This is a genomic window from uncultured Roseovarius sp. (assembly GCF_913057115.1).
In the GTDB taxonomy this organism is placed as follows: Bacteria; Pseudomonadota; Alphaproteobacteria; order Rhodobacterales; family Rhodobacteraceae; genus Roseovarius.
Map to the genome: position 1 here is coordinate 1 of NZ_CAJXNN010000021.1, position 56,638 is coordinate 56,638.

The 56,638-nt window shown below is 61.6% G+C and carries 54 protein-coding genes (1 of these 54 cut by a window edge); 29 read left to right on the forward strand and 25 right to left on the reverse strand.

The features are described 5' to 3' along the window. The 6 genes from rsmA to lptF all read right to left on the reverse strand — a co-directional run. Positions 1-768: 16S rRNA (adenine(1518)-N(6)/adenine(1519)-N(6))-dimethyltransferase RsmA (gene rsmA, locus QZ498_RS10195; protein ID WP_294621921.1), on the reverse strand; the 768-nt coding region annotated here is incomplete at its 3' end. After that, on the reverse strand, positions 765-1,742 hold the full coding sequence (gene pdxA, locus QZ498_RS10200; RefSeq protein ID WP_294621922.1) for a 4-hydroxythreonine-4-phosphate dehydrogenase PdxA: 978 nt from the start codon (positions 1,740-1,742) through the stop codon (positions 765-767). The genes rsmA and pdxA, both read right to left, overlap by 4 nt. Further along, positions 1,739-2,986, reverse strand: coding sequence for a peptidylprolyl isomerase (locus QZ498_RS10205; protein ID WP_294621924.1), 1,248 nt, complete (start codon positions 2,984-2,986; stop codon positions 1,739-1,741). Before QZ498_RS10205 ends, pdxA begins: the two co-directional genes overlap by 4 nt. 5 nt (positions 2,987-2,991) lie before the next feature. Then, a complete protein-coding gene (locus QZ498_RS10210) occupies positions 2,992-5,175 on the reverse strand; it encodes an LPS assembly protein LptD (protein WP_294621925.1) in 2,184 nt (727 codons plus the stop codon). Beyond that, positions 5,175-6,266, reverse strand: coding sequence for an LPS export ABC transporter permease LptG (gene lptG, locus QZ498_RS10215; RefSeq protein WP_294621926.1), 1,092 nt, complete (start codon positions 6,264-6,266; stop codon positions 5,175-5,177). The genes QZ498_RS10210 and lptG overlap by 1 nt, the downstream gene beginning before the upstream one ends. Then, positions 6,263-7,387 (reverse strand): LPS export ABC transporter permease LptF, encoded by a 1,125-nt coding sequence (gene lptF, locus QZ498_RS10220; protein WP_294621998.1) that lies wholly within the window; start codon positions 7,385-7,387, stop codon positions 6,263-6,265. The genes lptG and lptF overlap by 4 nt, the downstream gene beginning before the upstream one ends. Positions 7,388-7,535: 148 nt before the next feature. On the opposite strand from lptF, the gene QZ498_RS10225 reads away from it, so the two are divergent. From QZ498_RS10225 to coaD, 3 genes are all read left to right on the forward strand, one after another. Then, positions 7,536-9,005, forward strand: coding sequence for a leucyl aminopeptidase (locus QZ498_RS10225; RefSeq protein ID WP_294621927.1), 1,470 nt, complete (start codon positions 7,536-7,538; stop codon positions 9,003-9,005). 5 nt (positions 9,006-9,010) lie between these two features. After that, positions 9,011-9,469, forward strand: a complete 459-nt coding sequence (locus QZ498_RS10230; RefSeq protein WP_294621928.1) for a DNA polymerase III subunit chi — start codon at positions 9,011-9,013, stop codon at positions 9,467-9,469. Between the two features lie 81 nt (positions 9,470-9,550). After that, positions 9,551-10,042 carry a pantetheine-phosphate adenylyltransferase gene (coaD, locus tag QZ498_RS10235; protein WP_294621930.1) on the forward strand — a complete coding sequence of 164 codons (492 nt, stop codon included), beginning with the start codon at positions 9,551-9,553 and terminating at the stop codon, positions 10,040-10,042. Between the two features lie 253 nt (positions 10,043-10,295). Here the strand turns inward: coaD and gap (QZ498_RS10240) are convergent, their stop codons facing one another. The 9 genes from gap (QZ498_RS10240) to QZ498_RS10280 form a co-directional block, all read right to left on the reverse strand. Next, a complete protein-coding gene (gene gap, locus QZ498_RS10240; protein ID WP_294621931.1) occupies positions 10,296-11,357 on the reverse strand; it encodes a type I glyceraldehyde-3-phosphate dehydrogenase in 1,062 nt (353 codons plus the stop codon). 124 nt (positions 11,358-11,481) lie between these two features. After that, on the reverse strand, positions 11,482-11,625 hold the full coding sequence (locus tag QZ498_RS10245) for a hypothetical protein (RefSeq protein WP_294621932.1): 144 nt from the start codon (positions 11,623-11,625) through the stop codon (positions 11,482-11,484). Positions 11,626-11,680: 55 nt separating this feature from the next. Beyond that, positions 11,681-12,214, reverse strand: a complete 534-nt coding sequence (locus QZ498_RS10250; RefSeq protein WP_294621933.1) for a helix-turn-helix transcriptional regulator — start codon at positions 12,212-12,214, stop codon at positions 11,681-11,683. Then, a complete protein-coding gene (locus QZ498_RS10255) occupies positions 12,211-12,750 on the reverse strand; it encodes a cytochrome b/b6 domain-containing protein (RefSeq protein WP_294621934.1) in 540 nt (179 codons plus the stop codon). The genes QZ498_RS10250 and QZ498_RS10255 overlap by 4 nt, the downstream gene beginning before the upstream one ends. 52 nt (positions 12,751-12,802) lie before the next feature. Next, a complete protein-coding gene (locus QZ498_RS10260) occupies positions 12,803-13,054 on the reverse strand; it encodes a PepSY domain-containing protein (RefSeq protein ID WP_294621936.1) in 252 nt (83 codons plus the stop codon). Positions 13,055-13,260: 206 nt separating this feature from the next. Continuing rightward, the gene (gap, locus tag QZ498_RS10265; protein WP_294621937.1) at positions 13,261-14,262 is read right to left on the reverse strand and encodes a type I glyceraldehyde-3-phosphate dehydrogenase; all 1,002 of its coding nucleotides are present in this window, start codon (positions 14,260-14,262) and stop codon (positions 13,261-13,263) included. A 211-nt stretch (positions 14,263-14,473) separates the two neighbouring features. Further along, positions 14,474-15,355, reverse strand: coding sequence for a succinate--CoA ligase subunit alpha (sucD, locus tag QZ498_RS10270; protein ID WP_294621938.1), 882 nt, complete (start codon positions 15,353-15,355; stop codon positions 14,474-14,476). Continuing rightward, a complete protein-coding gene (locus QZ498_RS10275; protein WP_294622000.1) occupies positions 15,355-16,557 on the reverse strand; it encodes a malate--CoA ligase subunit beta in 1,203 nt (400 codons plus the stop codon). The genes sucD and QZ498_RS10275 overlap by 1 nt, the downstream gene beginning before the upstream one ends. After that, positions 16,554-17,498 carry a CoA ester lyase gene (locus QZ498_RS10280; protein ID WP_294621939.1) on the reverse strand — a complete coding sequence of 315 codons (945 nt, stop codon included), beginning with the start codon at positions 17,496-17,498 and terminating at the stop codon, positions 16,554-16,556. Before QZ498_RS10280 ends, QZ498_RS10275 begins: the two co-directional genes overlap by 4 nt. A gap of 1,079 nt (positions 17,499-18,577) precedes the next feature. On the opposite strand from QZ498_RS10280, the gene guaB reads away from it, so the two are divergent. The 3 genes from guaB to QZ498_RS10295 all read left to right on the forward strand — a co-directional run bounded on the left by guaB (position 18,578) and on the right by QZ498_RS10295 (position 23,709). Beyond that, on the forward strand, positions 18,578-20,026 hold the full coding sequence (guaB, locus tag QZ498_RS10285; RefSeq protein WP_294621940.1) for an IMP dehydrogenase: 1,449 nt from the start codon (positions 18,578-18,580) through the stop codon (positions 20,024-20,026). 6 nt (positions 20,027-20,032) lie between these two features. Then, positions 20,033-21,199, forward strand: a complete 1,167-nt coding sequence (locus QZ498_RS10290; protein ID WP_294621941.1) for an RsmB/NOP family class I SAM-dependent RNA methyltransferase — start codon at positions 20,033-20,035, stop codon at positions 21,197-21,199. A gap of 164 nt (positions 21,200-21,363) precedes the next feature. Next, positions 21,364-23,709: an ATP-binding protein gene (locus QZ498_RS10295; protein ID WP_294621942.1), complete on the forward strand. Its 2,346-nt coding sequence runs from the start codon at positions 21,364-21,366 to the stop codon at positions 23,707-23,709. A gap of 212 nt (positions 23,710-23,921) precedes the next feature. Here QZ498_RS10295 and QZ498_RS10300 read toward each other — a convergent pair whose 3' ends face one another. Next, positions 23,922-24,545 (reverse strand): gamma-glutamyl kinase, encoded by a 624-nt coding sequence (locus QZ498_RS10300; protein ID WP_294621944.1) that lies wholly within the window; start codon positions 24,543-24,545, stop codon positions 23,922-23,924. A 194-nt stretch (positions 24,546-24,739) separates the two neighbouring features. Between QZ498_RS10300 and recA the strand changes: the two genes are divergently transcribed. The 4 genes from recA (at position 24,740) to QZ498_RS10320 (ending at position 29,520) form a co-directional block, all read left to right on the forward strand. Continuing rightward, positions 24,740-25,813, forward strand: coding sequence for a recombinase RecA (gene recA, locus QZ498_RS10305; protein ID WP_294621945.1), 1,074 nt, complete (start codon positions 24,740-24,742; stop codon positions 25,811-25,813). 141 nt (positions 25,814-25,954) lie between these two features. Beyond that, positions 25,955-28,624: an alanine--tRNA ligase gene (gene alaS / locus QZ498_RS10310; protein ID WP_294621946.1), complete on the forward strand. Its 2,670-nt coding sequence runs from the start codon at positions 25,955-25,957 to the stop codon at positions 28,622-28,624. A 3-nt stretch (positions 28,625-28,627) separates the two neighbouring features. Continuing rightward, on the forward strand, positions 28,628-28,915 hold the full coding sequence (locus QZ498_RS10315; protein WP_294621947.1) for a DUF1330 domain-containing protein: 288 nt from the start codon (positions 28,628-28,630) through the stop codon (positions 28,913-28,915). Positions 28,916-28,971: 56 nt separating this feature from the next. After that, entirely contained in the window at positions 28,972-29,520 is a 549-nt protein-coding gene (locus tag QZ498_RS10320; RefSeq protein WP_294621949.1) for a histidine phosphatase family protein, read from the forward strand. A 14-nt stretch (positions 29,521-29,534) separates the two neighbouring features. Here the strand turns inward: QZ498_RS10320 and QZ498_RS10325 are convergent, their stop codons facing one another. From QZ498_RS10325 to QZ498_RS10335, 3 genes are all read right to left on the reverse strand, one after another. Continuing rightward, complete coding sequence (locus QZ498_RS10325) at positions 29,535-30,209, reverse strand: DUF6639 family protein (RefSeq protein ID WP_367117640.1); 675 nt, start codon at positions 30,207-30,209, stop codon at positions 29,535-29,537. A gap of 67 nt (positions 30,210-30,276) precedes the next feature. Then, positions 30,277-32,097: a translational GTPase TypA gene (typA, locus tag QZ498_RS10330; protein WP_294621953.1), complete on the reverse strand. Its 1,821-nt coding sequence runs from the start codon at positions 32,095-32,097 to the stop codon at positions 30,277-30,279. Positions 32,098-32,130: 33 nt separating this feature from the next. Next, on the reverse strand, positions 32,131-33,066 hold the full coding sequence (locus tag QZ498_RS10335) for a GNAT family N-acetyltransferase (protein WP_294621956.1): 936 nt from the start codon (positions 33,064-33,066) through the stop codon (positions 32,131-32,133). 31 nt (positions 33,067-33,097) lie between these two features. Here QZ498_RS10335 and QZ498_RS10340 point away from each other — a divergent pair, with 31 nt between their 5' ends. Beyond that, positions 33,098-33,250, forward strand: a complete 153-nt coding sequence (locus QZ498_RS10340) for a hypothetical protein (protein ID WP_294621958.1) — start codon at positions 33,098-33,100, stop codon at positions 33,248-33,250. A 151-nt stretch (positions 33,251-33,401) separates the two neighbouring features. On the opposite strand, the gene QZ498_RS10345 is transcribed toward QZ498_RS10340, so the two are convergent. Beyond that, complete coding sequence (locus QZ498_RS10345; RefSeq protein ID WP_294621959.1) at positions 33,402-33,908, reverse strand: single-stranded DNA-binding protein; 507 nt, start codon at positions 33,906-33,908, stop codon at positions 33,402-33,404. A 195-nt stretch (positions 33,909-34,103) separates the two neighbouring features. Between QZ498_RS10345 and QZ498_RS10350 the strand changes: the two genes are divergently transcribed. Beyond that, the gene (locus tag QZ498_RS10350) at positions 34,104-34,703 is read left to right on the forward strand and encodes a lytic transglycosylase domain-containing protein (RefSeq protein ID WP_294621960.1); all 600 of its coding nucleotides are present in this window, start codon (positions 34,104-34,106) and stop codon (positions 34,701-34,703) included. A gap of 2 nt (positions 34,704-34,705) precedes the next feature. On the opposite strand, the gene QZ498_RS10355 is transcribed toward QZ498_RS10350, so the two are convergent. From QZ498_RS10355 to miaA, 3 genes are all read right to left on the reverse strand, one after another. Continuing rightward, a complete protein-coding gene (locus QZ498_RS10355; RefSeq protein ID WP_294621961.1) occupies positions 34,706-36,364 on the reverse strand; it encodes an ABC transporter substrate-binding protein in 1,659 nt (552 codons plus the stop codon). An 82-nt stretch (positions 36,365-36,446) separates the two neighbouring features. Continuing rightward, complete coding sequence (locus QZ498_RS10360; RefSeq protein WP_294621962.1) at positions 36,447-37,265, reverse strand: helix-turn-helix domain-containing protein; 819 nt, start codon at positions 37,263-37,265, stop codon at positions 36,447-36,449. Between the two features lie 86 nt (positions 37,266-37,351). Continuing rightward, on the reverse strand, positions 37,352-38,233 hold the full coding sequence (miaA, locus tag QZ498_RS10365) for a tRNA (adenosine(37)-N6)-dimethylallyltransferase MiaA (RefSeq protein WP_294621964.1): 882 nt from the start codon (positions 38,231-38,233) through the stop codon (positions 37,352-37,354). 307 nt (positions 38,234-38,540) lie between these two features. Between miaA and pyrH the strand changes: the two genes are divergently transcribed. The 13 genes from pyrH to lpxB all read left to right on the forward strand — a co-directional run bounded on the left by pyrH (position 38,541) and on the right by lpxB (position 50,677). Then, positions 38,541-39,272, forward strand: coding sequence for a UMP kinase (gene pyrH, locus QZ498_RS10370; protein ID WP_294621966.1), 732 nt, complete (start codon positions 38,541-38,543; stop codon positions 39,270-39,272). A 48-nt stretch (positions 39,273-39,320) separates the two neighbouring features. Continuing rightward, positions 39,321-39,884, forward strand: a complete 564-nt coding sequence (frr, locus tag QZ498_RS10375; protein WP_294621968.1) for a ribosome recycling factor — start codon at positions 39,321-39,323, stop codon at positions 39,882-39,884. A 20-nt stretch (positions 39,885-39,904) separates the two neighbouring features. Then, positions 39,905-40,630, forward strand: coding sequence for an isoprenyl transferase (locus QZ498_RS10380; RefSeq protein ID WP_294621969.1), 726 nt, complete (start codon positions 39,905-39,907; stop codon positions 40,628-40,630). Beyond that, positions 40,627-41,406 (forward strand): phosphatidate cytidylyltransferase, encoded by a 780-nt coding sequence (locus QZ498_RS10385; RefSeq protein WP_294621970.1) that lies wholly within the window; start codon positions 40,627-40,629, stop codon positions 41,404-41,406. The genes QZ498_RS10380 and QZ498_RS10385 overlap by 4 nt, the downstream gene beginning before the upstream one ends. Further along, the gene (gene dxr / locus QZ498_RS10390) at positions 41,403-42,575 is read left to right on the forward strand and encodes a 1-deoxy-D-xylulose-5-phosphate reductoisomerase (RefSeq protein ID WP_294621971.1); all 1,173 of its coding nucleotides are present in this window, start codon (positions 41,403-41,405) and stop codon (positions 42,573-42,575) included. The genes QZ498_RS10385 and dxr overlap by 4 nt, the downstream gene beginning before the upstream one ends. 33 nt (positions 42,576-42,608) lie before the next feature. Beyond that, positions 42,609-43,937, forward strand: coding sequence for an RIP metalloprotease RseP (gene rseP / locus QZ498_RS10395; RefSeq protein ID WP_294622001.1), 1,329 nt, complete (start codon positions 42,609-42,611; stop codon positions 43,935-43,937). 128 nt (positions 43,938-44,065) lie between these two features. Continuing rightward, positions 44,066-44,191: a hypothetical protein gene (locus QZ498_RS10400; protein WP_294621972.1), complete on the forward strand. Its 126-nt coding sequence runs from the start codon at positions 44,066-44,068 to the stop codon at positions 44,189-44,191. 224 nt (positions 44,192-44,415) lie between these two features. Beyond that, positions 44,416-46,653 (forward strand): outer membrane protein assembly factor BamA, encoded by a 2,238-nt coding sequence (gene bamA, locus QZ498_RS10405; RefSeq protein ID WP_294622002.1) that lies wholly within the window; start codon positions 44,416-44,418, stop codon positions 46,651-46,653. A 1-nt stretch (position 46,654) separates the two neighbouring features. Then, the gene (locus QZ498_RS10410) at positions 46,655-47,323 is read left to right on the forward strand and encodes an OmpH family outer membrane protein (RefSeq protein WP_294621973.1); all 669 of its coding nucleotides are present in this window, start codon (positions 46,655-46,657) and stop codon (positions 47,321-47,323) included. 128 nt (positions 47,324-47,451) lie between these two features. Further along, positions 47,452-47,916 carry a 3-hydroxyacyl-ACP dehydratase FabZ gene (gene fabZ / locus QZ498_RS10415; protein ID WP_294621975.1) on the forward strand — a complete coding sequence of 155 codons (465 nt, stop codon included), beginning with the start codon at positions 47,452-47,454 and terminating at the stop codon, positions 47,914-47,916. A gap of 5 nt (positions 47,917-47,921) precedes the next feature. Next, positions 47,922-48,725 (forward strand): acyl-ACP--UDP-N-acetylglucosamine O-acyltransferase, encoded by an 804-nt coding sequence (lpxA, locus tag QZ498_RS10420; RefSeq protein WP_294621978.1) that lies wholly within the window; start codon positions 47,922-47,924, stop codon positions 48,723-48,725. A gap of 3 nt (positions 48,726-48,728) precedes the next feature. Continuing rightward, a complete protein-coding gene (locus QZ498_RS10425) occupies positions 48,729-49,532 on the forward strand; it encodes an LpxI family protein (RefSeq protein ID WP_294621980.1) in 804 nt (267 codons plus the stop codon). Further along, complete coding sequence (gene lpxB / locus QZ498_RS10430; RefSeq protein WP_294621981.1) at positions 49,532-50,677, forward strand: lipid-A-disaccharide synthase; 1,146 nt, start codon at positions 49,532-49,534, stop codon at positions 50,675-50,677. Before QZ498_RS10425 ends, lpxB begins: the two co-directional genes overlap by 1 nt. 10 nt (positions 50,678-50,687) lie before the next feature. On the opposite strand, the gene QZ498_RS10435 is transcribed toward lpxB, so the two are convergent. Both QZ498_RS10435 and mnmA read right to left on the reverse strand, forming a co-directional pair. Continuing rightward, complete coding sequence (locus QZ498_RS10435) at positions 50,688-51,512, reverse strand: zinc-dependent peptidase (protein ID WP_294621982.1); 825 nt, start codon at positions 51,510-51,512, stop codon at positions 50,688-50,690. 4 nt (positions 51,513-51,516) lie between these two features. Continuing rightward, on the reverse strand, positions 51,517-52,656 hold the full coding sequence (mnmA, locus tag QZ498_RS10440; RefSeq protein ID WP_294621983.1) for a tRNA 2-thiouridine(34) synthase MnmA: 1,140 nt from the start codon (positions 52,654-52,656) through the stop codon (positions 51,517-51,519). A 135-nt stretch (positions 52,657-52,791) separates the two neighbouring features. Between mnmA and QZ498_RS10445 the strand changes: the two genes are divergently transcribed. From QZ498_RS10445 to recG, 4 genes are all read left to right on the forward strand, one after another. Next, complete coding sequence (locus tag QZ498_RS10445) at positions 52,792-53,067, forward strand: DUF1153 domain-containing protein (protein WP_294621984.1); 276 nt, start codon at positions 52,792-52,794, stop codon at positions 53,065-53,067. A 111-nt stretch (positions 53,068-53,178) separates the two neighbouring features. Further along, on the forward strand, positions 53,179-53,895 hold the full coding sequence (gene ctrA, locus QZ498_RS10450; protein WP_294621985.1) for a response regulator transcription factor CtrA: 717 nt from the start codon (positions 53,179-53,181) through the stop codon (positions 53,893-53,895). Between the two features lie 315 nt (positions 53,896-54,210). Next, complete coding sequence (ligA, locus tag QZ498_RS10455; RefSeq protein WP_294621987.1) at positions 54,211-56,334, forward strand: NAD-dependent DNA ligase LigA; 2,124 nt, start codon at positions 54,211-54,213, stop codon at positions 56,332-56,334. After that, on the forward strand, positions 56,331-56,638 hold the 5' end (the start) of the coding sequence (gene recG / locus QZ498_RS10460) for an ATP-dependent DNA helicase RecG (protein WP_294621989.1). Its footprint extends 1,783 nt past the window's final position; only the first 308 of its 2,091 coding nucleotides appear in the window; the start codon lies at positions 56,331-56,333; the stop codon falls past the right edge of the window. The genes ligA and recG overlap by 4 nt, the downstream gene beginning before the upstream one ends.

Genomic DNA, 56,638 nt, shown 5'->3' on the forward strand with positions numbered 1-56,638 from the left:
GATGCCCGCCGCACGCAGGCGGTCTTCGATATCTGGGGCCATGCTCTTGAGAGCGGCACGGAGCATCTTGCGGCGTTGGTTGAAGGCGCGGGCGACCACCCGTTCGAGGATCTTGGGGTCGGCGGGAAAGCGCGGCTCGGACAGGGCCTTGAGTTGAACGACGGCGCTTGAAACCTTGGGCGGCGGTGTGAAGGCGCCCGGCGGTAGGTGCATGACAATCCGCGCGTCGGCACGCCATTGCGAGAGGATCGCCAGCCGCCCATAGGCCTTGGAGCCGGGTTGCGCGACGATTCGTTCGGCTACCTCGCGTTGGAACATCAGCGTGAGGCTTTGCCAGAAGGGCGGCCAATCGGGCGGGGTGAGCCATCGGATCAGGAGTTCGGTGCCCACGTTGTAGGGCAGGTTGGCGGCCACCTTGATCGGCGGGGTGAGGTGATCGAGCGGATTGACCTCAAGCGCGTCGGCGTTGAGCACCTCAAGCCGCCCCGGGTAGGCCTTGGCGATGTCCTCAAGCGCGGGCAGGCAGCGGCTGTCTTTTTCGATGGCCACCACGCGGCGCGCGCCTTCGGAGAGGAGCCCGCGTGTCAGCCCGCCGGGGCCGGGGCCGATTTCGAGCACGTCACAGCCCGTGAGGTCGCCCGCTTGGCGGGCGATCTTGGCGGTGAGGTTGAGATCGAGCAGGAAGTTTTGCCCCAAGGATTTGCGCGCGGAAAGGCCATGATCGGCGATCACTTGACGCAGGGGCGGCAGGCTGTCGATCGCGCTCATGCCTGCGCGGCCCTTGCACGTGCCATGGTCTGGGCCATGCGCAGGGCTTCGATCATGCTGGAGGGGTTGGCCGCGCCTTTGCCCGCGATGTCGAGGGCAGTGCCGTGATCGGGCGAGGTGCGGATGAAGGGCAGGCCGAGGGTGACGTTCACGCCGCGGTCGAAATCCAGCGTCTTGATCGGGATGAGGGCCTGATCGTGGTACATGCAGATCGCCGCATCATAGGTCTCGCGGGCGCGCTCGTGGAACATGGTGTCGGCCGAAAGTGGGCCAATGAGGTCTATCCCTTCGTGGCGCAGGCGGTCGATCAGCGGGGCGATGATGCGGGTTTCTTCCTGCCCCATGGTACCGCCTTCGCCAGCGTGGGGGTTGAGGCCGGCAACGGCGATGCGGGGCGCTTTTATGCCGAAGTCGAGGATCAGGGCGGCATGGGTTATCCGGATGGTTTTTTCCAAAAGCTCTGGCGTCAGGGCTTGGGGCACCTGCGACAGTGGTATGTGGATGGTGGTGGGCACAACGCGCAGGGCTGCGCTTGCCAGCATCATCACCACGTCGGTGCCGCCGGCGAGGGCCGCGAGGTATTCGGTATGGCCCGGATATGCAAAGCCTGCCCCGGTTTGCAGGGCCTTCTTGTGGATGGGCGCGGTACAGAGGGCGGCGGCCTCGCCTTGTTGCACAAGATCAACGCCACGCGTGATGACGTCGATGACGGATTGTGCCTGTGCCGGAACGGGTGTGCCGGGGCTGTGTTGTCCGGGGAAGGGATGTGGCAGCACCGGCAAGCCCACGGCGGAGGCGGCCAAGGCCTCGGACGGGGCGGAGATTACGGCCACCGGCGTGTTGGGCGGCAGGTGTGCGGGATCGCCAATCAGGAAAAAAGGCAGATCGCTGCGCAATTGGTCCCAAGCCATGGCCGCCAGTTCCGGGCCGATGCCCGAAGGTTCCCCACAGGTCAGCGCGATCGGGGCGGTCATTCCTTCTCGACGATCCGGGCCTCGGCGCGGAGCTGTTCAAGGTAGCCCTCACCGAAGGAATCAAGCCTTTGGTTGCGGATGAAATTCGTCAAATCCTCATCAGTCGGGCCTTCGCCGTCAAGCGCGGCGGTGCGACCGCAGAGCATGAGCAGGACAAGGGTCTCGCCTTGGGCGCGCGTGAGGGTGGTGGATATTTCACCGGGGTCCAGCTTGGACAGTTCGAAGGCGATGTCGGTCGGAATTTCCTCGGGTTTACGCGCGCCGCGATCCAGAACCTCGGGCGGTTGATCCTTGGCGACGCCATAAAGGTCATCGCAGGTGTCAACCTCGGCCCGGACGCGGGCCGCGCGTGCAAGCGCCTGTTCGCTGCGACCACCGTCGATATAATAGGCGGCGTATTCGATGGCCTCGTACTCGGGCTCGGGGACCTCGGTTTCTTCAATCTCGCGCAATTGGAAAAGCGCAATGGCATTGCCTGTGGACAGCGGATCGGAGACTTCGCCCGGTGCGAGCCCCAGAACGATGGGGCGCAGCGATGCGGGCAATTGTGTGATCGGCATCCAGTCCAGACGCCCGCCACGGTTTCGGGTGCCCGAGGCCGAATATTGTCGCGCCGCCGATGAGAACTCGGCGACGGTATCAATCTCGGACAGACGGGCCGCGCGGGCTTGGGCCGCTTCGGCCTGCGCCGGGGTTGTCACCGGCAGAATGATCTCGGACATCAGTACCCGCACGCCGCTTTGACCGGAGACGGCATCGCGGGCGCGCTCCAGATCGGACTCGCTGACCGAGATGCGCGGGATGAAGCGGGCGCGGATCAACTCGCGCCATGTCACGCCGGAGCGCACGAAGGCGCGGAAGGTTTGTTCTGCAACACCGGCCCCTTCCAGCGCGCGGATGAGTTCTTCGGCAGTGAGGTCGGCACGCGCGGCGAATTCCTCCATCCCGGCCTCGATGTCGGGTTCTTCGAGAACAAGGCCTGCCGCATCTGCTGCGTCGAGTTTCAGGCGGTCTTCGATCAGTTGCTCCCGGGCGAGTTGCGCCGGGTTGCCGGGGGCGCGGAACAAGGTGAGCATGCGGGCGCGCTGTTCGATCTCGTATCGGGTGACGGCCTGATCGTTGACCTTGATCACCGGCTCGAAAAGGTTTTGCGCAGTGGCCGAACCGGTGCTGATCGCGGCGGCGAGAAGCAGGCCGGGCAAAGCGAAAATTCTGGAAAGGCGGCGCATCGTGGCTGGTGTCATTGAGGTCAGTTCCTGCATGTCCGGACGTAACTTTTGTCTTCTGTCTTCGTCGTAAAGCCCCTGAGCCCGACTGTGAAGCTGATATTCGTCGATGGGGTCAATGTAGTGGAAGAGGTGAAGCGGCGCGAGGCTGAAAGCGAAATATCCACGCATTCGTTGGTGTATTTCAGGCCAAGGCCTGCGCGAACCGAGCGATCCTGGGCCACGTCGTAGCGCCAATCGGCGCTGCTGGTCCAGTGGCGCGAAAGGCGGTGCGAGGCATCGAAGGCCCATTCGGACACATTGCCGGTGCGGTCTTCACGCGGGTCGTTGCGCAGCCAGATATATGTGGCACCGACATTGGTGCGGTCGGTTTGCCAGCTTGCGCGCGCCTCGGCCTTGGTGGTGTCGAAGGCATCGTCAAAGAGGCTGCGACCGGTGAAGGTGAAACCGTTGTTGGTTTTGATTTGCCCAGCGAAGAGGACGTCGGAAAACTTGCCGCTGAGGCCCGATGAATTGGTGAAGGAGTCCAACCCGGAGACTTCCAATTGCTGGTCTTCGTGCACCACTTGCCCGACGGCAAAAGAGGTTTGCCAGCCGCTTGGATCCAATCGTGTCCAACTGATACCGTAGGCGCCGGTCAGGCCGCGTTCGCGCCTGTCGGGGGCGGTGAAGCGCGAAAGGGCGAAAAGGTTGCCCTCGTCGAACTCGATCCGGGTGCTTTCGTCATTGGGAATGTTCGGGTTTGAGCCACCGACCCATGCCAACTGTAGAGACGGTTCGATAATCTGGGTCGCCCCGCTGCGTTCGGTTTTCAGAAGGGGCCAGCGCAGGCGCAGGGCCGCAGAGGGCGCGGGTTCGACCGCTTGTGATGCGCTCAACCCGCCGGATTGGGCGATATGGAAGCTGTCGACCGCAAGGCCGGTTTGGAAATGCGCCAACACTCCGGCGGGCATGGTCCAATTCCGGTGCCATTCGGCGCTGGCCGTAAGACGGGTGACATCGCGGCCATCGGCCCATGGGTCAATGTCTGCCCCGTCGGTTTCCAGCGAGGAGGAGCGGAAGTGACTGTGTGCCAAGGCGCTGAGCCGTATCTCGCCTCCTATGTTGGCGGGGTGGAGGCGCCTTTCGTATTCGGCATTGCCGACGATTGTCGGCAGGGTCTTGTTCGACTCTCCGGGGCGCAGCGAGTGGAAGTGCGTCAGCGCGCCGCGTATGTATTCATCGCGTTGAACCCGTTCGATGGCCAGTTCACTGTCAAGCCGGTCCTTGTCGTAATAGCCGTAATCCAGAAGGTAGGTATCGTCACGCACAGCTTCGATATCGAAGGTAAGGGTGAAATCCTCGGGCAGTTCGAATGCGCCGCGTCCGAAAACATAACCGCGGGTCGAGCGCGGACCGAAATCATCGTCCGAAATCGCACCTTCGAACTCGATCCGACCGTTGCGGAAGGCTTGACGGTAGCGCGCTTCGAGCGTGAGTGAGTTTGCGGATATGAAGGGTGTGAGCGTCAGATCCTTGTGGTCGCCGATGCGGATAAAGTAGGGGACGCGCACCCCGAAGCCCAACCGGGTCGAGTTATGCAGCGAGGGGATCAGGAAGCCGGTGGCGCGCTCAAGTGTGGGGTCGGGCAGGCGCAGACGTGGCATGTAAAAAATTGGCACGTCCATGACGCGCATTTGGGCATCGTCGAAATAGAGCTGCTTTTCCTGCTGGTCGTGGATCACCCTTCGAGCACGGATTTGCCAGATCGGCGGGCGTCCCGTTTCGCAAACCCGGCATGAGGTCACGGAGGCCTTGTAAAGCTGATTGTAACGACCGTCGCGGCGCGCCATGGCATGGGCGGCCAGCTGTACCTGGTTTTCCATGACGATGCGGGCGCCGCGCAGGATTCCGTTTTGCATCTCGCGGTCAAGTTCGGCGGAGTCTGCCAGAACGAGGGTGTTGTTGTTCTCGTGCAGGGTGATCGGGCCCTTGATGATCAGCGTTTCGGTGCTTTGATCGTATGTAATCTCGCTGGCTTGCAAGCGGCGCCCGTCATACATCGCCTCGACATTGCCATAGGCGGTGAGTTGATCATCGGCACTCAGATAGACGTCATCAGCCACCAGCATCGCGGGGGCGGGGGAGTCTTGCGCGTGCATGATTGCAGGCACGCTTGCAGCGGCCAAGGTGGCCAAGATCACGAGGAGGCATGATGCCAGCCGCATTAGCCGTCCTCCATGTGAAGCAGGATGCCCAAGGCCAGCAGGAAGGACGCAACAGGCGGCGCCCATGCGGCCAGAAGCACGGGTATCTGGCCGTTTTCACCCAGGATTTGCGCGAAGTTGCGAATGTAGTGCAGTGTAAAGCCCAGCATGACAGCGGAAAGAACCGAGATACCGGTATTGCTGATCCGGGTGTGGCGCATGGTGAAGGCCGCGGTCAGCATGACGAGGGCGACCAAGAACAGAGGGCTGGCCAGTTCCATCTGAAACCAAACGGCGTAGCGGCGCGCGGAAAACCCGGCCTCTTCCAACTGGTTTATGAAGTCGGGCAGGTCCCAGAGCGAAATATACTCAGGCTTGCCGAAACTGTCGAGAATCCGGTCTTGCGTAAGCGCCGACGGGACCGAAAGCGCGGCAATCTCGCGCGCCGAGGATTCAGGATTGCTACCGGTTTCGAGCGTCCAGAGCTTGGCATTGCGCAAAAGCCATTCGCCATCGGAAAGCTCTGCCGTTTGGGCGGAAATGCGGCGCAGTGGCGCGCCGTCCGGTGAAAAGGCGATGAATGTCGCGTCATAGAGTGTCGTGACGTCGGAACTGGCATGGTTGGCGTGGATCACGGTTTGGCCGGTGTCGCTGCCCTGACGGAGCCAAAGCCCCTCGGAGGAAATGGCCAGCACGTTTGAGCCGCCCCCCATATGGCTGTTGACCAGATCATTGTACCGTTTGGACGCAGCGGCGACGATCGGGTTGAACATGCTGATTGCTACCAGCCCGATCAGAAGCGCCACCGTGATCGGGGCTGCCAGAGCGCGGAGTGCGGATCGCCCCGAGGCACGCACCACGACGAGTTCCGAACTGCGCGCTAGCCGCAAGAACAGTGCGACAGTTGCGAGGATCATGACCAATGGCAGGATTTCATAATTGGCATGCGGCAGGTTCAGCGCCACGATCTCGGCCACTTGCAGGAAGGGCAAGTCAGGGAAGTCCTGTAGCTCGTCCACAAGGTCGATCAGTGCCAGTAGCAGCACGAAAACGGCAAAGATGCCGAGGAATGTCCAAAGGAACTTGCGGGCGAAATAACTGTGCAGGATCATGTCGCGCCCTCGATCCGGTGACGCTTCCACGGGGTCAGTTTGCGGCCAAGGCCGGGGTTGGCCGCAAGGTATAACAGGCCGCCGGTGATCGCTATTCCAAGAGCGGCGGGAAGGTAGAGCAGTGGCCAGGCGGAGGCGCTGCCGAGGACCGTGCCGGATAGCCCGCCTTCGACCATCTTGATCAGGACCAGGATGATGAAGGCCCCGACGATCTGTGACCAGACGCCAAAGCGGCTGTAGGTGCCGACCAGAAGCGTGGCGAACCCGATGAGCGCGGCGACGATGCACATGATCGCCTGTGTGAAGCGATTATGCACCTCGTAGTTCACTTGTGCGACACTGACGCCGGTGCGCTCGGCAACCGCTTGCGGATCAAGCAGCATATCGGGCGTTGCCGCAAAGCCGACCTTGTCAAGGTTGATCTGGTCGCGCGAAACGAGGCTGGAGATGTCATAGGAAAAATCATCGAAATGCGTTGTAAAAAGGCGCTTGCCGTCGGTGCGCAGGACTTGCGCAAGACCTTCGATCATCACCAGTTTGGTGCCGCCGCCTTGCTGCACGAGATAGGCCTGTGACGACGTGTAGGTGACCGGGCGGTCCTGGTTACGGCGATCCGAGAGGAAGACATCGCGCAACTCACCTTCCGGTGAGATATCCCGGATGTAAAAGGTGATACCGGGGGCGGGATGCAGGAATTCCCCTTCGCTCAGAAGTTTGGCGGTGATGTTCTGGCTGACCTCGGCCTGCCTTATGCGCAATTGGCTGAGACTGGAGGGAATCAAAAGGTGGGTGAGCAGCGACATCATCACGGCGATGAGAATGCCGAAGATCAGCACCGGCCGGATCAGTCGGTAGGGGGAATAGCCCGTCGCCTGCATCACGGTGAGCTCACTTTCGGTGCTCAGACGGTTCGTGACATAGACCGTCGCCGCAAAGGCGGCAATCGGCAGGACAACGCCGATCACCCCCGGCAAAGTCAGCGCCGTGAATTCCAGAAAAACCCAGGCGGGTTGTCCATCGCCGATGAGTCGATCGAACATGCGCACCGCTTTGTTGATCCAGAAGATCGACACCAGAACAAGCGCAAAAAACCCGAACAACACCATGAATTGCGACAGCATATACCTGTCGAATCTGGTCACATTTCCCCCCAAAGGCAGCAGTCTTGCAGGGTAACTTATCGGAATTGGACGCGGGGGAAAACTGCTAACTGGTCAATGCCGGTCTCACGCGCTAGGACTTGGGGCCAGACACGCAAGGAGGCAGCAGATGACGACACCGGTCGCAGTGACTTTCAAGGAAACCGACAATGACGCAATCGCCGAGGCCGAGGGCCGGGTGGCGATCATCGTCACCCCCGACGGGAAGTTGGACACCTCGGCGCGTCGGGTAAACCGCCTGACCCGTGGCGCGGTGAAACGTTTGGCCGAAAGCGAGGCCTGGGGCAAGATGAAGCCCGGGCAGGTCAAGAGCCTGACGATGCCCTCGGGCATGGCCGCCGAGGCGGTTGATGTGGTCTGTTTGCCGCGCCGGGCAACGGTCGAGGAGGCGCGCAAGGCCGGTGTGGCCCTTGGCAAGGTCAAGGGTGACGGGGCGCTTCTGTTGATGGCAGGGTCGCTGCGACGAGTGGCGGAACTGGCGCTTGGTGTGGCTTTGCGCGCCTATGCCTTCACCGCGCGCAAGACCGCGCCGGTCGAAGAGGCGGGTGCCGTCACAGTGATGACGAACAACCCCGACGATGCCGAGGAGAAATTCACGCCGCTGCGCGCCGTGGCCGAGGGCGTTTTCTTCACCCGCGACCTGATCAGCGAGCCGGCGAATTACCTGACCACGACCGAATTCGCCTCGCGGATCGAGGCGCTTTCCGACACCGGCCTGAAAATCAAGGTGCTGGACGAAGCCGAGATGGAAGAGCTTGGCATGGGCTCGCTTTTGAGCGTGGGCCATGGCAGTGCCAGCCCCTCGAAACTGGCAATCATGGAATGGAACGGCGGCGAGAAAGATGCAGCGCCCCTCGCTTTGGTGGGCAAGGGCGTCGTTTTCGATACCGGCGGTATCAGCCTCAAGCCGGCGGCCGGCATGGAAGACATGACGATGGACATGGGCGGCGCCGGTGTTGTCTGTGGTGTGATGAAAACGCTGGCGCTGCGTGGTGCCAAGGCGAATGTCGTGGGCTTGGTTGGTTTGGTGGAAAACATGCCGTCGGACCGCGCGACGCGACCGGGCGACGTGGTGACCTCGATGAAAGGTGATACGATCGAGGTGATCAATACCGATGCCGAAGGCCGTTTGGTTCTGGCCGATGTGCTGTGGTACGCGCAGGAGCACTACAAACCTGCGGGGGTCGTCGATCTGGCCACGCTCACGGGCGCGATCATTATCGGTCTGGGCCATGAGAACGCAGGCGTGTTCAGCAACGATGACACCTTCGCCGGGCATTTCCTGAAGGCCGCGGAAGCCGAGGGCGAGGGCGCGTGGCGTATGCCCATGGGCCAAGCCTATGACGACATGCTGAAATCCGACATCGCGGATATGAAGAACGTTGGCGGGCGGCCTGCCGGGTCGATCACTGCGGCGCAGTTTCTCAAGCGGTTCGTGAAAGACGACGTGCCGTGGATGCATCTGGACATCGCGGGGGTGGCCAGTGTCAAATCCGAGACCAAGTACGCGCCCAAGGGCGCGTCGGGCTGGGGTGTGATGGCGCTTAACAGGTTGGTCGCGGACCGCTTTGAGGGCTAAGAAGCATGGGCGCGGCCTATTTCTATCACCTGACGCGCAAGCCCCTGGAGGTGACGCTGCCGATGCTGCTGGACAAAGCACGCGAGGCAGGCTGGCGCGTTGCGGTGCGAGGCCGCGAGGCCGCGCGCATGGATTGGCTGGATGAAAAGCTGTGGCTGGGGGCGGAGGATGGGTTCCTGCCGCATGGCCGCGCAGGCCAGCCGCATGAGACCGAGCAGCCGATTTTACTGACCACCGAGTCGGCGATGCCCAATGCCGCGGCTTGCCTGATGACGGTGGATGGTGCCGAGGTGGCCCCCGAGGAAGTGCAGGCGCTTGAGCGGGTTTGCGTGTTGTTTGACGGCAATGACGAGGCCGCCGTTCAGGTAGCGCGCGAACAGTGGAAACTCCTGACCGGGGCGGGTTGTCAGGCGCAGTACTGGTCTGAAGCCTCGGGCCGGTGGGAGAAGATGGCCGAAGCCTGAGGCGCGGGATGCGGTCAGTTGCTTGCATTCTGCGGTGCAATATTGTTGCGTGTGGGGTGACAGAATTTACGGAGCCGCCCCATGCGTATTGGCCTTTATCCTGGTACTTTCGATCCCATCACCTTGGGGCATATCGACATCATCCGTCGCGCCGCAATATTGGTGGACAGGTTGGTGATCGGTGTGGCGATCAACCGCGACAAGGGGCCTTTGTTCACCCTTGAAGAGCGGGTTGCCATGATCGAAACCGAATGTGCCATATTGAGCGAGCAGACCGGCACCGAGATCGTTGCGCACCCCTTTGAAAACCTGTTGATTGATTGCGCCCATGATGTGGGCGCACAATTGATCGTGCGTGGCCTGCGGGCGGTCACGGATTTTGAGTACGAGTTCCAGATGGTCGGGATGAACCGGGCGCTTGATAGTTCGGTCGAGACTGTGTTCTTGATGGCCGATGCCAATCACCAGGCGATTGCCAGCAAGCTGGTCAAGGAAATTGCCCGGCTTGGGGGCGACGTGAGCAAGTTCGTCACACCAGCGGTGCGGGCGCGGCTTTTGGAGAAGTTCAGCTAGAGCGTTTCCAGATTACCTTGACTCAAAGTGCGTCGCCAATGTCCCGAGAAGGCCGTAGGCCTGACAGGGTATTGGTGATGCAACAATGACTGGAAACGCATTGAGTGGGGCGCTCATCGCTTGCGCTCCTCGCGAGGAAGGCTGGAAGGCCTGACCGAGCGTGGGGCGGCGGCAGGCCATCTTTGAGTATTTGAGCCAAGAAGAAACAGGCCTGCGCGTTTGGGAAGGGCCGCGCGTGGCGGCCCGTTTCCTTTTAGGCGTATTCCGGCGCGCGGGTGGGCTTGGTGGCCGAGTTGCCGGTCGTGGTGGGGCGCAGGAGTTTGCCCATCTCCGCCGCAGTGTCAGCCATGCGGTTCGAAAAGCCCCATTCGTTGTCATACCAGCTCAGGATGCGGCACATGGTGCCATCGTCCATGACGCGGGTTTGATCGGTGGCAAAGACCGAACTGGCCGGGTTGTGGTTGAAATCGGAGGAGACAAGCTCGCGGCCGGTAAGGTCGAGAACCCCGGCAAGGGGGCCTTGGGTGGCCTTGGCGATGATGTCGTTTATTTCCTCGGCCGTGGTTTCGCGACCAGCCTCGAAAGTCAGGTCGACAGCACTGACGTTCGGGGTCGGAACGCGGATGGCCGTGCCATCCAGTTTGCCCGCCAGTTCCGGCAGGACGAGGCCCACGGCGCGGGCGGCCCCGGTGGTCGTCGGGATCATGTTGAGCGAGGCCGCGCGGGCGCGATAGAGATCCTTGTGCGCGGTATCCAGTGTCGGCTGATCGCCGGTAAAGCTGTGCACGGTGGTCATGAAGCCGCGCTTGATGCCGATGGCGTCGTTCAGGGCCTTGGCGACAGGCGCGAGGCAGTTGGTGGTGCAGGAGGCGTTTGAAACGATCAGGTCATCGGCGGTCAGCGTGTCATGGTTGACGCCGTAAACGACGGTGCGGTCGGCACCCTTCGAGGGGGCAGAGACCAAAACCCGTTTGGCGCCGTTTTGCAGGTGGATGGCGGCCTTGTCCCGGTCGGTGAAAATGCCGGTGCATTCCATCACGATATCAATGTCTTGCCACGGAAGCTCGGCCGGGTCGCGCAAAGCGGTGACGCGAATGGGACCAAGGCCCACGTCGATGCTATGGTCGGTGGTTGTGACCGGGGCGGGGAAGCGGCCATGCACGCTGTCGAATTCCAGAAGGTGGGCATTTGTCTCGACCGGGGCGAGATCGTTGATGGCCACAACCTGCAAGTCGGTGCGACCTGACTCAACAATCGCGCGCAATACGTTGCGCCCGATGCGTCCAAAGCCGTTAATGGCGATCTTGACAGTCATTTGCGATGTCCTTTCGGCGGTCTGCATTCTGCTGTTTTCGCGCTACGTTAGCGCTAACATCAGGCGCATGATTACGCGAATCGAGTAGCCTCTGTCAAGGATTGCGAGGCTGGCGGCTAAACCATCAGCGCCAAAAGGCCATCCATTCGATGAGGTCGGTGAGTTTTCGCGCCAAAAACATGCTGTTGAGCCAGTCAAAGACCAAGGCGTCGATCCCAATAGCGGCCAGAATGAAAAGGCCCAGAGCAATGGCAACCGAATTCGTCATAGAGATGTCCTGCGATGGCGTGATATTGACTTGATGCCAGAGGCGCAGGCCGGTGTCACGATGCTTCTTTTTGAAGAGGTTTTTCCGATGTGAGTGGCGCATTCATCAAATCGTCCACGAGCAGGCCCAGAAGGGCGCCGCGCCCCGGAACGCCAGCCTTGCGGTAGATGGCGTTCAGTTGTGATTTGACTGTCCCTTCCGCCGAGCCGCGCAAATCTGCGATTTCGGCGATGGAGAGGCCTTTGATCGTGAAACCTGCAACATCCTGTTCCGCGGCGGTCAGGCCCCAGTTCTGGAAGTGGTCCAGCATGATATCGTGAAACGCTCCGGCGGCGATGGAAACCTGATTTTCCAAGTGCGCTTTGCGGCGGAGCAAGGCCATGAGGGCTCGGGTTTCATAGACGATGGCCGAGACGAGCGCGAGCGCGGCGAGTGCCTCAATCGCGATATGCAGATTGGCCAGCGCCCGCAGACCGTTTGGCCCCAGATCGTTCACGACATCCCATAGGAAGAACGCGGCGCAAAGGCTTTGCACCGCGATCAGCGCGATCAGCGCCTGTGGTTTGTCCGTTTTGAATGCTACGGTCATGGAACGAGTTTTACGTCGTCTGGCACGCGTTTGGTACCCGTGATCATGGCCTGTGGAAGGTTGACGCCTGTGCGCCAGCTTTCCCAGATCACGGCGGCGACGTGGAGCACGACCGAGATTTCTGCCCAGGTCACGAGCGCCTCATGCGCCTCTTCCACCCATTCCACGCCCCAGAAGGTATTTGTGGTCATCATCCAGCCGGTCAGGCCAATGGCCAGAAGCGACAAGAACAGGTTGAGGATCATCAATGCGCCAAGCGGCGTATGTCCAAGGTGGGCCTTGCGGCGGCGTGTGGCGAGGTCCGAGAGTTGTTCGGTCACGCCGGTCCTGGTGGGCCAAAAGCTGGAAAAACGTGCACTTTTCGGGCCAATGAAGCCCCAAAGAATGCGCAACCCCAGTAGAGTGAGGATGGCATAACCGACCCATTCGTGCAGCTTGCTGTCGTCCTCGATGAGTAGGGCATTCGCGAGGAAGCCAGCAGCGACGCTCCAATGAAATGCGCGCACGAAGGGGTCCCAAATCCTGTGGTCTGTCATGGTGAATTCCTTTGGGAAAGGCGGACCCCGTCAAAGGGTCCGCCGGGCGCGATCAGTCATCCATTTCGGTTTTCACGACGTTGAGGTCCTTATCGAGGTATATCTCGTAGCGGGCACCGTCCTTGAGGGCATAGGCCTCGTACATGCCGTCCTCGGTTTCGATCTTGCGCACGTCGTAGCCTTGTTCGGTCAGTTGCGCTTTGATCTGCTGGGCTTTGGCTGTGTCCATCTTGAGGTAATCGTCCGAGGCTTGCGCGACTGTGCCTGCGGTGATGGCAAGGGCGAGAGCGATAATGCGTGTCATGGGATATGTCCTTTGCGTTGTGTTGCGTGAACGCCGGCAGCGCGGCCTGCGTTGGCCAAGGACATGATGGACAATGCTGTGGCGGGCTATTGGCCAAAGGTTCATTACGGTGCTTTATAACCGGGGTTTATGGCGCGCGGCGGGCAAAATGAAACCCCCGGGCGCCGCTGGCTCCCGGGGGCAATCCATTGAAATGAATACTTTTCTTAGGCGAGGCGGCCCATGGCAACGGCCACGTCGGCCATGCGGCAGGAAAAGCCCCATTCGTTGTCGTACCACGCCAGAACGCGCACGAGGCGGCCACCGGTGACACGGGTCTGGTCCGGTGCAAAGATCGAGCTTTCCTCGGTGTGGTTGAAATCGACGCTGACCTTGGGCTCGGGGTCATAGCCCAGAACGCCTTTCATCGGGCCCGCGGCGGCTTCGGCAACGACTTCGTTTACATCGGCGGCGGTGACGTCTTTCTTTGCCACGAAAGTCAGGTCTACGGCTGAAACATTCGGGGTCGGCACGCGCATGGCCGAACCGTCCAGCTTGCCCTTGAGGCTGGGGAGCACCTCGCCCAGTGCCTTGGCCGCTCCGGTCGAGGTGGGGATCATCGACATGGCTGCGGCACGGGCGCGGTACAGGTCGGAATGGCGGCGGTCCAGCGTGGGCTGATCGCCGGTATAGGCGTGGATTGTCGTCATGATCCCGGACTCGATCCCGATTCCCGCGTCCAGAACCTTGGCCACAGGCGCAAGGCAGTTTGTGGTGCAGGAGCCGTTCGAGATCATTTTCTCGCCGGCTTGCAGGTCGGCATCGTTCACGCCGTAGACCACGGTGCGGTCGACGTTCTTGCCGGGGGCCGACAACAGCACCTTGCCGGCGCCGCGTTCGAGGTGCGCCTTCGCCTTTTCACCGTCGTTGAACTTGCCGGTGCATTCCATGACCACATCGACGCCCGACCAATCCAGTTCGTCCATGTCATAGGTTGAGAACATCTCCATCGGGCCGCGGCCCAGATCCATGGTGCCATCGCCGAGAACGATTTCGTTCGGAAAGCGCCCATGCACGCTGTCGTATTTCATCAGATGCGCCGAAGTTTCCAGTGGGCCAGTGGCATTGACCTTAACGACCTTGATGTCGTTGCGGGTGCTGGTGGCGATATGGGCGAGCGTACAACGGCCGATACGGCCAAATCCGTTGATCCCGACGGTGATCGTCATGGGGCGTCTCCTGCATGTATGAAGTTGCCCGGGGTATAGACGCAGGGACGGCCTGCGGGAAGGTGCAAAAGCGCGGTTTCCGCTAGAAATTCAAGGTGTTAGCGATAACTGTTATCGCAAACCCAAGGGCGGCGGTCACGGTTGCGCTAACGTGGCTGGGGCTTTGCGACTCAGTCAGCGGCGGGGGCCGGGTGACGGCCCCCGCGGGGTTTCAGGCTACCATCTTCGCCACGGTCTCGCCAAAGGCCGAGGGGGTCGGTACGATGGACACGCCCGCGTCTTTCAGGATTTCGACCTTTTCCTGCGCCGATTCCCCGAAGGCCGACACGATGGCACCGGCATGGCCCATGCGCCGCCCCTTGGGAGCCGACAGGCCGGCCACATAGGCGGCCACAGGCTTTGTCATGTGGTCGCGGATGTATTCGGCGGCCTCGGCCTCCTGCGGGCCGCCGATTTCGCCGACCATGACCACGGCGTCGGTCTCGGGGTCGTTCTCGAACAGCTCAAGGATATCGCGGAAACTGGAGCCGTTGACCGGGTCACCGCCGATACCGATGGAAGACGATACGCCGATGCCTTTGGCTTTCATCTGGCTGGCGGCTTCGTAGCCCAGGGTGCCCGAGCGGCCCACGATACCCACACGGCCGGGCATGTAGATATGCGGCGGCATGAGCCCGGCAAAGGCCTGTCCGGGCGTGATGATGCCCGCGCAATTGGGGCCAATGAGGCGCATGCGTTTTTCGGCTTTGTAGCGCCGCATGTAGCGCTTGACGTGGATCATGTCCTGCGCCGGGATGCCATCGGCGATGCAAACGCAGGTCTTGATGCCCGCATCCGCGGCTTCCATGATCGAGTCGGCGGCGAAGGGGGGCGGTACGAAACTGATCACCATTTCGGCCCCGGTTTCGGCCACCGCCCCTTTGACGGTGTTGAAGACCGGCAGGTCGAGGTGCGTGCTGCCGCCTTTGCCCGGGGTCACGCCGCCCACGACGTTGGTGCCGTGCTTGATCATGTCTTGGGTGTGGAAGCTCCCGATGCGGCCGGTGAAGCCGGTTACCAGGACCTTGGTGTCACTGTTGATGAGAATTGCCATTACGAGGCCTCCTTGAGGGATATGTCTTTCCAAGCGTCGACGACCTTCTCGGCGGCCTCGGCGAGGGTGTCGGTGGCGATGACGTTGACGGTGCTTTCGGCCAGGATTTTCTGGCCTTCTTCGACATTGGTGCCCGACAGGCGGACGACGACGGGGATTTTCAGGTCAAGCTCTTCCATGGCGCGGATAACGCCCTCGGCCACCCAATCGCAGCGGTTGATGCCGGCGAAGATGTTGACGAGGATCGCCTCGACCTTTGGGTCGTTCAGCACCGCCTTGAAGGACATCAGCACGCGGTCCGGGCTGGCCCCGCCGCCCACGTCAAGGAAGTTTGCAGGCTCGCCCCCGGCCATCTTGATCATGTCGAGCGTCGCCATGGCGAGGCCGGCGCCGTTGACGATGCAGCCGATTTGCCCGTCCAGGCCGATGTAGCTCAGGCCGTTGTCGCTGGCGAAGGTTTCACGGGTATCCTCTTGGCTTTTGTCGCGCAGTTCCGAGATCTCGGGGCGGCGGAAGAGGGCGTTGTCATCAAAGCTGACCTTGGCATCCAGCGCGACGATCTCGCCGGAATTGGTAACGACCATGGGGTTGATCTCGACCATGTTCGCATCCATTTCGCGCATCAGGCGATAGCAGCCCATGATGGTCTTGATCGCTTGCGGGATAAGGGTGGGATCAAGTCCGAGTGAAAAGGCGATTTCGCGCGCTTGGAAGGCCTGCATGCCAACTGCGGGGTCAACGACCGAGCGGATGATCGACTCGGGTTCTTGTTCCGAGATCTCCTCGATTTCCATGCCGCCTTGGGCCGAGGCCACGACGACGACGCGCTCTTCCTTACGGTCCATGACAAAACCGAGGTAGATTTCTTGTGCGATACTGGTGGCCTCTTCGACGTAGAGCCGGCTGACCAGTTTGCCTTGCGGGCCGGTTTGATGGGTCACGAGCTTGCGGCCCAGCATCCATTGGGCGGCGTCCGAGACTTCTTGTTCGTTCGAGCAGATGCGCACGCCACCGGCCTTGCCGCGGGCGCCGGAGTGGATTTGCGCCTTGACCACCCAGCGTTCGCCGGAAAGCTCGCTGGCGCGATAGACCGCCTGTTCGGGGCTGTAGGCAATGCCGCCGCGGGGCACCTGCACGCCGAAACGCTTGAGCAGGTCCTTGGCTTGGTATTCGTGGATATCCATCTGATTTTCCTTCCTTATCCGTGCTGTGCCTTGATGGCGTCATCGACGGCGATCACGTTGTTGGCCATGCGTTCGGAGGCCGCGTCGATCATCTTGCCGTCAAGGCTGGCCGCACCTTTACCCTCGGCCTCGGCCTTCTTGAGTTCCTCGATGATGCGGCGGGCGCGGGTGACTTCGGCCTCGGGCGGCGAGAAGACATCGTTGGCCAAGTCGATCTGGCTGGGGTGAATGGCCCACTTGCCTTCGATGCCAAGGGCGGCGGCGCGTTTGGCGGAGGCGGTGTAGGCTTCGGGGTCGTTGAAATCGCCGAAGGGGCCGTCGATGGCGCGCAGGCCATAGGCGCGGCAGGCGACGGTCATGCGCGAGAGGGCGAAGTGCCATTGATCGCCCGGATAATCGGGATTCAACCCGCCGATCACAACGGTGCGGGCGCGGTTGGAGGCGGCGTAGTCGGCCACCCCGAAATGCAGCGCCTCAAGCCGGCCGGGGGTTGCGGCGATGGCTTCGACATTGGCCATGCCGAGGGCGGTTTCGATTAGCGCCTCAAGGCCGATTTTATGAGTGAATCCCATGGCTTCCTCGATCTGGCTGACCATGGTTTCCACGGTGTAGAGGTCTGACGGCACCCCGACCTTGGGCACCAGGATGGTATCAAGGTGCTGGCCAGCTTGCTCCAGAATCTCGACCACGTCACGGTACATGTAATGGGTGTCGAGGCCGTTGATCCGGATCGAGACCGTCTTGCCCTTGGCCTTCCAGTCGATGTCGTTGAGGGCCTGAATGATATTGGCGCGGGCGTTAACCTTATCGGGGGGCGCCACGGCGTCTTCGAGATCGAAGAAAATGTAGTCCACAGCGCTGTCGGCGGCCTTTTCGATCATTGACGGATTGGAGCCGGGCACGGCCAGCTCGGAGCGCTGAAGCCGTTGTTTTTTAAGGGGAAAGAGGGTGTAGCTCATGTGGGTGTCCTTTGGGTGTGCTGTTGCGACCAGATTGGACCGGATGGCCGCGCGGGGACACTTTCGCATGGGTGGCAATGCCTGCCGGGGGATGGGGGGCGGGCCTGAACGGGTAGGGGCGCACTACCCGGCAAGGCCGCGCCGGGATGCCGATGCACACCGTCGCTGCGGTGCAGAGAAGCCTAAGGAAAACAATTGTTTATGATCGGAAACTTATGCTCCGGCAGGGCGTGGCCGAGCGTGCAAAACGGCGCGAGTTGGCTTGGGGGCCGGCGGGTGTCGTTAACCCTTGGCGCGAATCGGGGTCAAGCCCTTGGTTAACAGCCAAAACCCCTTGGCTGTATCACGTCGGCATTTGTGCGGTATCGCGTCGGTATTCTGGACCGCACTCCCGGTCGTTAACAGGGCGCACGGTGAAAAACGTACGAAACGTACGCGCGTTTTGTACGTTTTTGGCGGTGCGCGCTCATCAGCCCTGACGGGCTTCTTCGCGAGCTATGGGTGGACGTTCCGGGTGAGTGACAAAGTGAATGGCTGGTTTGCGGGACAGAGTCGCCGTTGGACAGTAGCGAGAAGGGCCGCGACCGACCCTGGGAGGGCTTTGCTAACTCCATTCGGCGCGCAAAGTCGTCGCACTCAAAACATTGCTTCGGCGCTTAACGCCACCCATGCGCCCTCCCGGGGGGAGGGCCCGTTCTCGGCGTTTGCTTGCAAACGCCTGTCACGCAGCGGGGCGCGGCCCGGGGCAAGCCCGGGCGAAACGTTGAATGAACGTCAAGCAAGGGCTCGATCCGGACCTTCGTGGTAAGGGTATATAACGGTCGCAAAGCCCGGATGATGCGGGCTGTGATCAACCGCGCCGCGCCATCACAGTGACAACCTGCGATTTTGGTTTCGTGTCTTCGTGCTTGCCAAATATGTGTTGGGCCGGAGTTTGTGGTGGGGCGGTTAAGGGACCAAGCCGATATAGCACTGTCCATCTGCGACCTCTTCGCGCTGTCGGGACAATCGGCCCTTTCCATTCACCTCTTCCCGTGCAATAGGGAAGCGCCAAACGATCCCGGCCAAGGAGTGAGCTGATGGAGATTCGTGAGGCCCTGACCTTCGATGATGTTCTTTTGGTACCTGCCAAGTCCAGTGTGCTGCCCAGCACGGCGGATACGCGGACGCGAGTCACCAAGTCCATTGACCTGAATATTCCCTTGCTCAGCTCGGCCATGGATACCGTGACCGAGAGCCGCATGGCGATCTGCATGGCGCAGACCGGCGGCATGGGCGTGATTCATCGCAACCTGACCGTTGAGGAGCAATCCCGCGAGGTGCGCCGGGTGAAGCGCTTTGAAAGCGGTATCGTTTACAACCCCGTGACCCTGACCCCCAACCAGACCCTGGCTGATGCCAAGGCCTTGATCGAGCGCTACAACTTCACCGGATTCCCGGTGGTGGATGAGAAGGGCCATGTGGTGGGGATCGTGACCAACCGGGATATGCGGTTCGCTTCGTCGGATGACACACCCGTGCATGTGATGATGACCAGCGACGATCTGGCGATCTTGCAGGAGCCTGCCGACCGCGAAGAGGCCAAGAGCCTGATGCGCGCCCGGCGGATCGAGAAGCTGTTGGTGACCGACAAGGCCGGGAAGCTGACTGGATTGCTGACGTTGAAGGATACCGAGCAAGCGGTGGTGAACCCGACGGCCTGCAAGGACGAGTTGGGCCGGTTGCGCGTTGCTGCGGCCTCGACCGTGGGGGATGCCGGGTTCGAGCGCACGCAGGCCTTGGTAGATGCGGGTGTGGACATGGTCGTGATTGACACCGCGCATGGCCATTCCGAAGGGGTGGCACAGGCGGTTGAGCGGGCCAAGGCGCTGTCGAACGAGGTGCAGATCGTGGCCGGGAACGTGGCCACGGCGGAGGCCACAAAGGCGCTGATCGCTGCCGGGGCGGACGCCGTCAAGGTGGGTATCGGACCGGGCAGCATTTGCACCACCCGCATGGTGGCGGGTGTGGGTGTGCCGCAACTGACCGCGATCATGGATTGCGCTGAGGCGGCGGGCGATGTGCCTGTGATTGCCGATGGCGGTATCAAGTTCTCGGGCGATTTTGCCAAGGCGATTGCGGCCGGGGCGTCCTGCGCCATGGTGGGCAGCATGTTGGCCGGAACGGATGAATCCCCCGGTGACATGATCCTGTATCAAGGCCGGAGCTTTAAGGCTTATCGCGGCATGGGCAGCCTTGGCGCCATGGCGCGCGGCAGTGCTGACCGCTATTTCCAGAAGGATGCGGCCAGTGACAAACTGGTTCCGGAAGGGATCGAGGGGCAGGTGCCCTACAAGGGCGCGGCTGGCAATGTGATTCACCAATTGGTGGGCGGCTTGCGCGCGGCCATGGGCTATACCGGCTGTGGCACGGTCGAAGAAATGCGCAGCGGGTGTAACTTTGTTCGTATCACCAACGCGGGCTTGAGCGAGAGCCATGTGCACGACGTGCAGATCACCAATGAAAGCCCCAATTACCGTCGTGGGTAGGGCCCATTGACCCCCGGTGCGCGCATTCAGGCCGCGGCCGAGGTTCTGGACGACATCCTTGGCGGTGTGCCGGCGGAGAAGGCCTTGACCGGCTGGGCGCGGCGCTCGCGTTTTGCCGGGTCCAAGGACCGCGCGGCGGTGCGCGATCATGTGTTTCAAGCGTTGCGCTGTCGGCGGTCTTATGCCTGTCTTGGCGGCGGGCAGACGGGCCGGGCCTTGATGCTGGGGGGCTTGCGGGCAGAGGGGCGCGACCCGGCGGAGGTTTTCACCGGGCAAGGTCATGCGCCGCAGGTTTTGAGCGCTGAGGAGGCCTCGGCGGGTCATGTGCCCGAGGCACCCGGGGATCGTTACGATCTGCCTGATTGGATGATTCCGAGATTCGAAGAGGCTCTGGGCGGGGAATGGCAGGCTGTGGCCGAGGCCCTGCGATACAGGGCGCCGGTGGTTTTGCGGGTGAACCTGCGCAAGGCCTCGCCTGAGGCGGCACTCGAGGCTTTGGCCGAAGACGGTGTGTTGGCCGTGCGGTCGGGGGTGGCCGAGGCGGCGCTTGTGGTGCGCGACGGCGCTCGGCGCGTGGCCGGATCGCGGGCCTATCGCGAGGGTTTGGTCGAGTTGCAGGATGGATCGAGTCAAGCGGCGATGGAGCGGCTTGCCATACCGTCGGGTGGCCGCGTCCTGGATTTTTGCGCCGGGGGCGGGGGCAAGACTTTGGCCCTTGCCGCGCGTGGAGAGGCGCAGTGGTTCGCGCATGATGCCGCGCCGCAACGGATGCGCGACTTACCCGAACGTGCCAAACGCGCGGGCGTCTCAGTGACCCTGTTGCGCGACGGGGTCGAGGGCGCGGGGCCTTTCGACCTGGTGCTCTGTGACGTGCCATGCAGCGGCAGCGGCACATGGCGGAGAACGCCGGATGCAAAGTGGCGCTTGACCCCTCGCGATCTGGACGATTTGGCCGATGTGCAGGCCGAGATATTGGATCGCGCTAGCAGGCTCGTGGCCCCCGGTGGATGGTTGGCCTACGCCACCTGTTCCGTGCTGCGCGAGGAGAACGAGGCACAGGTCGAGGCCTTCGTGGCGCGCACCCCGGAATGGGGGGTGAAGACGCTTGAACGCTGGCCCGTTTCGGGCGGGGGCGACGGGTTTTTCCTTGCTATTTTGGCGCGATGGAAATGATCAGGAATCAACTTTGACGAAAGTATCGCTGCCGTTAAGCTCGGTTTAAGGTTTTTCCCGCAGAACGGGGGAAGCTGTGACAACTGGATGCGATGGTGGCTTTTTCGAGTTTTACAACCACACCGGTGCGCCGTGCGAGCGAAGGGTTACGCGGTCGCGCGCCTATGCTGCTGGCTGCCGCCGCGGTTTTCGCCACCTCGGCCCTGCTCGTTGAAGGCGCGCAAGAGCGGCTGGCATTCGCGTTCCTTGCAGCAACCTTGGGGGCTGTCGCCGCTGCCTTGTGGATAGGGCATGCATTCGTGTCGCGCGGCCAAGCCGCGCAAAAGCGCCATTGTGAGGCGCTTTTGGGTAAGGATGCCGCTCCACTTTTCCTTGCCGGGGCCGATGGGCGATTGCTTTTCGCCAATGACGCGGCGAAAGCAGCCTATGGGTGTACGGGCGAGGGGACATTGGCGGGGGCCTTGCGGAACGTGCTGGCAAACCCCGGTCCGATCCTGTTTCGCTTGGAGACGCGTGCGCAGTCAACGGGCGCCGCCAGCGAGGATATCCTGACGCAAGGCGGGCTTTTGCGGCTGCATGTGCATCGTGCGGGGCCGGACAGTTTTCTGTGGCGGGTCGACAAGGCCAGTGAACAGGCCCGGGGCACGGCGGGCGAGGTGCCCCTGCCGATGCTGACGGTCGGCCGGAATGACGCAATACTGTTCATGAACAGCGCCGCGCGGGCCCTTGTGGGCGAGCGCGCCAAGACATTGGACCGGGTCTGCCCGCGCCTTCCATTGCGCTCGGGGCAGGTCAACGACATCAGTACGCGCGACGGCCTGATGCCCTGTCTCGCGGTTGAATTGGAAGGCACTGCGGGGCGGCGCGAGATATTCCTTCTGTCAGATATCGTTGCCACCGAGCGTCAACCCGAAGGGTGGGACTTCATCGACGAAGTGCCGGTTCCCTTGCTGAAGGTGCGGCGGACAGGAGAGATACAGCTCTCCAATGCGCCCGCCCGGGCGCTTTTGGGTGTGCAGAGCTGTGCCGGATCGGAGCTTGGCGATCTGGTGGAAGGTCTGGGCCGGTCCTTGCGCGATTGGCTGGACGACGCGGCATCCGGTCGCGGCACCCAACATAGCGAGGTGCTCAAGGTCAAGAGTGACGCGCGGGAAACCTTTGTACAGATAACGCTCAACCGATTGACCGAGGCGGGCGAGACCGTGCTGGTGGCGGTGCTCAACGATGCGACCAAGCTGAAATCCCTCGAAGCGCAATTTGTTCAGAGCCAGAAAATGCAGGCCATCGGGCAACTGGCGGGTGGCGTGGCGCATGATTTCAACAATCTGTTGACGGCTATTTCGGGTCATTGTGATCTTCTTTTGACCCGGCATGACGAGGGTGACGAGGATTTCGGCGACCTGATGCAGATCAACCAGAACGCCAACCGGGCTGCGGCCCTTGTCGGGCAATTACTGGCCTATTCCCGCAAGCAGACCCTGCAGCCCGAGCCGCTTGACCTGCGTGGGGTCTTGTCGGAATTGGCGCATCTCCTCAACCGCTTGGTGGGCGAGAAGGTCAGTTTGAACCTTGCCCATGACCCGCAGCTTTGGGGAACGCGCGCCGACAAGCGTCAATTGGAGCAGGTGTTGATGAACCTCGTGGTCAATGCCCGCGATGCCATGCCCGAGGGCGGGACCATCTCGATCGAGACCGAGAACCTGACGCTTGCCGAGCCTTGGCACCGCGACCGCGCCGTTGTTGCGCCGGGCCGCTATGTTAAGGTGTCTGTCAGTGACACCGGCGAGGGTATCGCGCCCGAGAAGCTGCAAAAGGTTTTCGAGCCTTTCTACACCACGAAGCGCGCGGGCGAAGGGACGGGACTGGGCTTGTCGACCGCCTATGGCATCATCAAGCAAACCGGTGGTTTTATCTTTGCCGACAGCACCTTGGGGGAGGGCACGCGGTTTATGCTTTTGCTGCCCGCGCTTGATCCGACCGTGAAGGTTGACGAAACCGAGGACGTCGGCACAACCGGTGCGATGACCCATCGCAGCGGTGTCGTGCTTTTGGTGGAGGACGAGGCGCCGGTGCGTGCTTTCGCGAGCCGGGCGTTGCAAATGCGCGGGTTTACCGTTCTGGAAGCCGAAAGCGGCGAGGCGGCGCTGGAGCTTTTGGAGGATGATGCGACCCGGATCGACGTCTTCGTGACCGATGTGATCATGCCCGGGCTGGATGGGCCGGGATGGGTGCGTCAGGCCATCGAAACACGGCCCGAAACCCGAGTGGTCTTCATGTCGGGATATGCCAAGGAGTCCTTCGGCGATGTGCAGGCGGGAATTCCCAACTCGACCTTCCTGCCGAAGCCCTTTTCGCTGAGCGAGTTGACCGAGACAGTTCAGCACCAGATGCCAGCGGAGCGCCAGCCGGAGGCTGCTGCACGCGACGCGTCCGACCCGGATGGCGACTCGCATGTTGTTTCACCGTCACCTTCAGACATCGCTGTACCGCAAAACGCGTCGAATGATTGAGTGCTGCAACGCATCTCGGGAAAGGCTCTGCTTCGGGGTTCTCACGAAACACTGTTTCCGGCCGAGATGACCGACGCTTTGGAGGGCTGTCCGGTAAGGAGGCAGGATGCCGCAGGGTTGTCCGCAGGTTGGCCGGCGTTCCCAATAACCGCATCTTGGCCTGGATGACCGCCCGGCGCCTGCACCTAGCCGTGCTTGCGCGTCGCCCGTCGTCAGCTTTCGAGGGGTGTGTAGGCTCCGGCCTCGCCAATCCCCTCCCATAGCGCGAATTCATGGGCACATTTGCGTCGCAGGCGTTGCTCGACTCCGGGCGACAGCACCGGCGCGCCCGGCGGAGATTCGTTCAGGCGTTTCGTTTCAAAGCTGTGACCCAGACGCTCCGACAGGAAACCGCGCAACCCGGCCTGATCCTCGTAGCGGAACAAATGTGTCGCCTTTGTGCCATTGTTGCAGGGTTCAACAAATTTCGCCTGCGAGCCGACCTCGGCAAAAGGTGGGCGTTTGCCCTGCATGTAGGCAAGTGCAAAGTCATCGAAACTGACCTCGTGGGTGGCATTTTTCGCGCCTTCCATGCCGGGGCGTTGACGATATCTATACCAACTGCCCAGCCAGTCGGTGGGCTCGCGGATCACGGCAAGAACGTCGAAGCCTTCGCCGCAGAATTTTTCAAGCGCGGGGCGGAAGAATCGGTTGTAACGGAAAACTGGCGCATGTTTGAGTTCTGGCGGATTGCGCACCACCAGATCGGCCTTGGGCGCGAGCGCGGCCTGATAGGCGGTGGTGCCGGTCTTGGGCACTGACAAAAATACCAGCTTGGCTTGGGCAAATACGAGCATTCAGGGCCTTTCACACAGTTTTCGGGAGCAAACCAGCCCCCGGTAACCACTCTTTAACCCATATGGCAAAAACTCTGAATGTGAACATTTTTCTTGAAATGTTCTCCTTTTGTATCCATAAGCTGAGGGAACAAGAGGTGAACGAAGGCAGCGATTGCCGCCCGACAGCGGGTGTGAAATAAGGGATCAGGATAATGGCAACGGCAGATCTTTTGACCATGGACAGCAAGAAAAACGCGGACAAGCAAAAGGCGCTCGATAGCGCGCTGGCGCAGATCGAACGGCAGTTCGGCAAGGGCTCGATCATGAAGATGGGCTCGGACAACCCGGTTGCCGATATCGAGGCGACCTCGACCGGGTCGCTTGGCTTGGACATTGCCCTAGGCATTGGCGGTTTGCCAAAAGGCCGGATCGTCGAGATTTACGGACCTGAAAGCTCGGGCAAGACGACGCTGACCCTGCATTGCGTGGCTGAGGAACAAAAGAAGGGCGGGGTTTGCGCCTTTGTGGATGCCGAGCATGCGCTTGATCCGATCTATGCCAAGAAACTGGGTGTCGATCTGGACGAGTTGCTGATTTCGCAACCCGATACCGGTGAGCAATCGTTGGAGATCGTGGATACCTTGGTGCGCTCGGGTGCTGTGAGCATGGTTGTGGTCGATTCGGTGGCCGCGCTGACCCCGAAGTCGGAACTCGAAGGCGACATGGGCGACAGCAACGTGGGCGTTCAGGCCCGGTTGATGAGCCAAGCCATGCGCAAGCTGACCGGCTCGATCAGCCGCAGCAAATGCACGGTGATCTTCATCAACCAGATTCGCATGAAGATTGGCGTGATGTTCGGCAGCCCGGAAACCACCACCGGCGGTAATGCGCTGAAGTTCTACAGCTCGGTTCGCTTGGATATTCGCCGCATCGGCGCCTTGAAGGACCGCGACGAAGTGGTGGGCAACGCCACCCGGGTCAAGGTGGTCAAGAACAAGGTTGCGCCGCCCTTCAAGCAGGTGGAATTCGACATCATGTATGGCGAAGGCATCTCGAAGATGGGGGAGCTACTGGACCTTGGCGTGAAGGCTGGCGTGGTCGAGAAATCGGGCAGCTGGTTCAGTTATGGTGACGAGCGCATCGGGCAGGGCCGGGAGAACGCCAAGACCTTCCTGAAGGAAAACTCCAAGATCGCTTATGAGATCGAGGACAAGATTCGTGCGGCGCACGGGTTGGATTTCGATCTGCCCGAGGGCGGTGAGGACGAGGATATCGTCGAGGCCTGAGGCCTGACCGGCCCCGCACAGAAACAAGGGAAAGGCCCGTGGCATGCGCCCGGGCCTTTTTCTTGCTGTGGACACCGCCCGCGCGCATGGCTACATCTGCGCAACGCCTGCAAAAAAACGTCCCGAAAAAGAGACCCTCCGATGCCGACGCTCAATGAAATCCGCTCTACCTTCCTGAACTTCTTTGAGGAGAACGATCACCGGATCGTCGATAGCTCGCCACTTGTGCCGCGCAATGACCCGACCTTGATGTTCACCAACGCGGGCATGGTGCAGTTCAAGAACCTCTTCACCGGGGTGGAGCACCGCGATTACAAGCGGGCGGCGACCAGCCAGAAATGTGTGCGCGCGGGCGGCAAGCATAACGATCTGGACAACGTGGGCTATACCGCGCGGCACCATACGTTTTTCGAAATGTTGGGGAATTTCAGCTTTGGGGATTATTTCAAGGAGCAGGCGATCCCCTATGCGTGGGATTTGCTGACCAAGGAGTTTGGCCTGAACAAGGACAAGCTGTTGGTCACGATCTACCACACCGATGACGAAGCCGCCGAGATCTGGAAGAAATACGCAGGCCTTTCGGATGATCGAATCATCCGCATCGCCACCGACGACAACTTCTGGTCGATGGGGGCCACGGGGCCGTGTGGGCCCTGCACCGAGATTTTCTATGATCATGGGCCCGAGATTTGGGGTGGGCCTCCGGGTAGCCCGGAGGAAGATGGCGACCGGTTCATCGAGATCTGGAACCTCGTTTTCATGCAATACGAGCAGTTCGAGGATGGCACGCGGCAAGACCTGCCCAACCAGTCGATCGACACCGGCATGGGGCTGGAACGGATCGGCGCGCTGTTGCAGGGTAAGCACGACAATTACGACACCGACCTGATGCGGGCCCTGATCGAGGCCAGCGCCAATGTCACCAGCCAAGACCCCGATGGTCCGGGTAACGTCCATCACCGGGTGATCGCGGATCACCTGCGCTCGACCTCCTTCCTGATTGCTGATGGGGTGATGCCCTCGAACGAGGGGCGCGGGTATGTTTTGCGGCGGATCATGCGGCGGGCGATGCGGCATGCGCATTTGCTGGGTGCGAAAGACCCCGTGATGCACCAATTGGTGCCAAATCTGGTGGCGCAGATGGGGCAGGCCTTCCCCGAGTTGGGCCGGGCGCAGCCTTTGATCGAAGAGACGCTGAAACTGGAAGAGACCAAGTTCAAGCAAACATTGGACCGGGGTTTGCGCCTGTTGGATGATGAGTTGGGCAAACTGCCCGATGGGTCGGCGCTTCCGGGGGAAGCGGCATTCAAGCTTTATGATACCTATGGTTTCCCGCTGGACCTGACGCAGGATGCCTTGCGCGAGAAGGGCCGCGAAGTGGATGTAAGCGGCTTCGAGGCGGCCATGGCCGAGCAGAAGGCCAAGGCGCGCGCGGCGTGGTCGGGCTCGGGCGAGGCGGCGGATGCGGCTATCTGGTTTGATATTGCAGAGGATGACACCAAGGGCACGACCGATTTTCTAGGCTACGACACCGAAGTGGCCGAAGGGCAGATTTTGGCCTTGGTCAAGGATGGTGCGGAAATCGATAAGGCCGCGAAGGGCGATGAGGTGCAGATCGTCCTGAACCAGACGCCGTTTTACGCCGAATCCGGCGGTCAGGTCGGCGATACCGGCACGTTGAAAACCGATGGCGGCAGCGCGCGGATCACCGACACCAAGAAGGTGGCCGGGGTGTTCATCCATTTCGCCAAGATTGAAGACGGTGAGATGGCACCGGGACAGGCCGCGCAGTTGGAGGTGGATCACGCTCGCCGCACGGCCATTCGCGCCAACCACTCGGCCACGCACCTGTTGCACGAGGCCCTGCGCCATGCGCTTGGCGATCACGTGGCGCAGCGCGGCTCGCTCAATGCGCAGGACCGGTTGCGGTTCGATTTCAGCCATTCCAAGGCCCTGACGGCAAGGGAACTGGAGCAGGTCGAGACCGAGGTGAACAGCTATATCCGCCAGAATGCACCGGTGGAAACGCGGATCATGGCGCCGGATGATGCGCGCGATTTGGGTGCGCAGGCCCTCTTCGGCGAGAAATACGGCGACGAGGTGCGGGTTGTCTCGATGGGGCTTCAGGATGGCTCGGGCAAGGGCTTGGATGGCCGGACCTATTCGATTGAGCTTTGCGGGGGCACCCATGTGCAACAGACCGGGGATATCGGCGTTTTCGTGACCTTGGCCGATCAGGCCTCAAGTGCTGGCGTGCGGCGGATCGAGGCGCTGACCGGGCAGGCGGCGTTTGACTATCTGAGCGATCAGGCACACCGGGTTGAAGCCCTGGCCGGGGAACTGAAAACCAAGCCCGAGGATGTGGTCGACCGGGTGAAGGCCCTGATGGACGAGCGCAAGGCACTTGCCAACGAGGTGGCGCAGTTGCGGCGTGAGTTGGCCATGGCCGGTGGTGCGGGGCAGGGCGATGGACCCGAGGCCAAGGAAATTGGCGGCGTGAAGTTTTTGTCCCAAGTGCTGTCGGGCGTGTCGGGCAAGGACTTGCCCGCCTTGATTGACGAGCATAAATCGCGGCTTGGCTCAGGCGCTGTGTTGCTGATCGCGGATGCGGGCGGCAAGGCGGCTGTGGCGGCTGGCGTGACCGATGACCTGACGGGCAAAGTATCGGCGGTTGATCTGGTCAAGGCGGCGGTGCCGGAACTTGGCGGCAAGGGCGGCGGGGGTCGCCCGGATATGGCGCAGGGCGGGGGCCGCGACGTGGGCAACGCCGAGGCCGCCATCAAGGCCGCCGAAGCCGTGTTGGAGGGATAAACCATGCCAGCGCTTTGGATTGCTCATGTGACTGTCACCGATGCCGAGGCCTACGGCCGCTATGCCGAATTGGCAGGCCCGGCGATTGCCGCTCATGGCGGCAGCTTTATCGCCCGCGGCGGGCGCTTCGTGCAGTTGGAAGGCAAGGAGCGGCCGCGCAATGTGGTGGCCCGTTTTCCAAGCGTGGAAGCGGCCGAGGCCTGCTATCACAGCCCGGAGTATCAAGAGGCGCTGAGCCATGCCCGCGGCGCGTCCGAGCGGGAGCTGGTGATCGTGGAGATCACTGAATAACACTGGCCTTTCGGCGCATTGGTTCTAACCTTCTGCTGAAAGCAGGAGGGTAAGCGATGCGGTTTTTTCTTGTAGCACTCATGGCGCTTTGGCCCGTTTGGGCCACAGCACAAGATTTTTCGGCCCTCAAGGAACCGGGTGTTGTGGCCCTGATGCGCCATGCGCTTGCACCCGGCACGGGCGACCCGGCGAATTTCGATGTGAAAGAGTGCAGCACGCAGCGGAACCTTGATGACCGTGGCCGCGCGCAGGCGCGGCGCATTGGGGAGATGATGCGCGAGGCGGGGGTGGAATTCGACACGATCTGGAGCAGTCAGTGGTGTCGCTCGAAGGATACGGCTGTCTTGCTGGACATGGGCGAGGTTGTGGAATTTCCGCCGATCAATTCACATTTTGCCGGGCGCGGGGACCGGGCGGCGCAGCGCAAGGTGACGCTTGAGGCGATTGCAGAACAACCCGAAGGCGCACGGCTTTTGCTGGTCACGCATTTCGTCAATATCAATGCGCTGACCGGGCAAGGGGCCAGTTCCGGTGAGATCGTCGTGACCCGTCGCACGCAGGGTGGCGGGCTTGAGGTCATCGACCGGATCAACATCCAGCCTTGAGCGTGGTCCACGGGTCAAGGGTGTTCGGAGTCGAACAGGATCTTGCCCTCCATGATTTGCTTGATATAGGCGCAGCTATTTTCGCGCTGCATCAGGTGGCCCCAACTTTTGCGGATAAAGGCATTGGGGGCCATATAAAGGATCATTGGGTTGATCTCATCGCGGGTAATTGTCTTGTCGATTTCAAAACCGTTTTCGATCTCCTCTCGCGTGGCGGGCGGAAGGGTCATGATCTGCATCGTGTAGGCTAGGTATTCGGCCGTTGCGGCGCAGTCGCCAAAGGGGCAGGGGGTTGCATCATAGGCGGCATGGGTCAGTTCATGCGCCAAAATGCTCTCGAAGAACTCTTGTTTGGAGAGGGTGGCGAAAACGCTTTTTTCCGTTCGCTGAGAAAGGGCCGCGTCGGGGCTGAGAACCTCGATATGGTTTTCGCCGCAATGGTAAAGACCAAGGCATGAGCTTGGTAGGTCGCTCACAATTTCGATTTTGACCGGCCGGTGCAGGTGCACGTGACACTCTGATAGGCGCGAAAGCACGCTTTGCGTGGACTGGCAGATTTGCGCGGCAAGATCCCTGTTATCGGCAGTGACCGTAACAGGGATCGCGTTGCAGCTTAATGTCACTGCAGCCAGCGGTGCGGGGGCAAGCCCGCACAGCGCTGCGATCAAGGCGATCCATCGGTTCTGCAAGCTGCCCCCACCTGTTTTGCTATCCTGGTGAAGGATAGCTTAGCACAGGGACATGCGGGGGCGTCTATTATGCAGTTTTTGCGGCGCGCTTACGCTCATGCGGGTCGAGGTGGCGTTTGCGCAGCCGGATGGCATTGGGGGTCACTTCGACCAGTTCATCGTCGTCGATATAGGCAATCGCCTCTTCAAGGCTCATGGTGACCGGGGTGGTCAGGCGCACGGCCTCGTCACTGCCCGAGGCGCGAACGTTGGTGAGTTTCTTGCCCTTGAGCGGGTTCACCTCAAGGTCGTTTTCGCGGCTGTGTTCGCCGATGATCATACCTTGGTAAACCTTGGCCTGCGCGCCGATGAACATCTTGCCGCGCTCTTCCAGATTCCACAGGGCGTAGGCCACGGATTCGCCGTCTTCCATGGAGATCAGCACACCCGCGCGACGGCCCGGGATCGGGCCCTTGTGTGGCGCCCAGGTGTGGAATACGCGGTTCATGACGCCTGTGCCGCGCGTGTCGGTCAGGAATTCGCCCTGATAGCCGATAAGCCCGCGCGAGGGGACATGCGCAATGATCCGGGTTTTGCCTGCACCGGCCGGTTTCATCTCGACCAATTCACCCTTCCGCGCGCCGGTGATCTTTTCGATGACCGCGCCCGAGTAATCATCATCAACATCGATGGTGACCTCTTCGATGGGTTCAAGCCGTTCGCCGTTCTCACCTTCGCGGAACAGAACCTGCGGGCGTGAGATGCTGAGTTCGAACCCTTCGCGGCGCATGTTTTCAATGAGAACGCCCATCTGCAATTCGCCACGGCCTGCGACTTCGAAGGCCTCGCCGCCGGGGGTGTCGGTGATGCGGATGGCGACATTGGATTCGGCCTCTTTCATCAGGCGGTCACGGATGACGCGGCTTTGCACCTTCTTGCCGTCACGGCCCGCCAGCGGGCTGTCGTTGATGCCGAAGGTGACGGTGATGGTGGGCGGGTCGATCGGTTGCGCCTCAAGCGGTTCGTCGACCGCCAAAGCACAGATCGTATCGGCCACGGTGGCCTTGGACATGCCCGCTAGGCTGACGATGTCGCCGGCCACGGCCTCGTCGATGTCTTGTTGGCCAAGGCCGCGGAAGGCCTGGATTTTCGTCACGCGGAACTGTTCGATTTTCTGGCCCACGCGGCTGAGGGCTTGCACGGTCTGACCCACCTTGAGGCGGCCCGATTCGACGCGGCCCGTGAGGATGCGACCGACGAAGGGGTCTGCGCCCAGTGTGGTGGCGAGCATGCGGAAATCCTCGCCTTCGCGGGTGATTTGCTTCGGTGCGGGGACGTGGTTGACGATCAGGTCAAAGAGTGCGGTGAGGTCCTTGCGCGGCCCGTCCAGCTCATGATCGGCCCAGCCGGAGCGGCCCGAGGCGTACATATGCGGGAAATCGAGCTGGTCGTCATTGGCGCCGAGGTTGGCGAAAAGGTCAAAACATTCGTCCAAAGCACGGTCGGGTTCGGCATCGGGTTTGTCGACCTTGTTGAGCACCACGATGGGGCGCAGGCCAAGAGCCAGCGCCTTGGAGGTGACGAATTTGGTCTGCGGCATCGGGCCTTCGGCGGCATCGACCAGCAGGACAACGCCATCGACCATCGACAAGATCCGCTCAACCTCGCCGCCGAAATCGGCGTGCCCGGGGGTGTCGACGATGTTGATGCGGGTGGTTTTCCATTCAACACTGGTGGCCTTGGCAAGGATGGTGATGCCGCGTTCGCGTTCCAGATCGTTGCTGTCCATGGCGCGTTCATCGACGGCCTGATTGGCCCGAAAGGCCCCGGATTGTTTGAGCAATTCGTCGACAAGCGTGGTTTTGCCGTGGTCGACGTGGGCGATGATTGCGATGTTGCGCAGGTCCATGGATGGCGTTCCTCAAGTATGGTTGGGTGCCGCCTATACCGCGGGACGGCGAATTGCCAGAGGGATTATGCCGCAGGGCAGCCGCAGGAGGCTGGGGCCAAGGGGCCGGGCGCAGGCACCGCTGCCCAGTTTGAAGCGCGCAAGGCCGGGTGTTGTTTCGGTATCGAGGGTGCCGAGGTCAATCTGCTGAAACCCCTTGCGCGCCAAGTATTTGGCGGCGTTCCAGAGAAGCAGGTGGTGGGCAGAGGCTGGGGCGCAGTCGCGGTCGCGCCAGCCGATTTGATAGGTGGCCCGGTGACCGTGCAGCAGGAAAATCATGACGGCGAGGGGGCGCGTTCCGTCACGGATTTGGAAAACCCGCGTGGCCTTGGGCGCGGCTTGGGACCAGTGCAAAACGAAGGTCGGTATCACGTCGGTATAGCGTCGGTATTTGCGCTGTGCCCTTTCCAGATCGAGCAGGGGCGCATCGCGGGCGGGGTCGAAGAGCCGATGACTGACCGTGAGGTCCGCATCCTCGGCCCGGCGCAAGCGGTTGCGCCATTTGCCGTGCTGGCGCGCGCGCATGATGTCAGGGTCGGGATCAAGCGGCAGCTCGGCCACGTGTTGAGGGGTGAGCAGGGGGCGGTAGCCAAGAGCGGCGTAGGGTGCTGTGGCCTCTGGGCTGTCGGGGGTGGCAAGCCAGAGCCCCCGGAGGCCACTGCCGAGGGGGAGCCGCGAGAGGAGTGCGGTTTGATCTTCGGTGGAGAGGCCGGGGGACCAGACCGGACCGCGCGGCACCCAATGCAGGGGCAGGCCCATGATGTGGCGCGAGAGGATTTGTGCGTGGGCCAGACAGTTGCCGTTCTGCGTGATGCGCAAAACCTGCACCTTGGCCCCAAGCCGCGTCATGGCCTGCCCATAAGCGGGGCTTTGATGCAGGGGCGCATCGGCGGGCGGCTGGGGGCCGGGGGCAGTGAGGGTGCAGTCCATACCCGCCATTAACCGCTCGGTTACCTAAGGTATGGTTAATGATCTCATGGCAGAGCCGGAAAACCGAATCCTTGGGGTCCATGCCCCGCCGCCACGCCCGACGCTTTGGGCGGCGTTGCTGCTGGCGGTCGTCTTGGCGGTGCCGGTGGGGGTGGTTTTGAGCGTGGTCGATTGGCTTTGGTAAGCCGCGTCGACGCGGCTTGGGCAATCGCCTTGCAAGGCGATTACACGCGGTTGCTGAACCGCGTGAGGCAAGGCCTTTCGAAAGGCCTTGGCGGGCAAGGAAAAACCCCGCCGGAGGGGCGGGGTTTTGATGCTGTCCCGGACGTGGCCGATCAGAACGGGATTTCGTCGTCGATATCGCGCGAGGGGCCGCCTTGGGGTTGTCCCTGCGAGGAGGAGCCGCCGCCGCCATAGTCGCCACCGTAATCATTGCCGTAGCCGCCACCTTGGCCACCGCCGTAGTTGCCGCCGCCACCGCCGCCATCGCTGCGACCGTCGAGCATGACCAGTGTTCCATCGAAGCCTTGCAATACAACCTCGGTCGAGTAGCGATCTTGACCGGATTGGTCTTGCCATTTGCGGGTTTGTAGCTTGCCTTCGAGGTAAACCTTGGAGCCTTTGCGCAAGTATTGTTCACACACACGGACCAGCCCTTCAGAGAAGATGGCGACAGAGTGCCATTCCGTCCGCTCACGGCGTTCGCCGGTGTTGCGGTCTTTCCAGTTTTCCGAGGTGGCGATGCGCAGGTTGCAGACCTTGCCGCCGTTCTGGAACGTCCGCACCTCGGGGTCGCGGCCGAGGTTGCCGATGAGAATTACCTTGTTGACTGAACCGGCCATCCGGACCCCCTTCGTTGGTTACATGAGCAGTGTTTGGGTGCTTACATCACCGCAGCGCCGTAAATGGAAGTTTAAAATTTGCCAAAAAACAATCGGAAACCTGCGAAAAAACGCGTTTGATTGTTCGCTGTCATGGCATTTTACGAAAGATCGCGTATATTTGCCGCCAAATTGGCGTTGGGGGACAGTAGCGTTATGCGGATTTTGCCCGTCTTGATTGCAGTCGTCGGACTATGCCTGCCCGCGTTGGCGCAGGCCGATGTGCTTTCCACGAAAAGCCGCAGCAACCTGTTCAAATCGCAGACCAACGTGCTCGATACCCGTGCCAAGCAGCAATACAACAATTCCATTCGTTTGCAGCCACAGAAGATTCGCACGCCCACGAAATGGGGCAGTGCCGAAGGCGTTGGGCGATCTTACAACGGCAAGTATCGCGGACGTTTCCTTCAGATGGCCAAGGATGCTGCCCGTCGCCATGGTGTGCCGCAAGACTTGTTCCTGCGTTTGGTGCAGCAGGAATCGGGTTGGAAACCTGCGGTGCGGTCGCACAAAGGGGCAATCGGGTTGGCGCAGTTGATGCCGGGCACCGCGCGGATTTTGGGCGTGAACCCGCATGACCCTTACGAGAACCTCGAAGGCGGCGCCCGCTATCTAGCGCAGCAATACCGCACGTTCCGGTCATGGCGTTTGGCCTTGGCAGCCTATAACGCTGGTCCGGGGGCGGTAAAAAAATATGGTGGTGTTCCGCCCTTCAAGGAAACGCGCAATTACGTGAAAATCATCTGGGGTAGCTGAGGCTACTGCGCGAATCCGATCTTGTAGAGGTGGATTTCGTTGGCCGGGTGTCGTTCGGCATTCACCAGCGTGCCGTTGTGGTGATTGTAAAGTGCCCGCCAGAAGGGTTGGATGATAATCCCTTCCTCGCGTAGCAGAAGTTCGATCTGGCGGATCACGTCACGGCGGTCTTCGGCGGCGTGCAGTGACATGGCAAGATCAATCAACGAGTCGAGCGTGATGTTCGAGACCCCGGTTTCGTTCCAGACCGCGCCCGAGCGATAGGCCAGCACCAGCACCTGCACGTCCAGCGGGCGGTGATTCCATTGTGTGGCCGAGAAGGGGAAGCTTTTCCAGTTGTCCCAGAACCGCGCGCCGGGCAGGATGGTGCGCCGCACGCGAAAGCCTGCATCCTCAAGCTGGGCGGCGACAGCATCGCCGGTGTTGCGCTGCCATTCGTCATCGACGGTGGTCAGGTCATGCACAACGTCATCCAGCCCCGCCGCCTTGGCAAGTTCGAGGGCCTGTGTGGGGTCGTATTCGGCCGGGCCGATATCGGCATATGCGGGGTGAATGGGGCTGATGTGGTGGTTGGCAGCGACGGTGCCGCGCCCGGCATAGCCCAGCTCAAGGCAGATTTCATTGTCGACCGCCAAGGCAAGCGCGCGGCGCAAATCCTTGTTGGCATAGGGTTTGGCCCCGTCCACCTCGGCGGATTGATTACCACGGATCACGATTGTGGCTGCCGTCTCGGTGCGGGTTTGGGTCCAGCCGGTGGCATCCATCACCTCGATGAAATCACCCACGGTTTCATAAAGCAGGTCGATTTGATCGTCTCTGGCTGCCGCGACCCAATTGGCCGGGTCGGTGCCGAGGTCGATGAATTCGACGCGATCGAGATAGGGGCCGCCGTAGACATCACGGCCCCACCAGTCATGATCGCTGTTGCGCTCCAGAATGCAGCGGTCAGAGACTTCAAGGCTGATCGGTTTGAAAGGGCCGGTGCCGATACCATGCGCGAAAGGATCGCCACCGTCATAACTTTGGTGGATGATTGCGGCGGGGTAATCGGCGAAATTGGCGATGACCGAGACATCGGGGGCTGCAAGTTTGAGGGTCACGGTAAGATCATCGGTGACGATTATGGCACCGTCACGGGCCTGTCCGGTTGCCGGGTTGCTCAAACCAGTGAGGCGTGAGGCCATCGAGTTGCCCTCGACGGTGCTGTCGCACCAGCGGGTGATGTTGCGGGCGACATCCCGGGCGGTGAAGGGGTCGCCGTTGTTCCATGTCACACCGGCGCGGACATTGAGGGTGTATTCGGTGGCGTTCTCGTTGACCTCCCAGCTTTCCAGGAGCATGCCCCGAAAAGACCCGTCACCGTTATACTCCACGAGGTATTCAAGGAAGCCGCGGGTCTGGTTGGCCATCTCGCTCCAGTCGAAGGTGCGCGGATCGCGCAGGGCTTTGACGCTTTGCTGGATGCGCAGGGTCCCGCCTTGTTGGATGGCGGGCGCATCTTGCGCCATCGCCTTCTGGCCGATCAAGGCGAAGGCGGTTGTCGTGGTGGCCCCTAGGGCTGTGGCCCGGGACAAAAACTCGCGCCTCGTGATCCGGCCTTGGCATGCGTCTTGGGCAAGCGTTGGCAGGGCGGGATGCACGTGGCGTGTTTTGTCTTGCATGGGGGCCTGAATCCTCGGGAGGGTGCGTTCCCCAATAATCATAGGACGCTTGGACCGAAAGGACCATCCCCGCAGTGTAATTTCAGCGTTTTGCGAGGGCCGGAAACTTGGGCCGGTCGGTGGCGGCTTTGCGAAGCTCTGACGGGGTTTTGCCGGTGTGGTGCAGAACGAAGCGCGAGAAATAGGCGGCGCTGTTGAAGCCTGTCATCGCGGCGACGCGGTTAAACGGGTGGTCGCTGCTTTCCAGAAGGTCGCGCACGGCGTGCAAACTGCGTTGAGTGAGCAGCTCGGCGGCTGTCATGCCAGTACATTCGCGGCATGTGCGTGTTAGGTGCGTGGGGGTCACCCCGAGCGATTGGGCATAGTCCGCCATTGTTCTTCCGGTTGTGTGATCGCGTTCGATCAAGGCTGCGTAGGCTGTGACAAGCCTTTGGGCTGCAGTCATTTTTTCGGGTTCCTCGATGTGCGCCAGCATGGCGCGGCGAAGCCAGACCGTGAGAAGCGTGGCCTCGGCGTTCAGCGCCTCATCCATGAAGGGGCGGGCGCTGTTCTGTTCGCGCTGCATGGCGTCGAGTATGGAGGTGAGTTCGCTTTGGGCCTGCACGTCGCGGATGCGCAGGTGCTGTGGCGTATCGGGCATCAACACGGGGCCATAGGCAGGCACGAGGCAAACGAGGCCAAAGCCTTGTTTGCCAAGATCCAATGAAAACAAGGTGTTGGCCGGTATCACGAGCGCATTGTGCACACCGACGCCCCGGCGGATGCCTTCGACCATGGCGAGTCCTTGGCCGCGCGTGATCCAGATCAGGGCATGGTCCGGGCAACTGTGTGGAAGCTCCCCGCGCCAAGCGCCGCCTTCGGTCCATTGCGCGAGGGTAAGGATGCGCGCATGTGCTGTCATGTGATCTGTCTGCCTGCCTGATTTGACTGCTTTTCAAAAGTTTTGGCAGAGAATTGCGGCGATGTCAGGCCGAAAAATCGGTTTTTCTAAAACTCAGCGGCATTCAGCCGGTGCCAGTTTTTCATCCGCGCGCGGAACCATGTGCGCTGCCGCTTGGCGAATTGGCGGGTGGCAATGGTGGCCGCCTCACGGGCCTCGTCCAATGTCATAAGCCCTTGAAGATGTGCGATTAATTCCGGTGCGCCGATGGCTTTGGACGACAGGAGTTGCGGGTCCCAATTGGGGAGATTGGCGCGCGCCTCGTTCAATGCGCCCATATCGAGCATCTGGTCAAAACGGCTTTCAATCCGGGGGGTTAGCCATTCCTTGTCGGCTTCGACCACGATGGCGGTGCATTGGTCGAGCGGCAAAAGCGGGGGAGGGGTGGTGTCTTGCCAGTGGGCAAGGCCCTTTCCGGTGGCTTGCTGGACCTCCCATGCGCGTTGCACGCGCATCGGGTTTTGCTGGTCGATACGGGAAAGGGTTTGCGCATCGAGGCTTGGAAGGAGGGTTTTAAACCCTTGTTTTGAAACAATTTCATTGGCCGCCTCGCGCACCTCGGACGGGGTTGCAGGGATCTCGGCCAAGCCTTCTGTAAGGGCAGAAAAGTACAATCCGGTGCCGCCGGTAATGATGGGGCGGGAGCCGGTTTTGAGGCGCGGTGCGACCTCGCGCAGCCAGTGGCCGACGGAATAATCGGCATCATAAGGGACGTGGCCGTAGAGGGCGTGGGGGGCCGCCGCCTCATCCTCAGACGAGGGGCGGGCGGTTAAAACGCGCCAGTTTTCAAAGACTTGGATGGCATCGGCGTTGATGATCACGCCGCCCTTATCCTGCGCGATACGCAGCGCGAGGGCGGATTTTCCCGATGCCGTCGGCCCGGCGATCAGAACCGGGCGGTCGGCGGGAATGGTCGCAGGGTCAATCATGTGGTGGTGCGCAAATTTTCGTACGAGTCGTACGCTTGACCCCCGATTTTCGTACGAAAATCGGACTGGTCCCAATCTGTTTCGTACGAGTCGTACGATTTGCGCATCTCAAACCCCTTTAAAGCGTTTCGCGAAAACCCTGAGTCACAGATTTTCGCGAAATGCAGCGCTCTGTTCAATCGTTGTACGCGTTCCGCCTTTCGCTGATGTTTCAGGTTAAAGGCGGAACGCATTAGGTGATTGAACCTGACAGGCTTTTCCGACATTTTGCGCGAGATTGCCAGATGGCCTTAACGGAGCGCGCCCCATGTCCGAATCCCACACCCCGCAAACCACCTTCAAACGAGTTCTGCTGAAAATCTCGGGCGAAGCCTTGATGGGGGACCAAGGGTACGGGCTGCATCCGCCGACGGTTGAACGAATCGCCCGCGAAGTGAAGACGGTCCATGACATGGGCGTCGAGATTTGCATGGTCATCGGCGGCGGCAACATCTTTCGCGGGCTGGCGGGTAGCGCGCAGGGGATGGAGCGGACCACCGCCGATTACATGGGCATGCTGGCGACGGTGATGAACGCGCTGGCCATGCAAAGCGCGCTTGAGGGCTTGGGCGTGTTCACCCGCGTGATCAGCGCCATTCGCATGGATGAGGTGGCCGAGCCTTACATACGTCGCCGCGCCGTGCGCCATTTGGAGAAAAAGCGCGTGTGCATTTTCGCCGCTGGCACCGGCAACCCCTATTTCACCACCGATACGGCGGCCACCCTGCGGGCCAACGAGATGGCCTGTGAGGCGATCTTCAAGGGCACCAAGGTGGACGGGGTTTACGACAAGGACCCGGTGAAACATGACGATGCCAAGCGGTTTGATACCGTGACCTATGACGAGGTTCTGGCCCAACACTTGAACGTCATGGACGCCAGCGCCATTGCGCTTGCCCGCGACAACAGCCTGCCGATTATCGTCTTCAGCTTGGACGAGCCGGGCGGATTCAAGGGTATTCTGGCGGGCGAGGGCACCTATACAAAGGTGCATGGCTAAGGCTAAACAGGACCAAAGACGCAATTCCCGCAAGAAGGACAGAGTGATATGTCGGACGAATTCATCCTTGATACAGACGATCTTGAACGTCGGATGGAGGGGGCCATGGCCTCGCTTCGGACGGAATTCGCGTCATTGCGGACCGGGCGGGCCAGTGCCTCGATGCTGGAGCCGGTGCAGGTGGAGGCCTATGGCCAGATGACGCCAATCAATCAGGTGGGCACCGTGAATGTGCCCGAGCCGCGCATGGTGACGGTGAATGTCTGGGACAAAGGCCTTGTGAACAAGGTGGAAAAGGCCATTCGCGAAAGCGGTTTGGGCATCAACCCGCAAATGAACGGCACCATCATCATGCTGCCGATCCCCGAATTGAACGAAGAGCGCCGCCGCGAGCTTGGCAAGGTGGCGGGCCAATACGCCGAGAGCGCGCGGGTTTCGATTCGTAACATCCGCCGTGACGGGATGGACCAGATCAAGAAGGCCAAAGCCGATGGCATGTCGGAGGATGACCAGAAATTCTGGGAATCGGCGGTGCAGGAGATTACCGACAAGCATATTGCACTCGTCGACGAGGCGCTTGAGGCCAAGCAAGCCGAGATCATGCAGGTCTGAGTAACGCGAGGGTTGCCGACATGGCAAAGAAAAAGGCCGAACGCGACGGCCCGCGCCATGTGGCGATCATCATGGATGGCAATGGCCGCTGGGCGCAGTCGCGCGGGCGGCCACGTCTTTTTGGCCACCATGCGGGCGCGCGGAGGGTGCGCGAGATTGTCAGCGCCTGCCCCGATCTGGGGGTGAAGTACCTGACGATCTTCGCCTTTTCGACGGAGAACTGGAAGCGGACCCAGACCGAGGTGGCGGGCCTGATGAGCCTGTTTCGCCGCTATATCATGAAGGAAATGCAGGAGTTCGTGCGCGAAAACGTGCGGGTGCGTTTTATCGGCGACCGGCCGCGTCTGGATGCCAAGCTGCGCGGCTTGATGGATGAGGCCGAGGCGATGACCGCGCATTGCGACGGCACGAACCTGACCATTGCGTTGAATTACGGCGGCCGGGACGAGGTGGCGCGCGCCACCAAACGGTTGGCCGAGGACGTGGCGGCGGGGCGTTTGAACCCCGGGGACGTGGATGAGGAAACCCTGCCGAAGTATCTGGATACCTGTGTGGTGCCGGACCCCGATCTGGTTATTCGCACCAGTGGCGAGGCGCGGATTTCCAATTTCCTGCTGTGGCAGTCGGCCTATGCGGAGTACGAATTCATCGACACGCTCTGGCCGGATTTCACGCCGGAGATTTTTGCCGATTTGCTGAAAGGCTATGGCGCGCGGGACCGCCGCTTTGGCGGGGTGACGGCATGAGCGGCGCGGGGCAATGGGGGGATTTGGCCCCCCGGGTCATCTCGGGCGTGGTGATGGCCGTGGCCGGGGGCCTTTTGGTTTGGGGCGGTGGATGGCCCTTTGCCATTGCGGTCAGCGCCTTGGGTGGTTTGATGATCTGGGAGGCCGCGCGCATGTTTGGTGCGCCGCGCGCCGCTGGCATGGGGTGCATGGGGGCGGCGGCTGTTCTGGGGGCCTTGGTGGTGCCCGGCATGTTGGTTTTGCCGATCTTGCTGGCCGCGGCGATTGCCACGGCGGGGGATATCGCCCGCGAGAAGGGCATCTATGTGCTCTTGGCGGCTTGGGCGCTGATTGGCTGTTATGCGGTGGCGATGCTGCGTGCTGAGGCCGGTTTGGGCTGGATTGTCTGGCTGGTGCTGGTGGTCGTGGCCTCGGACGTGGCGGGGTATTTCGCCGGGCGAACCTTGGGCGGGCCGAAGTTCTGGCCCAAGGTGAGCCCGAAAAAGACCTGGTCGGGCACGGTTGCGGGTTGGATCGGGGCTGCCGTGGTGGGCGCGGTGATGGCCGGGCCGTTGGGCGCGGGCGCGGGACTGGTCGTGATCTCGGTGCTGGTCAGCTTTGCCGGGCAGATGGGCGATATTGCCGAAAGTGCGGTGAAGCGTCGGGTGGGCGTCAAGGACAGTTCCGACCTGATTCCGGGGCATGGTGGTGTGCTCGACCGGTTTGATGGCATGCTGGGGGCTGGGGTTCTGGTCTTTGTGCTGATGCAACTGGGCTTGATGCCGGGGGTGGCATGAAGCGGGTCAGTATTCTGGGGGCCACCGGTTCAATCGGGCAAAGTACCATTGATTTGATCCGCCGCAGCCCTGAGCGCTTTGACGTGGTGGCCCTGACCGGGGGGCGCAATATCGACCGGCTGTCCAGGGACGCGATTGAGTTGGGCGCCGAGGTGGCGGTGACGGCGCATGATGATTTGCTTGTGTCCTTGCGCGAGGCCTTGGCGGGCAGCGAGGTTGAAGCGGCGGCAGGCGAGGCGGCCCTCATTGAGGCGGGCGCGCGGCCGGCGCATTGGGTGATGTCGGCGATTGTCGGTGCGGCCGGGTTGCGCCCGGGGCTGGCGGCCTTGGAGCAGGGGGCGACGCTGGCCTTGGCGAACAAGGAATCGCTGGTCACGGCCGGGCCTTTGATGATCGAGACAGCGCGGTTGAACCAAGCGCGCATCCTGCCCGTGGACAGCGAGCATTCGGCGATTTTCCAGGCTTTGGTGGGCGAGGATATGGCAGCGGTCAGGCGCTGTGTCATCACCGCCAGCGGCGGGGCGTTTCGCGATTGGCCTTTGGAGGATTTGGCCGGGGCCACGCCCGAGCAGGCGGCGACGCATCCCAATTGGGACATGGGGCAAAGGATCACCATCGATTCCGCGTCTATGTTCAACAAGGCCTTGGAAATCATTGAAGCGCGGGAGTTTTTCGGGTTTGAGCCAGAGCAGATCGAGGTGGTGATTCATCCCGAGTCCATGGTGCATGCGCTTGTCGGGTTTTGCGACGGGGGACTGATGGCCCATGTTGGCCCGCCGGATATGCGGCACGCCATCGGTTATTCGTTGAACTGGCCGCAGCGGATGGATTTGCCGGTTGAGACCTTGGATTTGACGGCGCTGGGGCAATTGACCTTCCGCGCGCCGGATATGACGCGGTACCCGGCCTTGCGGCTGGCGCGCGAGGTGATGGAGCGGCGCGGATTGGCCGGCGCGGTGTTCAATGCCGCCAAGGAGCGCGCGCTGGATCATTTCATCGCCAAACGCCTGCCGTTCATGGGCATGGCCGAGGTCGTCGAGGAGGTTCTTGCCCGCTTAGAGGCCGAGAATGGCCTTATTGATGCCGGGATCACGCTTGAAACCGTCGGGCATGTGGACCATTTGGCACGGATAGCTGCCGATCAGGTCGTGCAGGACAAATATAGTTAAACAGGGAGGCGTGGAGCCTTGGAATTCGCACTCATGCTGCCGCAGTTCGGCAATGTCGCCATGGCCATTCTGGCTTTTGTCGTGGCCTTGTCGGTGATCGTCGCGGTCCATGAATACGGTCATTACATCGTCGGCCGGTGGTGCGGGATCAAGGCGGATGTCTTTTCGCTTGGCTTCGGGCCGGTTCTGTTTTCGCGGTATGACAAACGCGGCACGAAGTGGCAGGTGGCCGCCTTGCCGCTTGGTGGCTACGTCAAGTTCAAGGGGGATGGCGACGCGGCCAGCGCCACGGAAAGCGACGAGACAAAGGAAATGACCCCCGAAGAGCGCCGCCAGACCATGGTGGGCGCGCCGCTTTGGGCGCGGGCGGCGACGGTGATCGCCGGCCCCCTGTTCAATTTCATCCTGTCGATCGCGGTGTTCGGCGGGGTGATGATGACCCAGGGCAAGGTGGCCGAGCCCTTGACCGTTGGCGAGATTCACCCGCTGCCGCAATCGGGATTCACGCTGCAAGCCGGGGATGAACTATTGGGAATCGCGGGGCGTGACATCCCCGATTATGCCGAGGAGGGTGCGTTTGGGGATTTCGTCGATGTGCTGCCCAAGCAGGAGATCCTTGACTACCGGGTGCGCCGGGATGGCCGCGAGATCACCGTCGACGGCCCTTATCCGCAGCCCACGCGCATCATGCAATTGGCGCCACAATCGGCGGCCTTTGAAAGCGGCCTGAAATCGGGTGACGTGATTGTTGGCGTCGAAGGCCGCGAGATCATCGCCTTCGACCAGTTGAAGGAGGTGGTCGAATCCTCGAATGGCCGCGTTTTGGACCTGAAGGTTTGGCGTGCGGGCGAGGTGATGGACTTCGAACTGGCTCCGCGCAGGGTGGATGAACCGCAGCCGGAGGGAGGCTTCAAGACACAGTGGCGGATTGGCATCGCGGGCGGTATGGCCTTCGATTTCGCGACCGAGACCATGGGCGCGGGCGAAGCGCTTGTCGGTGGCGCTGCGCAGACGTGGCGCATCATGGCCAGCTCGGTGTCCGGCCTTTATCACATGATCATCGGGTCGATCAGCGCCTGCAACATGTCCGGCCCCATCGGCATTGCCGAGGTTTCGGGGGCCATGGCGAGCCAAGGCGCGGACAGCTTTATCTGGTTCATTGCCGTTCTTTCGGCGGCCATCGGGTTCTTGAACCTGTTGCCGATCCCGGTTCTGGATGGGGGGCATCTGGTGTTTTACGCTTTTGAGGCGGTGACGGGAAAACCGCCGAGCGATAACGCCCTGCGAATCTTCATGACCATTGGCTTGGCGTTGATTCTGGGTTTGATGTCATTGGCCTTGATCACGGATATCCTGTGCTAAAGCCTGTCGGAAATCCCCACAGGCCCTAGAAGCGCGGCCCGCGTCATAAAAGGGCCATCTTTCGGTTCGCATTCTCGCCATACTCGACCGGCAGTTTGTCGTTGGACGAACTGTATTGGAGAGACATCGTGCAACATATCATGAGCGGATATCGCGGATTGAGCCTGCTGGTGGACCTGAATTGGGATCGTCTGCTGTATTTGACCACGATTCTGGTGGCTTTGATGGCAGGGGCGTTCATCGGATCTTTCTGAGGTTGTTGAAAAACGTGCCTTGGCGGCATGATGCCAAACCCTGCCTGCGCTGAATGGCGTTTTGACAACCCCGTCATTCCCGGTTAGTCACAATTTCAATTGGGATGTCTAATTGGAATTTTTCGATGCGAGATTTCGGAGTGGATCGAGCGCGGCACCCTGCAATCCTGAAAGAGGTTGCGGGCGTTTTGCGTATGGGCCTTGTCGCTTTGGTGGCTATCGTCATGCTGGGGCTACCCGGGCCGGCGGAAGCGCAGAACTATCGCTTTAATTCCGTCACCATCGAAGGCAACCAGCGGGTCGATGGGGCCACCATCCTCAGCTATGCGGGAATCGCGCGTGGGGAAGCGGTTTCGGCGGCGGAACTGAACGATGCCTATCAGCGCATCCTGGGCAGTGGTCTTTTCGAGACCGTCACCATCGAGCCGCAGGGCAGCCGCCTTGTCATTCGCGTGGAAGAATACCCCACGATCAACAGGATTTCCTTTGAGGGGAACCGCCGTCTTAAGGACGAGGACCTTGAGGGGTTTATCGAAAGCCGCTCGCGGCAGGTGTTCAGCCCGTCGAAGGCCGAGCGCGATGCGGCTGTTCTGACCGAAGCCTATGAACAGAATGGCCGCGTCTCGGCACGGATTACGCCCAAGGTCATCCGCCGCAGCGACAACCGTGTCGATTTGGTGTTCGAGATTTTCGAAGGCGGCAAGATCGAGGTGCAGCGGATCGGCTTTGTCGGTAACCGCAACTTCTCGGATCGGAGATTGCGCCGGGTGATTGAATCGAAACAGGCAGGGCTGCTGCGGGCGATCATCGAACGCGATGCCTTTGTCGAGGACCGGTTGCAGTTCGACCGCCAAGTTCTGACCGATTTTTACCAATCGCGCGGCTATGTGGATTTCCGCGTGACCAGTGTGAACGCGGAATTGGCCCAAGAACGCGACGCCTATTTCGTGACATTCAACGTGCAGGAAGGCCAGCAATTCAAGTTCGGCGAGATCACGACGATCAGTGATTTGCCGAATGTGGATGCCGCGGAATACCAAGATGTGCTGAAGATTCGCCCCGGCGTGGTCTATTCGCCGACCTTGGTGGAAAACTCGGTCGCGCGGATGGAGCGCCTTGGCATCAAGCAGGGGGTTGATTTCCTGCGGGTCGAACCACGGATCACGCGCAATGACCGTGACCTGACGCTTGATGTGGAATTCGCGCTTGTGCGCGGGCCGCGTGTTTTTGTCGAACGGATCGACATTGAAGGCAACACCACGACGTTGGACCGGGTGATCCGGCGGCAGTTCGACGTGGTCGAGGGCGACCCGTTCAACCCTCGCCAGATTCGCGAAGCCGCTGAGCGTATTCGCGCGCTTCGGTTCTTTGAAACGGCCGATGTGAACGCGCGCGAGGGCTCGCGCCCCGATCAGGTGGTTGTGGATGTCGACGTGGAGGAAACCACCACCGGGACGCTGTCTTTCGGTGGCAGCTACTCGACCGACTCGGGCTTTGGCGTGCAACTTGGCTTTAGCGAGCGCAATTTCCTCGGCAGAGGTCAGGCACTGACGGCTCAGGTTTCCCTGGGTGGTGATACCGCGAATTACGTGATCGACTTTTCCGAACCGGCATTCCTGGGGCGTGATGTCGAGTTCGGGTTCCGCACCTCTTATCAGGAAACCGATACGAACAATACCAATCTCTATGACACGGTCTACGCCGACCTGCGCCCCAGCCTGACCTTCCCGGTGAGTGAAAACGGGCGGCTTTCGCTGTATTACAACCTCGTCTATAGCGAGATGGATGATTATTCGGGAACTATCGCGGGTGGTGTCTTGGCCAATGAGGCTGCAATCGGTGGCCGGTTTTCCAGCGCTTTGGGCTATGAATACAGCTATGACACCCGCCGCACGGGTTTGAACCCCAATGCCGGTGTGCTTTTGTCCTTCGGGCAGGAGTTCGCAGGCGTGGGGGGCGATGTGGAGTTCATTCGCACCTCTGGACGTATCCTTGGGGAAACCAAGGTTCTCAACGAAGAGGTGACCTTGCGGGCCTCGCTGGAGGGCGGTGCGCTGGAATATGGCGGCAATGATAACAGCCGTGCCATCGACCGGTACAACACCAAGATCATGCGCGGTTTCGAGCCGGGCGGTATCGGGCCGAAAGAAGGCGACGAGTTCCTGGGCGGCAACTATTACGCGGTTGCCAAGTTTGAGGCGGAGTTCCCGCTGGGCTTGCCGGAGGAGTACGGGATCAGCGGCGGCGCCTTTTACGACATCGGGTCGATCTGGGGCGTGAACACGGCGAACGCCGTGGGGCCGGTGACCTCCACCGGGTTCAATGATCGCCACGCCATTGGCTTCTCGATTTTCTGGGAATCGCCCTTTGGCCCGCTTCGGATGAACTTTGCGGAGGCCATCCAGAAAGAGCCCGGTGACCGTGACCAGTTCTTCGATCTGACGGTCAGAACGGATTTTTGAGGTGACCCTGCTGCGGCGCGTTATTGTCGCGGGGGTTATGGCCGGGGCACTGATTGGTGCCCCGGGACCTGCCGTTCAGGCGCAAGACGTGGGCGTCGTCCAGAGCGACATTCTGGTGCTGGACCCGGAGCGTTTGTTCTCGGAAACCGAGTTGGGCCAGCGCATGACGTCTGAGTATCAGGCGGCACGCGAGGCGCTCAGCAAACGCAACCGGGGGCTTGAGGCCGAGCTTGAAGCCGAAGAGCAGGCCCTGACCGAGCAGCGCGAGACCCTGTCTCCCGAGGCATTCCGGCAATTGGCCGATGAATTCGATACCAAGGTTCAACGCATTCGCCGCGAAAGCGATGCCGCGGTGCGAAATCTTGAACGGCGTTGGGAACTTGCCCCTGTAAGCTTTATGCGACGCGTGGAGCCGGTATTGGTGCAGGTGATGCAGGAGGCCGGTGGTGTCGTGGTGCTGGATGCGCGCAGTGTGCTGTTGCGGGCAGACGTGGTAGATATCACCGGTTTGGCGGCCTCGCGGATCAACGAGGAGATCGGCGAAGGTCAGGCTGCGACAGGCGCTCAACCGCCTGTGGCGGAGGACGTTACCCCGCAAGATGCCGCCCCCGAAGAGGCCGAGGGTGATCAGGGCGATCGCGGCAGTGTGCAAGAGGCCCCGGCGGAGTAATCGCCTGCTGGCCCCAGCGTCTTGCCCAAGCCCGGGGCAGTTGCTAAAGCGGGTTTACTGACCAAGGAGCAAACCGCGAGACCAAGGTGCTCAGTGTCGGTAACGGGACAGTTTCGAAAGGATACCCCATGAGCGAGCCCTCGAATTCCGCGGATATTCACAGAATCCAGCGGCTTATCCCGCATCGCTATCCTTTCCTGTTGATCGACAAGGTGGTCGACATGGATGGCACACAATCGGCGCGTGGCATCAAGAACGTCACCATGAACGAGCCGCATTTTCAGGGGCATTTCCCGTCGAAGCCGATCATGCCCGGTGTCACCATCGTTGAGGCCATGGCGCAGACGGCGGCGGTGATGGTGGGCGCGGCCCTTGGCATGGAGGACCGCGAATTGCTGGTCTATTTCATGGCCATCGAGAAGTGCAAATTCCGCCGGATGGTGGTGCCGGGTGACGTGCTGGAGATGAAGATCACCACCACGCGCGGCAAGCCCGGCGGCAAGGTCTGGCGCTTTGCCGGGGTGGCCGAGGTTGAGGGCGAGATGGCCTGTGAGGCCGAGTTCACCGCGATGATGGATTTGCCCAAGGAGTGACCCGCATGGCCGAGCGTGGCGAGACAGAGATTCACCCTTCGGCGATTGTCGAGGTGGGGGCGCAGATCGGGCAGGGATGCCGGATCGGGCCGTTTTGCCATGTCGGGCCGGAGGTGCGGCTTGGCGATGGGGTCGAGTTGAAAAGCCATGTCGTGGTGAGTGGCGACACGGTGGTGGGCGAGGATTGCATGGTGTTTCCTTTCGCCTGCATCGGTGAGATTCCCCAAGACCTGAAATTCAAGGGCGAGAAGACCCGGCTTGAAATCGGCGCGCGCAACCGTATCCGCGAGCATGTGACGATGAATGCGGGCACCGAGGGTGGTGGCGGTGTCACGCGCGTGGGCGACGACGGGTTGTTCATGGCGGGCTGTCACGTGGCGCATGACGTGCAACTGGGCAACCGGGTGATCGTGGTGAACAATGCCGCCCTTGCGGGGCATTGCGTGGTCGAGGATGACGTGATCATCGGCGGTTTGTCAGGCGTGCATCAGTGGGTGCGCATCGGGCAGGGCGCCATTATCGGGGCAGTGACCATGGTGACCAATGACGTGATTCCCTATGGTCTTGTGCAGGCCCCGCGCGGCGAGTTGGATGGCTTGAACCTTGTGGGGTTGAAGCGCCGGGGCGTGGCGCGTTCGGATATCACAGCCCTTCGCGCCGCGTTCCAGATGTTGGCGCAGGGCGAGGGCGCCTTTCAGGATCGCGCCCGCCGCTTGGGCGAGGAAACCGAAAGCGCCTATGTCCGGCAAATCGTGGATTTTGTGACCGGGGCGAGCGACCGGTCGTTCCTGACGCCGGGGGCGATGTAGGCCTTGGCGGGACGGCTTGGCATTCTGGCCTGTGGCGGGCTGTTGCCGGTGCGGATTGCCGAGGCGCAGCCAGAGGCGATGCGGCTGGCGCTGGAGGGGGTTCCGACGCAGGTTGAGGGCGTTGAGGCGCATCGGATTGAGCGGCTTGGAGGTCTGTTCGAGGCGATGCGCGCGGGCGGTGTGACGCAAGTGGTGTTTGCCGGGGGCTTGGCGCGCCCGCCCTTGGACCCTAGCCAGTTTGACAGCGCGATGATGCAGGCCGCGCCGCGCCTGATGGGCGCGTTGCAGGGCGGCGATGATGCGCTGTTGCGGGCGGTGATCGAGGTGTTCGAGGATCAGGGGTTCGAGGTGGTGGGCGCGCATGAGGTGCTGCCCGAACTGGTGGCGGAGGCCGGGCATTTGACCGGGCCGGAGCCATCCGCGCAGGAGATGCGCGATACCGAGCGGGCGTTTGACATCCTGTCGGCCCTGTCGCCGGTGGATGTGGGGCAGGGCTGTGCCGTGGCGGGGGGGCTTTGTTTGGGCATTGAGACCCTGCAAGGCACCGATGCGATTTTGCGCTTTGTGGGTGAGACATCCGAGGCCCTGCGCCGGGGGCAAAAGGGCGTTTACGTCAAAGCCGCCAAGCGCGGGCAGGATTTGCGGGTGGATATGCCTGCGATTGGCCCTGACACGATGGAGGCTGTGGCCGCCGCCGGGTTGGCCGGTTTGGTCATCGAGGCGGGCCGGGTGATGGTTTTGGAGCGGGCCGAGACCTTGGCCAAGGCCGAGGCTTTGGGCCTGTTCGTGACCGCGCGGGACGCGTGATGCGGGTTTTCATCATTGCCGGCGAAGCCTCGGGTGACCGTTTGGGCGCGGCGCTTATGGCCGGGTTAAAGCAGCTTGAAAGCGTTGAGTTTCAGGGCGTTGGCGGGCCAATGATGGAGGCCGAGGGGCTGACCTCGCAATTCCCGATGGAGGAATTGAGCGTCATGGGCATCGTCGAGGTGCTGCCCAAGTATTTTCACCTCAAGCGCCGTATCCGCGAGGTGGCCGAGGCCATTCTGGAGGCGAAACCGGATGTGGTGATCAGCATCGACAGCCCGGATTTCTGCCTGCGGGTGGCGAAGATCGTCAAGGCGCGTAGCGACATTCGGACGGTGCACTATGTGGCGCCCTCGGTCTGGGCGTGGCGCGCGGGGCGCGCGGCGAAGATGGCGAAGGTCATTGACCATGTGCTGGCGCTGTTGCCCTTTGAGCCGCCCTTGATGGAAGCCGCCGGGATGGAGTGCGATTTCGTGGGCCATCCGGTGGTGAGTGAGCCTTTGGCCGATGAGGCGGAGGTGGCGGCGTTTCGGGAGGAGGCGGGACTGGGCGACGCGCCTGTTTTGATGGTCTTGCCCGGCTCGCGCCGGGGCGAGGTGGCGCGGCTGGGGCCGATTTTTGGCGAAGCGGTGCGCGAGGTTTGTGCGGCGCGGCCGGACTTGCGGCTGGTTCTGCCGACCACGGCGGCACGGGCCGAGGAGGTGCGCGCTTTGGTGGCCGATTGGCCGGGCGCGCCCGTTGTGGTGGCCCCCGAGGGGGACGCGGAGGCCGACAAGCGCCGCAAGGCGGCGGCGTTTGGGGCTGCGGATTATGCGCTGGCGGCCTCGGGCACGGTATCGTTGGAACTGGCGGCGGCGGATGTGCCGATGGTGATTGCCTATGACGCGGCGTGGCTGAGCCGTCAGATTATTGCATGGATGTTGAAGATCGACACGCTGACGCTGGTCAATCTGGTGAGTGAGACCCGCGCGGTGCCGGAGTTCAACGGCAAGGAGTGCCGGGCGGAATTGATCGCGCCGGGTGTGCTGCGGATGATGGAGCAGCCGGAGGCGCAACGCGAGGCGATGCGGGTGACCATGGAGCGGCTGGGGCGCGATGGTGAAGCGCCGGGATTGCGGGCGGCAAGAGCGGTTTTGAAGCGGTTGTGACGCGAGGCCCTTAGGCCTTGGGATCGGCCCAATGGGACGGATCAAGCCTGAAGTAGGTGGCCAGTTGGTCATAGACCTGCGGCTCGGCGCGTTTCAATTGTGTGGGTTTTTCGAAGAAGGCTTCGACGGATACGGCAAAGAATTCCTCGTGCCCTTCCGCGCCATAGGGGTCGATCAGAGTATAGCGGCGCGATTCGACATTGTCGCGGTGGCGCTCGTAAGCCTCGACGAAGACACGCGCCCAGTCGGTGAAGCTTTGATCGCCAAGCGCGGGCGCGCCGTCGGTATGGCCCGAGAGATCATCCAACTGGTGGGCGAATTCATGGATCACCACGTTGTGGCCGTCCTTATGATTGCGCGCGCCTTGGTCGCTGTGCTGCCACGACAGGATGACCGGGCCGCGCGACCAGCTTTCGCCGGTGCGCACGACATCGCCTTCGGTGACGACATAGCCATCGTGCATCTGCTGGCGGGATTTGAAGGCCCCCGGATAGACGAGGATAGTGGTCAGGTGGCTGTACCACGCGGGGGAGTTGGCAACGAGAAGACAGGCTTGGGCCGCGATGGAAAGGCGTATTTCGCGGGTGACCTCAAGCCCGTTGCAGCCGTGGAATTGCACTTGGTCAAGGAAGAGGTTGATCTTGCCTTCGAATGCCGGGCGCAGATCGGCGGGCAGTTTCTGGGTAAGGGGAACGTGGTCGGCCACGATGGCACGGTCGTCATCGGAGAGGGGCGTGGCGAGCAGGGCCGCGCGGGCCTGTTTTTTCTGCTGGCCGCGGTACAGGACCCAGCCCAAGACGAGCAGCGCAAGGGCGAGGCCTAGGAAAAGCGGCATGGTGTCAGTAGCCGCGCCAGATCCAGCCGCCGCCGAAGATCCGGGAGCTGTCGGTGTCGTAGAACACGCAGGCTTGCCCCGGTGCGATGCCTTCCTCGGGCGTCAAGAGTTCAACCTCCGCCTCGGTGGGCGAAAGCGGGCGGATCACCGCCTCACGCGGGGGGCGGGTGGAGCGGACTTTGACCGCGACATGCCATTCGGTCTGGCTGTCGAAGGGGGCGTCGCCCAGCCAGTTGATCTCGCGCACCGGGACTTTGCGGGTGGCGAGCATGTCTTTCGGGCCGACCACCACGCGGCGGTTGTCGACGTCGAGCTTTACCACGTAAAGCGGATCGGAGAGGCCACCGATGCCAAGGCCGCGGCGTTGGCCGATGGTGTAGTGGATGACGCCCTCATGCGTTCCCAAGACGCGGCCATCGGCGTGGACGATCTCGCCCGGTTCGGCGGCACCGGGGCGCAGCTTTTCGATCACAGAAGCATAGTTGCCGTTGGGGACAAAGCAGATGTCTTGGCTGTCGGGTTTGTCGGCCACTTGCAGGCCGTATTTGGCGGCCAGTTCGCGGGTGGCGTCCTTGGAGGGCAGGTGGCCCAGCGGGAAGCGCAGGAAATCCAGCTGTTCTGGCGTGGTGGAGAAGAGGAAATAGCTTTGATCGCGGTTGGCATCCGCCGCGCTGTGCAACTCGGGGCCGTTTGCGCCCGCCATGCGTTGGATATAGTGGCCGGTGGCCATGCAATCGGCGTCCAGATCCTTGGCGGTTTCCAGCAAGTCCTTGAACTTCACCCGCTCGTTGCAGCGGATGCAGGGCACCGGGGTGGCCCCGGCAAGGTAGCTATCGGCAAACTCGTCGATTACCGCGTCCTTGAAGATGTTTTCATAGTCGAGAACGTAGTGAGGGAAGCCCATATCCTCGGCGACGCGGCGGGCATCGTGAATGTCGATCCCCGCACAGCAGGCGCCTTTTTTGGCCAAGGCCGCGCCGTGATCGTAGAGTTGCAGGGTCACGCCCACCACATCATAGCCTTCCTCGGCCAGCATGGCGGCCACGACCGAACTGTCGACACCGCCGGACATGGCGACGACGACGCGCGTGTCGGCCGGGGCCTTGGGCAGGCCGAGGGAATTGAGCGGTGTTTCAAGTGGCATGATGGGCCATCCTTGTGGGTCGCGGGTTTCAGGCGGAATATATGAAAATCCTATGCACTCTCAAGGTGCGGTTTCACCCTGCTTTAAGCAGATTGTCGGCAGGGTGTGGCCTGTATCCTTGTTGAGGTGAGTGTCATGTATCTCAAGAAAGTCGATGGGCCAAGGGCGGTGACCCTGCCGGATGGAACCGTGATGAGCGCGGCGGACCTGCCGCCGCCCGAGACATGCCGGTGGGTGGTGTCGCGCAAGCTGGCCGTCGTGCGCGGTGTTGCGCATGGGTTGATCAGCGAGGCGGAGGCGCTGAGCCGTTACGGGTTGAGTGAGGAGGAATTCCACGAATGGGTTCAAGCCCTTATGCGGGATGGCGCAGAGGGTTTGAAGGCAACCAGCGGGCGTAAGACCAAGAATTGAGTGGACAACCTAAGGGAGAGTACATAATTTGTTCTTCAGCGGTAACCTGTAGTTAACCAATATTGGCCATGGTCGGTCATGACAGACAACAACCAAAGCGGAGAACCCCTTATGCGTGTGCTGCTGGTGGAAGACGACCCCACAACGTCGAAAAGCATCGAACTGATGCTGACCCATGCCAACCTTAACGTCTATACCACGGACCTTGGGGAAGAAGGGGTCGACCTTGCGAAGCTCTATGATTATGACCTGATCCTTCTGGATCTTGGCCTGCCGGATATGCCGGGGCATGAGGTGCTGCGCCAACTTCGGTTGGCGCGGATCGAGACGCCAATCCTGATCCTGAGCGGGGCGGATGATACCGAAAGCAAGATCAAGGGGTTTGGCTTCGGGGCAGATGATTACCTGACCAAGCCGTTCCACCGCGAAGAGCTCGTGGCGCGTATCCATGCGATCATCCGCCGCTCCAAGGGGCATTCGCAATCGGTCATTCGCACCGGCAAGATCAACGTCAATCTGGATGCCAAGACCGTGGATGTCGATGGCAAGACCGTGCATCTGACCGGTAAGGAATACCAGATGCTGGAACTGCTTTCACTGCGCAAAGGCACGACCCTGACCAAGGAGATGTTCCTCAACCATCTTTATGGCGGTATGGATGAGCCGGAGTTGAAGATCATTGATGTCTTCATCTGCAAGCTGCGCAAGAAACTGTCTGAGGCGACGGGCGGGGACAGCTATATCGAAACGGTCTGGGGGCGCGGCTATGTCCTGCGTGATCCGGAGCCGAGTGAATTGGGCGATCAACCATTGGCCATTGGCGCGTAACCCCCCCCGCCTCTGGGCCTTGGTCCGGTCATGATCCCCCAGATGTGACCGGGCCGAAAACGAAGGCGCGCTGCCGGCAACGGTGGTGCGCCTTTTTTTGGGGGGCACCGGGACGCTTCGAACCGGCGACCCAAGGTTGGGGCGTGCTCATCACGGGTGCCTCCTTGGACTTGTCATGGTCGCTGTGCCGGTATTTGAAAAGCGACCCGTGGGCAGTGTCTTCTGCAAGGGGAGGCTGGACCTCTGCCGCGCTGCGGCCTAACACTTTGACCTGTAGAAGCGGGCTGTGCAGGCCGGGAAGAACAGGGGGCGTGGATGACTGGCGACGTGGCGGTGGAAAGCCTGAGCGAGGCGGAGGCGAAGGCCGAGTTGCAGCGGCTGGCCAAGGCGATTGCCCGCGCCGATGCGGCCTATCACACGCATGACGCGCCCGAGATTTCGGATGCTGACTATGACGCGCTGAAGGCGCGCAACGCGGCGATCGAGGCGCGGTTCCCTCATTTGAAGCGGGCCGATAGCCCTAGTGAGAAAGTGGGCGCGGCCCCGGCGGAGGGCTTTGCCAAGGTCACGCACGCAGTGCGGATGTTGAGCCTTGGCAATGCCTTTGACGACGAGGACATTGGAGATTTCGATGAGCGTATCCGGCGGTATTTGGGGATGGGTGCCGATGCGGCGCTGAATTACACCAGCGAGCCGAAGATTGACGGGCTGAGCCTGTCGTTGCGCTATGAGCAGGGGCGCTTGGTGCAGGCGGCGACACGCGGCGACGGCGCGGTGGGTGAGAATGTCACCGCAAATGCCCGAACCATCGACGATATCCCCGAGCGGCTGGAGGGGGCGCCCGATATTCTGGAGGTGCGCGGCGAGGTTTACATGAGCCACGCTGATTTCGAGGCGCTGAACGCGCGGCAGTCTGAGCGTGGGGGCAAGACCTTTGCCAACCCGCGCAATGCCGCGGCCGGAAGCCTGCGGCAATTGGATTCGCGGATCACCAAGGAGCGCCCGTTGAGGTTTTTCGCCTATGCCTGGGGTGAGGTGAGCGCGCCCTTGGGCGACACGCAAATGGGCGCGATTGAGCGGCTGGAGGCGCTGGGCTTTGTGACCAACCCGCTGACCGCGCTGTGCGATGGGCCGGGCGAGATGCTGGCGCATTATGCCAAGATCGAGCAGATGCGCAGCGAGTTGGGCTATGACATCGACGGGGTGGTTTACAAGGTCAATGACCTTGCCCTGCAAAAGCGGCTGGGCTTTCGCAGTACGACGCCGCGATGGGCAATTGCGCATAAGTTCCCGGCGGAACTGGCTTGGACCCGGTTGGAGGGGATCGACATTCAGGTGGGGCGCACCGGCGCGCTGTCGCCGGTCGCGCGGTTGCATCCTGTCACGGTGGGCGGTGTGGTGGTCAGCAACGCCACCCTGCATAACGAGGATTACATTGCGGGCCGCGATGCCAAGGGCAATGAAATTCGCGGCGGCAAGGATATTCGCGTGGGCGATTGGGTGCAGGTCTACCGCGCCGGTGATGTGATCCCGAAGGTGGCGGATGTGGACCTGTCGAAGCGGCCCGAGGGGGCGGAGCCCTATGCCTTTCCGCAGGCGTGCCCCGAGTGCGGCAGCGATGCGATCCGCGAAGAGGGCGATGCAGTGCGCCGCTGTACTGGCGGCCTGATTTGTCCGGCACAGGCAGTGGAGAAGCTCAAGCATTTTGTCAGCCGCGCGGCCTTTGACATCGAAGGGCTGGGGGCAAAGCAGGTGGAGCAGTTTTACCTTGATGGCTGGATCAAGGAACCGGCGGATATTTTCACTTTGAAAGAGCGCTATGGGCCGGGGTGCCTGACGCAGTTGAAGAACCGCGAAGGCTGGGGCGAGAAGAGCGCCGAGAAGCTGTTTGAGGCGATTGATGCGCGGCGCGAGATTGCCCTTGGCCGGGTGATTTTCGCGCTGGGTATTCGCCATGTGGGCGAGCAGGTGAGCAATATGCTGGCCCGGTTTTATGGCACTTGGGAGGATTTCATCGCCGCCATGGATGGCGCGGCCGGGATGGCAGGGCCGGAATGGGAGCGGCTTTTGGGCATTGATGGTGTGGGCGAGGTTTTGGCGCAGAGCCTTGTGACCACCTTCGCCCAAGACCATGAGCGTGAGAGCATTGACCGGCTGGTGGCGCATCTGGAGATCGAGGCGGCGGAGCGGCCCGATACCGAGGGCAGCCCCGTGGCGGGCAAGACGGTGGTGTTCACTGGCAGCTTGGAAAAGATGACGCGGGCCGAGGCCAAGGCGCGGGCGGAATCGCTGGGCGCGAAGGTGTCGGGATCGGTCAGCGCCAAGACCGATTTGGTGGTCGCAGGCCCCGGCGCGGGCAGCAAGGCCAAGAAGGCCGAGGATCTGGGCGTTGAGATGATCGACGAAGACGGCTGGCTAGAACTGATCGGGGATGCATGAGCGGGCGGCCTGAAATCCTGTTTCCGCTTTTTGCGGGGATTGAAACGCTGGAGGGCGTGGGGCCGAAAAGCGCGCAGAACATGGCGGCGCTGGCGATCGAGAAGCCCCGCGATCTGCTGTTTACGCTGCCTTATTCGGGGGTGGATCGGCGCAAGCGCGACACGGTGCAGGGGGCCGAAATTCCCGGCGTTGTCACGGTGGAGGTGACGGTGGGCCGCCATACCGCGCCCCAGCGGCGGGGCGGGCCGTATCGGGTCTATGTGGAGGATGCGGCGACCGCTTTTCCCTTGGTGTTTTTCCACGC

Excerpts from the sequence above, each read along its gene's own strand:
- QZ498_RS10205 (WP_294621924.1), bottom strand. The coding sequence starts at position 2,986 with ATGACACCAGCCACGATGCGCCGCCTTTCCAGAATTTTCGCTTTGCCC.
- QZ498_RS10280 (WP_294621939.1), bottom strand. The coding sequence starts at position 17,498 with ATGAGCTACACCCTCTTTCCCCTTAAAAAACAACGGCTTCAGCGCTCC.
- typA (WP_294621953.1), bottom strand. The coding sequence starts at position 32,097 with ATGGACCTGCGCAACATCGCAATCATCGCCCACGTCGACCACGGCAAA.
- dxr (WP_294621971.1), top strand. The coding sequence starts at position 41,403 with ATGAAGCGGGTCAGTATTCTGGGGGCCACCGGTTCAATCGGGCAAAGT.
- alaS (WP_294621946.1), top strand. The coding sequence starts at position 25,955 with ATGCCGACGCTCAATGAAATCCGCTCTACCTTCCTGAACTTCTTTGAG.
- fabZ (WP_294621975.1), top strand. The coding sequence starts at position 47,452 with ATGAGCGAGCCCTCGAATTCCGCGGATATTCACAGAATCCAGCGGCTT.
- frr (WP_294621968.1), top strand. The coding sequence starts at position 39,321 with ATGTCGGACGAATTCATCCTTGATACAGACGATCTTGAACGTCGGATG.
- bamA (WP_294622002.1), top strand. The coding sequence starts at position 44,416 with ATGCTGGGGCTACCCGGGCCGGCGGAAGCGCAGAACTATCGCTTTAAT.
- QZ498_RS10340 (WP_294621958.1), top strand. The coding sequence starts at position 33,098 with ATGGTTAATGATCTCATGGCAGAGCCGGAAAACCGAATCCTTGGGGTC.
- recA (WP_294621945.1), top strand. The coding sequence starts at position 24,740 with ATGGCAACGGCAGATCTTTTGACCATGGACAGCAAGAAAAACGCGGAC.
- gap (WP_294621937.1), bottom strand. The coding sequence starts at position 14,262 with ATGACGATCACCGTCGGGATCAACGGATTTGGCCGTATCGGCCGTTGT.
- gap (WP_294621931.1), bottom strand. The coding sequence starts at position 11,357 with ATGACTGTCAAGATCGCCATTAACGGCTTTGGACGCATCGGGCGCAAC.
- QZ498_RS10225 (WP_294621927.1), top strand. The coding sequence starts at position 7,536 with ATGACGACACCGGTCGCAGTGACTTTCAAGGAAACCGACAATGACGCA.
- ctrA (WP_294621985.1), top strand. The coding sequence starts at position 53,179 with ATGCGTGTGCTGCTGGTGGAAGACGACCCCACAACGTCGAAAAGCATC.
- QZ498_RS10335 (WP_294621956.1), bottom strand. The coding sequence starts at position 33,066 with ATGGACTGCACCCTCACTGCCCCCGGCCCCCAGCCGCCCGCCGATGCG.
- QZ498_RS10315 (WP_294621947.1), top strand. The coding sequence starts at position 28,628 with ATGCCAGCGCTTTGGATTGCTCATGTGACTGTCACCGATGCCGAGGCC.
- miaA (WP_294621964.1), bottom strand. The coding sequence starts at position 38,233 with ATGATTGACCCTGCGACCATTCCCGCCGACCGCCCGGTTCTGATCGCC.
- QZ498_RS10260 (WP_294621936.1), bottom strand. The coding sequence starts at position 13,054 with ATGACACGCATTATCGCTCTCGCCCTTGCCATCACCGCAGGCACAGTC.
- pyrH (WP_294621966.1), top strand. The coding sequence starts at position 38,541 with ATGTCCGAATCCCACACCCCGCAAACCACCTTCAAACGAGTTCTGCTG.
- pdxA (WP_294621922.1), bottom strand. The coding sequence starts at position 1,742 with ATGACCGCCCCGATCGCGCTGACCTGTGGGGAACCTTCGGGCATCGGC.
- QZ498_RS10295 (WP_294621942.1), top strand. The coding sequence starts at position 21,364 with ATGCTGCTGGCTGCCGCCGCGGTTTTCGCCACCTCGGCCCTGCTCGTT.
- QZ498_RS10230 (WP_294621928.1), top strand. The coding sequence starts at position 9,011 with ATGGGCGCGGCCTATTTCTATCACCTGACGCGCAAGCCCCTGGAGGTG.
- rseP (WP_294622001.1), top strand. The coding sequence starts at position 42,609 with ATGCTGCCGCAGTTCGGCAATGTCGCCATGGCCATTCTGGCTTTTGTC.
- lptG (WP_294621926.1), bottom strand. The coding sequence starts at position 6,266 with ATGATCCTGCACAGTTATTTCGCCCGCAAGTTCCTTTGGACATTCCTC.
- guaB (WP_294621940.1), top strand. The coding sequence starts at position 18,578 with ATGGAGATTCGTGAGGCCCTGACCTTCGATGATGTTCTTTTGGTACCT.
- QZ498_RS10345 (WP_294621959.1), bottom strand. The coding sequence starts at position 33,908 with ATGGCCGGTTCAGTCAACAAGGTAATTCTCATCGGCAACCTCGGCCGC.
- QZ498_RS10300 (WP_294621944.1), bottom strand. The coding sequence starts at position 24,545 with ATGCTCGTATTTGCCCAAGCCAAGCTGGTATTTTTGTCAGTGCCCAAG.
- QZ498_RS10255 (WP_294621934.1), bottom strand. The coding sequence starts at position 12,750 with ATGACAGACCACAGGATTTGGGACCCCTTCGTGCGCGCATTTCATTGG.
- QZ498_RS10350 (WP_294621960.1), top strand. The coding sequence starts at position 34,104 with ATGCGGATTTTGCCCGTCTTGATTGCAGTCGTCGGACTATGCCTGCCC.
- QZ498_RS10210 (WP_294621925.1), bottom strand. The coding sequence starts at position 5,175 with ATGCGGCTGGCATCATGCCTCCTCGTGATCTTGGCCACCTTGGCCGCT.
- QZ498_RS10355 (WP_294621961.1), bottom strand. The coding sequence starts at position 36,364 with ATGCAAGACAAAACACGCCACGTGCATCCCGCCCTGCCAACGCTTGCC.
- QZ498_RS10435 (WP_294621982.1), bottom strand. The coding sequence starts at position 51,512 with ATGCCGCTTTTCCTAGGCCTCGCCCTTGCGCTGCTCGTCTTGGGCTGG.
- QZ498_RS10245 (WP_294621932.1), bottom strand. The coding sequence starts at position 11,625 with ATGACGAATTCGGTTGCCATTGCTCTGGGCCTTTTCATTCTGGCCGCT.
- QZ498_RS10380 (WP_294621969.1), top strand. The coding sequence starts at position 39,905 with ATGGCAAAGAAAAAGGCCGAACGCGACGGCCCGCGCCATGTGGCGATC.
- QZ498_RS10250 (WP_294621933.1), bottom strand. The coding sequence starts at position 12,214 with ATGACCGTAGCATTCAAAACGGACAAACCACAGGCGCTGATCGCGCTG.
- sucD (WP_294621938.1), bottom strand. The coding sequence starts at position 15,355 with ATGGCAATTCTCATCAACAGTGACACCAAGGTCCTGGTAACCGGCTTC.
- ligA (WP_294621987.1), top strand. The coding sequence starts at position 54,211 with ATGACTGGCGACGTGGCGGTGGAAAGCCTGAGCGAGGCGGAGGCGAAG.
- lpxA (WP_294621978.1), top strand. The coding sequence starts at position 47,922 with ATGGCCGAGCGTGGCGAGACAGAGATTCACCCTTCGGCGATTGTCGAG.
- QZ498_RS10360 (WP_294621962.1), bottom strand. The coding sequence starts at position 37,265 with ATGACAGCACATGCGCGCATCCTTACCCTCGCGCAATGGACCGAAGGC.
- mnmA (WP_294621983.1), bottom strand. The coding sequence starts at position 52,656 with ATGCCACTTGAAACACCGCTCAATTCCCTCGGCCTGCCCAAGGCCCCG.
- coaD (WP_294621930.1), top strand. The coding sequence starts at position 9,551 with ATGCGTATTGGCCTTTATCCTGGTACTTTCGATCCCATCACCTTGGGG.
- lpxB (WP_294621981.1), top strand. The coding sequence starts at position 49,532 with ATGCGGGTTTTCATCATTGCCGGCGAAGCCTCGGGTGACCGTTTGGGC.
- QZ498_RS10445 (WP_294621984.1), top strand. The coding sequence starts at position 52,792 with ATGTATCTCAAGAAAGTCGATGGGCCAAGGGCGGTGACCCTGCCGGAT.
- QZ498_RS10320 (WP_294621949.1), top strand. The coding sequence starts at position 28,972 with ATGCGGTTTTTTCTTGTAGCACTCATGGCGCTTTGGCCCGTTTGGGCC.
- lptF (WP_294621998.1), bottom strand. The coding sequence starts at position 7,387 with ATGCTGTCGCAATTCATGGTGTTGTTCGGGTTTTTTGCGCTTGTTCTG.
- QZ498_RS10385 (WP_294621970.1), top strand. The coding sequence starts at position 40,627 with ATGAGCGGCGCGGGGCAATGGGGGGATTTGGCCCCCCGGGTCATCTCG.